Annotated in this window: 50 protein-coding genes, 2 tRNA genes and 6 pseudogenes; 25 read left to right on the top strand and 33 right to left on the bottom strand. The window is 38.3% G+C overall.

Annotated elements, in window-relative coordinates; translation table 11 throughout:
* The coding region (locus E0409_RS10280) for an integrase core domain-containing protein (protein WP_039793398.1) at positions 1-161 on the top strand (161 nt) is incomplete at its 5' end.
* 234 nt (positions 162-395) lie between these two features.
* On the opposite strand, the pseudogene E0409_RS10275 reads toward E0409_RS10280, so the two are convergent.
* The 6 genes and pseudogenes from E0409_RS10275 to E0409_RS10250 all read right to left on the bottom strand — a co-directional run.
* Positions 396-734: pseudogene (locus E0409_RS10275) on the bottom strand (transposase); the annotation flags it as partial.
* Positions 735-775: 41 nt separating this feature from the next.
* Positions 776-2,389, bottom strand: coding sequence for a Tn7-like element transposition protein TnsE (locus E0409_RS10270; RefSeq protein ID WP_131290461.1), 1,614 nt, complete (start codon positions 2,387-2,389; stop codon positions 776-778).
* An 11-nt stretch (positions 2,390-2,400) separates the two neighbouring features.
* The gene (locus tag E0409_RS10265) at positions 2,401-3,930 is read right to left on the bottom strand and encodes a TnsD family Tn7-like transposition protein (protein WP_131290458.1); all 1,530 of its coding nucleotides are present in this window, start codon (positions 3,928-3,930) and stop codon (positions 2,401-2,403) included.
* Between the two features lie 2 nt (positions 3,931-3,932).
* Positions 3,933-5,615, bottom strand: a complete 1,683-nt coding sequence (locus E0409_RS10260; RefSeq protein WP_131290455.1) for an AAA family ATPase — start codon at positions 5,613-5,615, stop codon at positions 3,933-3,935.
* A 16-nt stretch (positions 5,616-5,631) separates the two neighbouring features.
* A complete protein-coding gene (locus E0409_RS10255) occupies positions 5,632-7,740 on the bottom strand; it encodes a TnsB C-terminal domain-containing protein (RefSeq protein WP_131290450.1) in 2,109 nt (702 codons plus the stop codon).
* Positions 7,724-8,536 (bottom strand): TnsA endonuclease C-terminal domain-containing protein, encoded by an 813-nt coding sequence (locus E0409_RS10250; protein WP_131290447.1) that lies wholly within the window; start codon positions 8,534-8,536, stop codon positions 7,724-7,726. The genes E0409_RS10255 and E0409_RS10250 overlap by 17 nt, the downstream gene beginning before the upstream one ends.
* Positions 8,537-8,915: 379 nt before the next feature.
* Here E0409_RS10250 and E0409_RS10245 point away from each other — a divergent pair.
* Positions 8,916-9,075 (top strand): annotated as a pseudogene (locus E0409_RS10245) (transposase); the annotation flags it as partial.
* 446 nt (positions 9,076-9,521) lie between these two features.
* Here the strand turns inward: E0409_RS10245 and glmS are convergent.
* From glmS to E0409_RS10195, 10 genes and pseudogenes are all read right to left on the bottom strand, one after another.
* Positions 9,522-11,360: a glutamine--fructose-6-phosphate transaminase (isomerizing) gene (glmS, locus tag E0409_RS10240; RefSeq protein ID WP_131290444.1), complete on the bottom strand. Its 1,839-nt coding sequence runs from the start codon at positions 11,358-11,360 to the stop codon at positions 9,522-9,524.
* Between the two features lie 12 nt (positions 11,361-11,372).
* Positions 11,373-12,737, bottom strand: coding sequence for a bifunctional UDP-N-acetylglucosamine diphosphorylase/glucosamine-1-phosphate N-acetyltransferase GlmU (glmU, locus tag E0409_RS10235; protein WP_131290439.1), 1,365 nt, complete (start codon positions 12,735-12,737; stop codon positions 11,373-11,375).
* A 22-nt stretch (positions 12,738-12,759) separates the two neighbouring features.
* Complete coding sequence (locus E0409_RS10230; protein ID WP_131290435.1) at positions 12,760-13,281, bottom strand: phosphatidylglycerophosphatase A family protein; 522 nt, start codon at positions 13,279-13,281, stop codon at positions 12,760-12,762.
* Complete coding sequence (thiL, locus tag E0409_RS10225; protein WP_131290432.1) at positions 13,259-14,191, bottom strand: thiamine-phosphate kinase; 933 nt, start codon at positions 14,189-14,191, stop codon at positions 13,259-13,261. Before thiL ends, E0409_RS10230 begins: the two co-directional genes overlap by 23 nt.
* Before the next feature lie 20 nt (positions 14,192-14,211).
* A complete protein-coding gene (nusB, locus tag E0409_RS10220; protein ID WP_131290429.1) occupies positions 14,212-14,661 on the bottom strand; it encodes a transcription antitermination factor NusB in 450 nt (149 codons plus the stop codon).
* 4 nt (positions 14,662-14,665) lie between these two features.
* The gene (ribH, locus tag E0409_RS10215; protein WP_004649641.1) at positions 14,666-15,136 is read right to left on the bottom strand and encodes a 6,7-dimethyl-8-ribityllumazine synthase; all 471 of its coding nucleotides are present in this window, start codon (positions 15,134-15,136) and stop codon (positions 14,666-14,668) included.
* Between the two features lie 18 nt (positions 15,137-15,154).
* Positions 15,155-16,270: a bifunctional 3,4-dihydroxy-2-butanone-4-phosphate synthase/GTP cyclohydrolase II gene (ribBA, locus tag E0409_RS10210; protein WP_131290426.1), complete on the bottom strand. Its 1,116-nt coding sequence runs from the start codon at positions 16,268-16,270 to the stop codon at positions 15,155-15,157.
* Positions 16,271-16,854: 584 nt separating this feature from the next.
* Positions 16,855-17,091 (bottom strand): VF530 family protein, encoded by a 237-nt coding sequence (locus E0409_RS10205; protein WP_002058193.1) that lies wholly within the window; start codon positions 17,089-17,091, stop codon positions 16,855-16,857.
* Positions 17,092-17,206: 115 nt separating this feature from the next.
* Positions 17,207-17,395: pseudogene (locus tag E0409_RS10200) on the bottom strand (type II toxin-antitoxin system HipA family toxin); the annotation flags it as partial.
* Positions 17,396-17,459: 64 nt separating this feature from the next.
* Positions 17,460-17,762, bottom strand: a complete 303-nt coding sequence (locus E0409_RS10195; protein ID WP_131290423.1) for a helix-turn-helix transcriptional regulator — start codon at positions 17,760-17,762, stop codon at positions 17,460-17,462.
* Between the two features lie 199 nt (positions 17,763-17,961).
* Here E0409_RS10195 and E0409_RS10190 point away from each other — a divergent pair, with 199 nt between their 5' ends.
* The 4 genes from E0409_RS10190 to E0409_RS10175 all read left to right on the top strand — a co-directional run bounded on the left by E0409_RS10190 (position 17,962) and on the right by E0409_RS10175 (position 24,244).
* Positions 17,962-19,053 (top strand): ATP-binding protein, encoded by a 1,092-nt coding sequence (locus E0409_RS10190; protein WP_131290420.1) that lies wholly within the window; start codon positions 17,962-17,964, stop codon positions 19,051-19,053.
* A gap of 94 nt (positions 19,054-19,147) precedes the next feature.
* Entirely contained in the window at positions 19,148-20,440 is a 1,293-nt protein-coding gene (locus E0409_RS10185) for a type II toxin-antitoxin system HipA family toxin (protein ID WP_126038844.1), read from the top strand.
* Positions 20,433-20,711: a helix-turn-helix domain-containing protein gene (locus tag E0409_RS10180; protein ID WP_053579060.1), complete on the top strand. Its 279-nt coding sequence runs from the start codon at positions 20,433-20,435 to the stop codon at positions 20,709-20,711. The genes E0409_RS10185 and E0409_RS10180 overlap by 8 nt, the downstream gene beginning before the upstream one ends.
* A gap of 185 nt (positions 20,712-20,896) precedes the next feature.
* Positions 20,897-24,244, top strand: a complete 3,348-nt coding sequence (locus E0409_RS10175) for a DEAD/DEAH box helicase (protein ID WP_131290417.1) — start codon at positions 20,897-20,899, stop codon at positions 24,242-24,244.
* 17 nt (positions 24,245-24,261) lie between these two features.
* Here the strand turns inward: E0409_RS10175 and E0409_RS10170 are convergent, their stop codons facing one another.
* The 5 genes from E0409_RS10170 to E0409_RS10150 form a co-directional block, all read right to left on the bottom strand.
* Positions 24,262-25,551 carry a type II toxin-antitoxin system HipA family toxin gene (locus E0409_RS10170; RefSeq protein ID WP_131290414.1) on the bottom strand — a complete coding sequence of 430 codons (1,290 nt, stop codon included), beginning with the start codon at positions 25,549-25,551 and terminating at the stop codon, positions 24,262-24,264.
* Positions 25,548-25,856: a helix-turn-helix transcriptional regulator gene (locus E0409_RS10165; RefSeq protein WP_131290411.1), complete on the bottom strand. Its 309-nt coding sequence runs from the start codon at positions 25,854-25,856 to the stop codon at positions 25,548-25,550. Before E0409_RS10165 ends, E0409_RS10170 begins: the two co-directional genes overlap by 4 nt.
* 194 nt (positions 25,857-26,050) lie before the next feature.
* On the bottom strand, positions 26,051-29,284 hold the full coding sequence (locus E0409_RS10160) for a site-specific integrase (protein WP_131290409.1): 3,234 nt from the start codon (positions 29,282-29,284) through the stop codon (positions 26,051-26,053).
* Positions 29,268-31,541: a hypothetical protein gene (locus E0409_RS10155; RefSeq protein ID WP_131290406.1), complete on the bottom strand. Its 2,274-nt coding sequence runs from the start codon at positions 31,539-31,541 to the stop codon at positions 29,268-29,270. Before E0409_RS10155 ends, E0409_RS10160 begins: the two co-directional genes overlap by 17 nt.
* Positions 31,541-32,215 (bottom strand): hypothetical protein, encoded by a 675-nt coding sequence (locus tag E0409_RS10150; protein ID WP_087013839.1) that lies wholly within the window; start codon positions 32,213-32,215, stop codon positions 31,541-31,543. The genes E0409_RS10155 and E0409_RS10150 overlap by 1 nt, the downstream gene beginning before the upstream one ends.
* 260 nt (positions 32,216-32,475) lie before the next feature.
* On the opposite strand from E0409_RS10150, the gene E0409_RS10145 reads away from it, so the two are divergent.
* Complete coding sequence (locus tag E0409_RS10145; RefSeq protein WP_025469532.1) at positions 32,476-32,730, top strand: SAM-dependent methyltransferase; 255 nt, start codon at positions 32,476-32,478, stop codon at positions 32,728-32,730.
* A 151-nt stretch (positions 32,731-32,881) separates the two neighbouring features.
* On the opposite strand, the gene E0409_RS10140 is transcribed toward E0409_RS10145, so the two are convergent.
* Both E0409_RS10140 and E0409_RS10135 read right to left on the bottom strand, forming a co-directional pair.
* Entirely contained in the window at positions 32,882-33,196 is a 315-nt protein-coding gene (locus E0409_RS10140) for a hypothetical protein (protein ID WP_004835523.1), read from the bottom strand.
* Positions 33,197-33,295: 99 nt separating this feature from the next.
* On the bottom strand, positions 33,296-33,625 hold the full coding sequence (locus E0409_RS10135) for a DUF4236 domain-containing protein (RefSeq protein WP_131290403.1): 330 nt from the start codon (positions 33,623-33,625) through the stop codon (positions 33,296-33,298).
* A gap of 151 nt (positions 33,626-33,776) precedes the next feature.
* Here E0409_RS10135 and E0409_RS16990 point away from each other — a divergent pair.
* From E0409_RS16990 to E0409_RS10125, 3 genes and pseudogenes are all read left to right on the top strand, one after another.
* A pseudogene (locus tag E0409_RS16990) lies at positions 33,777-34,355 on the top strand (class I SAM-dependent methyltransferase); the annotation flags it as partial.
* A 54-nt stretch (positions 34,356-34,409) separates the two neighbouring features.
* A complete protein-coding gene (locus E0409_RS16985) occupies positions 34,410-34,976 on the top strand; it encodes a GIY-YIG nuclease family protein (RefSeq protein ID WP_353682193.1) in 567 nt (188 codons plus the stop codon).
* The gene (locus tag E0409_RS10125; RefSeq protein ID WP_131290396.1) at positions 34,963-36,024 is read left to right on the top strand and encodes an HNH endonuclease; all 1,062 of its coding nucleotides are present in this window, start codon (positions 34,963-34,965) and stop codon (positions 36,022-36,024) included. The genes E0409_RS16985 and E0409_RS10125 overlap by 14 nt, the downstream gene beginning before the upstream one ends.
* Before the next feature lie 59 nt (positions 36,025-36,083).
* On the opposite strand, the gene E0409_RS10120 is transcribed toward E0409_RS10125, so the two are convergent.
* Positions 36,084-36,983 (bottom strand): competence protein CoiA family protein, encoded by a 900-nt coding sequence (locus E0409_RS10120; protein WP_045126838.1) that lies wholly within the window; start codon positions 36,981-36,983, stop codon positions 36,084-36,086.
* 105 nt (positions 36,984-37,088) lie between these two features.
* On the opposite strand from E0409_RS10120, the gene E0409_RS10115 reads away from it, so the two are divergent.
* From E0409_RS10115 to E0409_RS10105, 3 genes are all read left to right on the top strand, one after another.
* Positions 37,089-38,069, top strand: a complete 981-nt coding sequence (locus E0409_RS10115; protein WP_045126839.1) for a hypothetical protein — start codon at positions 37,089-37,091, stop codon at positions 38,067-38,069.
* Between the two features lie 246 nt (positions 38,070-38,315).
* Entirely contained in the window at positions 38,316-38,708 is a 393-nt protein-coding gene (locus tag E0409_RS10110) for a (deoxy)nucleoside triphosphate pyrophosphohydrolase (protein ID WP_045126840.1), read from the top strand.
* Entirely contained in the window at positions 38,705-41,596 is a 2,892-nt protein-coding gene (locus tag E0409_RS10105) for a DUF3427 domain-containing protein (protein ID WP_131290394.1), read from the top strand. Before E0409_RS10110 ends, E0409_RS10105 begins: the two co-directional genes overlap by 4 nt.
* A gap of 130 nt (positions 41,597-41,726) precedes the next feature.
* Here E0409_RS10105 and E0409_RS10100 read toward each other — a convergent pair whose 3' ends face one another.
* The 5 genes from E0409_RS10100 to E0409_RS10080 form a co-directional block, all read right to left on the bottom strand.
* Positions 41,727-42,473: an ATP-binding protein gene (locus E0409_RS10100; protein ID WP_131290391.1), complete on the bottom strand. Its 747-nt coding sequence runs from the start codon at positions 42,471-42,473 to the stop codon at positions 41,727-41,729.
* A 10-nt stretch (positions 42,474-42,483) separates the two neighbouring features.
* On the bottom strand, positions 42,484-43,068 hold the full coding sequence (locus tag E0409_RS10095) for a DUF1376 domain-containing protein (protein ID WP_131290388.1): 585 nt from the start codon (positions 43,066-43,068) through the stop codon (positions 42,484-42,486).
* Between the two features lie 72 nt (positions 43,069-43,140).
* Positions 43,141-43,389 (bottom strand): hypothetical protein, encoded by a 249-nt coding sequence (locus E0409_RS10090; protein WP_004895356.1) that lies wholly within the window; start codon positions 43,387-43,389, stop codon positions 43,141-43,143.
* A complete protein-coding gene (locus E0409_RS10085) occupies positions 43,382-44,563 on the bottom strand; it encodes a site-specific integrase (RefSeq protein ID WP_005094618.1) in 1,182 nt (393 codons plus the stop codon). Before E0409_RS10085 ends, E0409_RS10090 begins: the two co-directional genes overlap by 8 nt.
* A 19-nt stretch (positions 44,564-44,582) precedes the next feature.
* The gene (locus E0409_RS10080) at positions 44,583-44,792 is read right to left on the bottom strand and encodes a hypothetical protein (RefSeq protein WP_000122748.1); all 210 of its coding nucleotides are present in this window, start codon (positions 44,790-44,792) and stop codon (positions 44,583-44,585) included.
* A 112-nt stretch (positions 44,793-44,904) separates the two neighbouring features.
* Between E0409_RS10080 and E0409_RS10075 the strand changes: the two genes are divergently transcribed.
* Entirely contained in the window at positions 44,905-45,132 is a 228-nt protein-coding gene (locus tag E0409_RS10075; protein ID WP_004974343.1) for a helix-turn-helix domain-containing protein, read from the top strand.
* 325 nt (positions 45,133-45,457) lie between these two features.
* Here the strand turns inward: E0409_RS10075 and E0409_RS10070 are convergent.
* Both E0409_RS10070 and E0409_RS10065 read right to left on the bottom strand, forming a co-directional pair.
* Positions 45,458-45,533 (bottom strand) — tRNA-Gly (locus E0409_RS10070).
* A 41-nt stretch (positions 45,534-45,574) separates the two neighbouring features.
* Positions 45,575-45,647, bottom strand: a tRNA-Gly gene (locus E0409_RS10065).
* 235 nt (positions 45,648-45,882) lie between these two features.
* Here E0409_RS10065 and E0409_RS10060 point away from each other — a divergent pair.
* The 5 genes from E0409_RS10060 to E0409_RS10040 all read left to right on the top strand — a co-directional run bounded on the left by E0409_RS10060 (position 45,883) and on the right by E0409_RS10040 (position 48,732).
* Positions 45,883-46,194 (top strand): BolA family protein, encoded by a 312-nt coding sequence (locus E0409_RS10060; RefSeq protein ID WP_131290385.1) that lies wholly within the window; start codon positions 45,883-45,885, stop codon positions 46,192-46,194.
* Positions 46,195-46,207: 13 nt separating this feature from the next.
* Positions 46,208-46,600 (top strand): SirB2 family protein, encoded by a 393-nt coding sequence (locus E0409_RS10055; protein WP_131290382.1) that lies wholly within the window; start codon positions 46,208-46,210, stop codon positions 46,598-46,600.
* An 82-nt stretch (positions 46,601-46,682) separates the two neighbouring features.
* Positions 46,683-47,525: a ParA family protein gene (locus E0409_RS10050; protein WP_131290379.1), complete on the top strand. Its 843-nt coding sequence runs from the start codon at positions 46,683-46,685 to the stop codon at positions 47,523-47,525.
* An 8-nt stretch (positions 47,526-47,533) separates the two neighbouring features.
* A complete protein-coding gene (locus E0409_RS10045) occupies positions 47,534-47,923 on the top strand; it encodes a hypothetical protein (protein ID WP_131290376.1) in 390 nt (129 codons plus the stop codon).
* A gap of 218 nt (positions 47,924-48,141) precedes the next feature.
* A complete protein-coding gene (locus tag E0409_RS10040) occupies positions 48,142-48,732 on the top strand; it encodes a LysE family translocator (RefSeq protein ID WP_131290373.1) in 591 nt (196 codons plus the stop codon).
* Positions 48,733-48,759: 27 nt separating this feature from the next.
* On the opposite strand, the gene E0409_RS10035 is transcribed toward E0409_RS10040, so the two are convergent.
* Positions 48,760-49,392, bottom strand: a complete 633-nt coding sequence (locus tag E0409_RS10035; protein ID WP_131290370.1) for a DedA family protein — start codon at positions 49,390-49,392, stop codon at positions 48,760-48,762.
* Between the two features lie 194 nt (positions 49,393-49,586).
* Here E0409_RS10035 and E0409_RS10030 point away from each other — a divergent pair, with 194 nt between their 5' ends.
* The 3 genes from E0409_RS10030 to guaA all read left to right on the top strand — a co-directional run bounded on the left by E0409_RS10030 (position 49,587) and on the right by guaA (position 52,405).
* Positions 49,587-50,012, top strand: a complete 426-nt coding sequence (locus E0409_RS10030) for a DoxX family protein (RefSeq protein ID WP_131290367.1) — start codon at positions 49,587-49,589, stop codon at positions 50,010-50,012.
* A 146-nt stretch (positions 50,013-50,158) separates the two neighbouring features.
* Complete coding sequence (locus E0409_RS10025) at positions 50,159-50,560, top strand: NirD/YgiW/YdeI family stress tolerance protein (RefSeq protein ID WP_131290364.1); 402 nt, start codon at positions 50,159-50,161, stop codon at positions 50,558-50,560.
* A gap of 276 nt (positions 50,561-50,836) precedes the next feature.
* The gene (guaA, locus tag E0409_RS10020; protein ID WP_131290361.1) at positions 50,837-52,405 is read left to right on the top strand and encodes a glutamine-hydrolyzing GMP synthase; all 1,569 of its coding nucleotides are present in this window, start codon (positions 50,837-50,839) and stop codon (positions 52,403-52,405) included.
* A 121-nt stretch (positions 52,406-52,526) separates the two neighbouring features.
* On the opposite strand, the pseudogene E0409_RS16755 reads toward guaA, so the two are convergent.
* Positions 52,527-53,008: pseudogene (locus E0409_RS16755) on the bottom strand (GGDEF domain-containing protein).
* 158 nt (positions 53,009-53,166) lie between these two features.
* On the opposite strand from E0409_RS16755, the gene tnpA reads away from it, so the two are divergent.
* The 3 genes and pseudogenes from tnpA to tnpC all read left to right on the top strand — a co-directional run.
* Positions 53,167-53,628: an IS66-like element accessory protein TnpA gene (gene tnpA, locus E0409_RS10005; RefSeq protein ID WP_131290353.1), complete on the top strand. Its 462-nt coding sequence runs from the start codon at positions 53,167-53,169 to the stop codon at positions 53,626-53,628.
* A complete protein-coding gene (gene tnpB / locus E0409_RS10000) occupies positions 53,625-53,960 on the top strand; it encodes an IS66 family insertion sequence element accessory protein TnpB (RefSeq protein WP_131290349.1) in 336 nt (111 codons plus the stop codon). The genes tnpA and tnpB overlap by 4 nt, the downstream gene beginning before the upstream one ends.
* A gap of 74 nt (positions 53,961-54,034) precedes the next feature.
* A pseudogene (tnpC, locus tag E0409_RS09995) lies at positions 54,035-55,429 on the top strand (IS66 family transposase); the annotation flags it as partial.
* Positions 55,430-55,684 lie beyond the last annotated feature (255 nt).

Raw genomic sequence — 55,684 nt, 5'->3', positions numbered from 1 at the left:
AGGTGTATCTCAAAGCCTACAGCAATGTTTTGGATGCGAAGAAGCAATTAAACGCATATTTTGAATTTTATAATTTGAAACGACCTCATTCGAGTCTGGACAAAATGACTCCAGATGAGTTTTACTATGACCAGCTACCACAACAAAATAAGGTAGCTTAACTAGAGCAGAGTATCACTTATAAATAAGCTTTTAGTTGTTCAAACATGTGGGACCACCTCTGTCTTCTCAATTGAAAATTTCAGAAATTGTATTTATCGCTATAGCTAAATACCAAATAAATTATCACAATGTTTTTTGAATAATTCATACTTGGTCTCGATAAATCCTGTGACTTGAGGAGGGCCTTGTTGAACAAAGATTCAAAAGACAAAGCCTCACTAAATTGCCCAAATTTAAGTTACAACTTGGGTATGAGCTCTACCTAATTCAGTGAGTTTATTCAGCACGGTAATTCGAGCATGGATATCATTTACCTGATTTTGAAAGTTTCTTACGCTAAGTTTGTCACCCATTAATTTAATACAATGCATCTTGGTTTCTACTAAACTTCTTCGATGATAACCTGATCAGTTTTTCCAGATTGTTTTTCCCAAACATTTGACCGTTTTCAATAATTCATTTCTCTCAATTGAGCCGTTTCTTTAATCTTTCCAGAGTTTTGCATTTACTTGTCGATCTGAAATCATTTGACGGCATCGTTTTGTGTCATAAGCTCCATCAGCATAAACAGAATACCTCTTTACATGCCCAGTCGAACTTACAGTATGCTCATCTACATTTTTTCAGTCTTTTCTAATTTCTGAAGTAATTCTTTAATAATTTTATCGAATCGTTCAACCCATAGTTTGAATTCATGACTTGATTCATTAAGTTCATTTAGATTTTTAGGATGGTGTAAGGTTTTTGCCATTCCATAGTTTTTAAAAGATTTTAAGGTTGGCCATCTCAGTGATAGCTGCACAATTTTTTTTGTCATTTCTTCAATGATCGAATCAAGCTGCTCGGTATCATTTACACGTAATATCAGCGTTGAAAGCTTTTTTCGATTATCTGTTACATCGATTTCAAAGACACTGAAATTTTTATGCAATAGCTCAAATCTAAATTCAAGCAAAGTACGAATATTCCCGTCTGAGGTTATATGAAGTTTGGAGCGACGTAGTTTTGGAAGTTTATGGATCTTTGGTGTCATAGTAATGTCATGTTTTCCAGCGAACTTCTCCATCATGAATTTGAAGGCTTCAAAACGCTCCATAAATAACTGTAAGTTGTTGCTTTCGTCATTTAATCCCTCAAATTCACCTCGACCAATAGTTCCATCAATACTTGCTTCATCGGTCCCTACAACATCACAGTCTTCAAGCTGCTCTTCCTCCGAAGGGGAAGATGCATTCTGGGATCCTTTCTTATTGTAAACTTTACGGGTGAGGACTGGATCGGAAAAGCTGATAAGTACAGGGAAAGTGGTCAGAGTATGTATTTTACGATCACTGTTGGCTTCTTGACCATCATCAATTTTTGGAAACTCTGATTCCTTCACACATGAATGAGTACCTGATTTTGCTGTAGATGAAGCATTTTCTTTTTGCACGAATTCAGGACTGTAAAAATCAATTTGATCTGGTAATTTCGATTCTAGACCCTTAATTTCTGTAATTTCATTGATATAAATCTGATTTAGTTTCTTGCAATAATAAGCCTGAACAGTTATTTCCACATTTGCTAAAGAAGGTGGATCAAAATTGAAATACCAGCATTCTCTATTCCAGACCATAATTTTTTCATTAAAAAAATGATAGGCGATGCTTTCATAACTTTTTCTGATCTCAGGGTTAATTAAAATCCAGGCGAGTAAGTTTCGCATGCCGGGATGATCAAATTGAGATAATGGAAAATTTCTGGGTGGGATTACATTAATTTGTACATGATTTTCTGAAACTGTTTGAACATCAAATTCCAGACTTAAAAAGTTCTGTGAAAGTGCACTTCTCGCAAAATAAGCATTATGAAAAAATAATGCTCTAGCAAGTTCTAATTGTGGCAAATGTACAATTGTATTTTTAAATTTCTGATCAAGATCAGTTAGTTTTTGACTGAATTGAAATTGTTTAGTAGAAACATTATTACTTATATTCCATTGAGTGAGATCAGCGATTCTAAACTTCAGGGTTAAAGGTTTCTCATCTCGTGATTTACTTGTTGGATTTAAGCATCTTCGTCGCGCAATTAGATGCATATTTGAGAATCGGGCATGCTTAAAAAACTTTTTTTTTGTGGTTTTATTTTCTAGCCCTAGATTGATATTCCAATCTTTATTTTTCACATTTTTAAAAATTGATCCAATAAATGAAATTCTGGCATTTTCAGGAAAGCCTTTAATACTCAAATCAATTCTCTCTATATTGTGTAATTAACTACATTTGTTAAAAAATTATTTGCTTCAGCTGTTATTCTTTCTTCACTTAAACCCGATTTTCGTAAGATTATCCAGCGTGGCAGTTGTTCATTTTCTGAATATGATTGACGTAATACTCGGGTTAGTCGCCTAATCTGAAAGCAGCTAATATCCTCATTATATTGATCTAAAAACTGTTTAGTTAATGGCAAATTATCTAAATTTTTTTCAATAGTAGCTGGATTCTTAAGTTGCTTGATCCACCAGTTTCTCGATTTTCTTGGTAAGTCTAAATTATCTATAAGTTGCTGTTTAATATTGATTAACAGTCTAGCGGTTTCAAGATCACGTGTACCCCAATCAATTTTGTTCCCTGTCGGTATGTGAGGTTGCTGATAATGACTGTTTGTTTCAACTAGCCATTCTTTATCATTGCGATAGAGCCATGCATATAGAGCACTATTTTGTTTTCTTGATGCAAGGATACTATCTTGATTGATTGCCTCAAGCCATTTTTTTCGTTTTTCTAATACAATTGTATTATTGGATTCTGTTATATCCGAGGGTTGTAATTTGATAGATTGGGGCTTAATGATAGGTTGTAAAGAATTAACAGTTACTAAGATCTTATTAAATGACCACTCTCTACCTGCATTCATAGCTTCAATTACAATTAAATGTTGAAGATAGCTAAAGCACTTACGATGTTTTCGGAAAATACTACGTAGCCAACTATTTTCAGAACTGAAATCGTCTAAATTATATTGCTTTAAAAACTGTTTTGACCAGCGGGTCGAAATTTTTTCATAAATGGATTCATATAAAATATGAGAGTTTCCACGGACACAATTATTTTGATGAGCAAGTCTCTTATAAAAAAGGCTCCATTGTTCAAAACTTGCAGACCGTTTTGGGGAAAGCTGTAAAAGCTCATGTACTTTCTCACAGATGAATAGATCATCTAATGTGGCTGCTGACTGAGTGACAATCGGGCAGTTTTTAGAATCAGCTGCAAGAAATTCATGTTTATGTGGTGACCTAAACTCTATATTTGTTTGTACAAGTTCTCCATGTTTAAGACAGCAAGAAACACCTTGGATTTGCCAGAGTCTGGACCAGTAGTATTCTTTATATTGCTTAAGCTGTTCATTTATACATCCTGGGCAATATCGCAGATAGCTGGGAGTTGCTATGGAGGATGCGTTAATTCCTAGCGCTAAGTGTACTGAGCCATTTGATTTATTCAGCATCCATTGCATGCATTCTTGTCTTCGCTCCTCTGGAACAAATGGGGCATAAAGAGGAAAAATAGTATGCTGATAAATCAGTTTTTCTGCATCAAATTGTGTTTTAGGTAAAAGCTTTAAAATTTTTGATAAATGTGCGGGTAAGTCTATGGTTGCTACAACTTCGCGATCTTGAAAAACCTCATCTAAAAGTTGTTTTGGACTGTTAAGTGCTAATCGTATTCCAGCTCTAGCAACTGAACTATAGATTAACTCATTAGGATAAGGGACTGGAAAATTCAGCATATTTATCCTGCCTCTTTTATTAAAGTTTCCATATTGATGACATAATCAGTCTGGTTTTTTAGATGTTCATAAAAGCTTTGTTTATTTTCTTTCTGACTGAACTGAAAACGTAAATCATCATTATCGAGAGAGTGCCATAATTTTGGTTGAATTCTCTGTTTTCTGATCTTTTGTGTATCTTGTGGTTTATTTGCACTAGAAGGTGAAGAAAACTCCTGTTTTTGCTCATTCAGCCAGCTTAAGATAATCGGCATTATTGATTTCATATCAAGTGCAGGATTCTCTCGGAATACTTTTTTAATCAGAGGTGCCAATAAATTTGACTGGTATCCCAGCTCAATCAGTAGGCGATGTAAATGAATAGATTCTTGATGTCCATCATAGATATCAATATCTTCCATGGGCTCTTTTTTTTGCTCTAGTTTGGCTTGTAAGAGGAGTAGTTTTTTATCAACTTCAGGAATAATCAGATCGGAAAATTGTGAAATTCGTTCGGCATCACCTGAGCGTAGTGCTTTAATCATTGGGTGAATTGGGATTAAATCTTGTTCATATGTCTGTTTCAGTAATTTGACCGTGATGCGTTCCAGCCCTGACTCAATTGCTCTCATTTGGGCTAATACAAATAATTTAACCACAATATCTGGAATGCCTTGGCTGAGATCATACCAGCAATCCCTGATTTCTTCACTTATCATAAGATCTGCTTTTCTTAGCCATTGATACTTCCACAGTGCTTCAGTAAATCCGACCCACTCTGATTTAATTATTTTTTTTGTATGTGGGTGAATAAAGTTTTCTTCATTTTTAATCTGTTCCCACAGAATTGAGCCTAATCCCACTCCTCGTCGAGCAGATCTCAAATCATCTTCAAAAATAAATCGAGCTTTTGGTGTGCCAACCATTACGACCGGTAAGCCAACCACATTAACCAAAGTGACAAAGAAATTCAGCATTTTATCTGCACCTCCAGACTTGTTCACACTTAGATGCTGAATTTCATCAATAATAAGCAATCCAATCGCATGTAAATTGGCAATCTGGCGCATTAAGTTGAGTAATGTTTCAATACCATGTCTTTTTAATGCATATTTTCTTTCATAATCAGACCCTAGTGCTTGATCGATTGCTCTGAAAAAATGAAGGCACAAACTTTTTAAAGAGCCATCATGTGGGCAATCAATTTTTAAATAAACAATTTGTGTAAAATTATACTTTTCATGAAAAATGACCTGAGGATAAGTGGCTAGAATTCGATTTAAGGTAGTAGTTTTGCCACTCCCTGAGCAGCCAATAAAGCACATACTTCGTGCAGTTGACTTAGCTGCTTCAAAGCGAACGGCATTTACATCACCAGTCATCATTCGCTCATAACCATTTTGTAGATGTGAATTAAGAGAGCCATTTTCAAGATTACGCCCTACGTAACCTTCACGAAGCATAATTGAGAGTTTTTGTTCCAGTTGAATATGCCGTGTAATCGGTTGAAAAAAATTATTCATCAACTGAGCAATAAGGTGACCTCTAATCACACCTGATTCATGTTTTTCTGATAGGTTAATGGTAATTGTACTTTTTAGTGCATTTTTCACCTCTGAAAATTCACGTACAGGTGGTAATGCTTCTATAAGAGGATTCCCTTGATACTGTCCAAAACTTGGATGATAAACTGCATTAACTTTCATTTTTATCTACCTCATTTTAATTATCATCTTCATCAAATAATGATTCGTAATAGGTTGGAATAAGTAAGGTGGATTCTTCGTCTTCTGCTTTTTTAATTCCTGAGATTGGCAGGATATTATCGGCAACCTTCGAGTTTTGTGAGCTTTGGATTTGGGTGGATTTCTTTAAATCCTCCCTTTCTTCAAGTCTTGCCTGATTACGGTTATTCCGTATCGATGAAAGACGTTGAGCATTACTTTTTTGAGTAGAAGGTCTTGATGAAATCGCTTTTTCAATAATATCTTCATTGCGTTGTTCTAGATCAGCACGTGCAAGATTTGCATTTATTTTGTAGCGGGATCGTGTTATTTTTTGCTCAAGTTGGACTTGCCAGACCTCCCAAAAACTACAACCTCTGAATTCTCTAGAACGATTTGAAAGTTGTGCTTCCCAATAATCTGAATGATCTTCAGAATGAAATATATAAACTTTTTCAGCATTTGCTGGATCGTAAGCAACTTTAAATTTTGGCCTTTGTCTTGAATAACCCTTCCTGTGTAGTAATCCGCGTTCAATGAGCTCCTTACAGTTATAGAAGACTCCGAAAACCTTTAATCCTAGCTCAGAGAGAGTGCCATCCGTACGGGGAAGTAGTGCAATATAAATCGCTTTTTCTGACGCCGAACGTAACTTACCTGTTCGATGTTGTATTCCCCAATTCCATAAATGAATAGGAATACAGGGTAAATCTGTTGGCATATCAATGTCGCGATCGTAAGAAGAAAGCTCATGTGTGTTGTTGTAAATTAGAACAGAATTTAAAATGATCTGGGTGAATTCCTTCACTGTGAGTGTTGCATCCAGTCGGTAGTCTTTACCACCACGTTTTTTTTCTTTGATTGCTTGAACTACACCTGGTGCATAAGGTTTAAATTCAGCCTGGATAGTGCGGAAATAGCGCTCTACAATTGACTTTAAATCACCACGATAGGCAGGTGTGTTTTCAATTCGGATGGCAAAATTCTTTTCGAGATTCTCAATTTGATGTCCAAGTAATTCTGCTCTATCTGCTAGGATTGCCTCTGGTAATCCAATACATGGCCAATCTTTAAAACTAATCTCATGATCAAACTTTTTACAATAATCGACCTTATCAGACATTGCCATACGAAGAACGAGCATACTCGTAACATAAGATGGATTTTCTAGCCCCACGTACATTCCAGTAACCATACGGCTAAATTCATCCATCATAAAGTAAATGGTTGGACGTCCAATAATACAGCCTCTATCTGAGTCAGAAACAAGATAGATATCGGCTATCGTCGCATCTACTTGGTAACGTGATCCTGGTCCGATAACATGGGTATTAACGGTTGAATACAAAACTCTTTTGTCTTTTAAATACTCAATTTTACTAGTTCGTGATTTTATTTTTAGAATAGGGCTATATTCACGGTCATAAAAGTACTTTAATTGCCAGATTGATGGGACTTCAGTTTCAATAATGTCTGGATGTAAGCTTCGATATATAGTAAGAAACTTACGATATGTGTAGGGTAGAGTATGCTTATTTTCATTGAGCATATACTGATTGATGACTCTCCTGAATAGTCTCTCAATATCTTCATCAATGAGAGCACCTGTCCCTTCAGAAATAATACGCGGACGACCTAATTTTTTATTATTTACTACCTTTTTAACACCTTTCCCTCCAGAATTGTAATACTGAGGGATTAAAGCATTTGGGGTCATTCCTCTTTGCCAATACTGGCGAAGTAAGCGATATACAGTCTGTTTAGTGGTAATTTTTTGATTCACAATTTCATTAATTAAAGAGGCACGTATGTTTGAATCATAAAATTTTTCATGTTCAATTATAGGTTTTATAATGGCTATATTCTTGTCACGTTTGATTTGATAGACAGAGTTTTCTTCCAATACCATTAAAGACATGTCTTCAAAAGGATCTGTAGTAATTTTTATGTTGCCAGATTCAATTGCCTCGATAAGTGTGGATCTTGTATACAATTCAGGTAAAGCTTTTTGATTTTCAAGCTCGATCCAAATTATATGATCTGTATATACTTTGAGGATGCGATACTTTTTCTCATCAAACTCATAAACATCATTGATTCGAAGCATTGCTGATTCCCTCCCATGAATCTTGTTCAATGAGTTTTATACTGCCACATGTGATTTTTCTATAACTAATGTTGATATCAAATGTGAAGTACCTCTGAGCAATGAGCTCACGGATTTCTAATAGTGATTCTCCCGGTTCTAATGAATATTGAACATCAATATATTTTGATAGTTCAATTAGACTCAGATGAGAATTTTTTATAAATTGCTGATAATAGAAGTGGATTTTATCTGAAGTGTGATTTTTACTTTCTGAGTAATTTGCAGGATATAACCATTTGATATTATCAACGACCGTCATAGGGATATCTTTTTCTGTAACAAGAGACCAAGGGATATTTTTTTGCTGCCAATAGCGTCTTTCTAATTCGAGAATCTCAAGAATATTTAAATCTTCTAATTCAGTATGAGAAACAGCTCTTATGACATAAATAGGGGGAGCATTAGCAGCTTCACTAACAATAAAAAACGTAGAAATTAGTATTTGTGCAATACCATTTTTGATTGGATGATAAAGGGAAAAAGTACGTGCCAACTCCTTAGTTTCTTCTAAGTCCAGTGGCATTTGTTCTCGAATATCTTTGATAAAAATATTTCTATCTAAAATCAAAAAAACAGCAAGCTCTAGATCTGAAAACAAGTGATGAGTTCGACCTGTTTTATAGCCATACACTCGACTTGAGCGTTTGTTTAGTGATTTATTATCCTTAACTGTCAGAAAGGGTTTGTATGTATTTAGAAAGCCTTGACCACGCCCATCTTTTATCCATTTTAGTTGTTGCTCTTTGGTTAACATATTTTTTTAATCTGCTTTGGTATGCTTTTGAACATAACATTGGGGTGTTTATTAATCAATATGGTATGTATCTTTATTACTTTTTATTTATTGATTTTTATTTTTATTTGTATGTTTTAATTTAAATTATTGATATTTATATTTTAATTATATTTATTATTAAATTTGTAGTTTATATTTTTAAGGATTCATCTTGGTGTGAAAAATTTTAAAAAATAAAGTTTCATTCTTAATTTTTAAAAGTATGACTTTTAATCTCAGTGAAAAATCTAGAATAAAATGAGCCGCTATTGAGGTATGTGGTAGCCCAAAGCTTAATTTACCTAGGGTTTTTCATCAATCAGCTTGAGAAAACCTGACTTTTCCTCATTATTCTTTCATAACTAAATGCTGTGCATTAAGAGGCGATCAGTGGGAACATATTAAGGCTCTGTTACCTGAACGAGCCGGTACTGTTGGAGTTACCGCCAAAGATAATCGATTATTTGTTGAGACAGTACTGCTCATATCGTTCGGGTATTCCGTTCAGCGATCTACCTTGCCTCAATCATGATCTGGCTTAATTGATGACATACACCTAGCTTTTCTTGATTGTTCTTTGTGCAAGTAGCCTCTGGTGTGTTCTCATTTGATATAAACTTAATTATAAAATACAAACATTAAATTCAAATTTTTATTATCTTATTTTATTATTATATGAAAGCAATAAAGTATCATACTCTGTTATGTATAAGTCATTTATTTTATTGATATTAAATTTAAATGATGCTTATTAAAGTATCATACTATGCAAAAAATTGATGTAAGCATAATCCTATTAAAATAAAAAAAAGTTTCATACCAAAATTCCAATATACTGAAAATAATGAATATATTTTCTTTTTTTTGGAATTCGATATGAAACTTTGTTACTAAGTATTATTGTTTATTACTCAGTATTGAACTTTATTACTCAAAAACAACATCACCAGCCTCTATGTTTCGCTTATTCTACGGTGACTGATTTCGCCAAGTTACGTGGCTGATCGACATCGGTGCCACGCAGTACTGCAACGTGGTATGACAGCAGTTGCACAGGGATGCTATATATGATTGGTGCAAGTAGCGCACTCACATGGGGAATATAAACAATATGTTGACGATCTTTTTCTTTAATGCCGCTGTTTTCATCAGCAAATACAAATAATTCACCGCCGCGGGCTTGCACTTCTTCCATATTGGATTTGAGTTTATCCAGCATGTCATCTTGAGGGGCAAGAATCACTACCGGCATGTCATTATCCACCAGTGCCAATGGACCATGTTTGAGCTCGCCTGCAGCATAGCCTTCAGCATGGATATATGAAATTTCTTTCAGTTTCAAAGCACCTTCTAGCGCAATAGGGAAGTTTGTCCCACGACCGAGGAAGAGGCAGTGCTGTTTCTCTACAAAGAGTTCAGATAAACGTAAAATATCTTTATCTTTTTGCAGGGTATCTAAAATTACTTTTGGTGTATGCCATAAATCAGTAATGATCGCGGCAGTTTTTTCAGCAGGAATACTTTGCTTCACTTGACCCATTTTTAAAACCAACAGCATAAGTGCTGCGAGTTGCGTGGTGAAGGCTTTGGTTGATGCAACCCCAATTTCTGGCCCAGCCAAAGTGAGTAAACTATGGTTGGTTTCACGAACCATTGAAGATGTGGCCACATTACAAATGGTCAGGGTGGCAATGTTTAAATTTTTTGTAGCAGCACGTTTTTGTGTGTCACGAAGCGCAGCTAAAGTATCAGCCGTTTCACCTGATTGAGAAATACACACATACAGTGTGTTATTTACAATCACGGGTGTGCGATAACGGAATTCACTGGCAATTTCAACCTGGCACGGTAAATCAATCAGTTGTTCAAACCAGTATTTTGCGATCATGCCGGCATGGTAACTTGTCCCACAGGCAATGATTTGTACTTGTTGAATTTTTTCAAAATCAACCACAGCATCTTTTAAAAAATCTTCACGTAAAACATTTCCGTTTAATGCTTGGGAAATGGTTTGTTGAATCGCTTCTGGTTGTTCATAAATTTCTTTGAGCATGTAGTGTTTGTATTCACCTTTCGATGAATTGCTCACAGTCGCATCCAATTCTTTAACAGGACGCTCAACCAATTGACCATTTACAAAGACTTCAATGCTGTTACGGGTTAAACGTGCAATATCACCTTCTTCAAGGTAAATAAAACGGTTGGTAATAGGAAGTAAAGCCAATTGATCCGAACTGATAAAGTTTTCGCCAATCCCTACACCAATGACTAAAGGTGAACCTTCACGCACGGTAATCAGTTCATCAGGATGATCAGTATGTACGATACCCAGTGCATAAGCACCTTTGAGTTGGGGAACAACTTGTTGAACGGCGGTTAAAAGACTAGAAGTCGATTTCAATGCATCATTCACTAAATGTGCAACAACTTCGGTATCTGTTTGTGAAGTGAATACATAACCGAGTGCTTCAAGATCATCTTTGAGTTCTTGATAGTTCTCGATAATTCCATTGTGAACCACAGCCACCGTACCTGAAATATGTGGATGAGCATTATCTTCAGTTGGTTTGCCATGGGTTGCCCAACGAGTATGGGCAATACCGAGTGAACCTTGGATATCAGCTTCTGCTACCGCCTGTTCCAGGTTTACGACTTTACCAACACGACGTTCACGCAGTACATGGCCGCCATTAATCAGGGCTAGACCTGCTGAATCATAGCCACGGTATTCCAGGCGTTTTAAGCCTTCAATTAAAATATTGCTAATATTACGTTCCGCAACGCCACCGACAATTCCGCACATATTTAAATCCTCTTATTTTTTCAGTTTTTGGGGGCGTTGATAGTTTTCTTTAGCCACTTGTTTTGAACGTTCGAAAGCCAAGCTATTCTCGGCAACATCACGAGTAATCACCGAACCTGCACCAATGGTTGCACCATTGCCAATGCTTACAGGGGCAACCAGTGAGCTGTTTGAACCAATGAAAGCGGCATCGCCAATAATGGTTTTATATTTATTTGCACCGTCATAGTTACAGGTAATGGTGCCCGCACCAATATTTGAACCTGCACCGACTTCAGCATCACCTAAATAAGTGAAGTGGTTGGCTTTAGACCCTAGACCAATGCTTGAATTTTTAACTTCAACAAAGTTGCCGATATGCACTTCATTGGCAAGTTTTGCACCCGGACGTAATCGTGAAAATGGACCAATTTGTGCATCAGAACCCACTACAGCATTGTCAAAAATGCTATACGGTTGAACTTTGGTGCCAGCAGCAATACTGGTGTTTTTAATCACACAGCCTGCACCAATTTCAACGTTGTCACCGAATTCGCAATCACCTTCAATGATCACATTGATATCAATACGAACATCTTGACCAACGCTTAAGTTGCCACGTAGATCAAAACGAGCAGGGTCGATTAAATGCACGCCTTGCTGCATGAGTTTTTTTGCTTGATAGCTTTGGAATTCACGTTCCAATGCTGCCAGTTGGACACGGTCATTCACCCCTTCAACTTCAAAAGCCAGTTCTGGTTCAACAGAAGCAACTTCCAAACCATCTACAATCGCCATAGCAATAATGTCAGTCAGGTAATACTCGCCTTGCGCATTTTTATTCGAAAGCTTGGGTAACCATTGATGCAATTTGGCATTACTGACACAGTAAATACCGGTATTAAATTCTTTAATTTTACGTTGTTCATCGTTTGTATCTTTATGTTCGACAATGGCTTGAATCTGACCATTTTTACGAACGATACGACCATAACCTGTTGCATCATCAACCGTTAAAGTCACAATGCCAATGCCTGTTTTTGCTGCAGCATCAAGTAGACGTTGTAAGGTCTCTTGAGTCACACACGGTACGTCACCTGAGAGGATAAGAGATACACCTTCAGTAGGAAGTACAGGAAGTGTTACTTTTACGGCGTGACCGGTACCAAGCTGTTCCGCTTGTTCAACCCATTGCACATTTTCTTGTGCGAAAGCTTGTTGTACTTTATCGCCACCATGACCATAAATGGTAATGATATTTGCTGCGTTGAGTTTTTTTGCCGTTTCGATGACATGACCCAGTAAAGGACGTCCTGCAAGGGGTTGTAATACTTTCGGTAAATTAGAACGCATACGTGTTCCTTTACCTGCAGCAAGAATAATAACGCTAGTAGACATATTGAATCCTACAAGTTTTAGCTTAAGCCATCACGAAAGATAGATAAATGTAAATGCATAGAGCAGCCCAAATGCCGGCGATAATATCGTCAAACATAATGCCAAAGCCGCCACCGACTTGACGATCGATCACGCGAATAGGCCAAGGTTTCCATACATCAAACAAACGAAATAAGGCAAATCCAACCAATACCCATAACCAGTTCATGTTCCCTAAATAAATGAGGGGTAAAAAAGTAATGGATTGCCCGGCAAACTCATCCCAGACAATACGACCATCATCATGCACCCCCATGACTTTAGCGGTTTGCCCACAAATATAGATGCCTACAAGTGACATCATAAAAATAGCCAAGATTGAATTAACAAACCCGAATGCCAGCCAAATAGGAATAAACAATAATGCAAATGCTGAACCGAACGTTCCTGGTGCTTTGGGAGCAAGTCCAGAACCAAATCCCACCCCACAAAACACGATGCAGCGGTTTGGCCATGACATGTCTTTAAAATTGATGCTGGGTTTATGCAAAGTGTTGGTATCCATGAAATTGTAGCGAATGATCTACGCCATTCTGCACAAAAGTTAAGCCTTTTTGTTGGGTAATTTTTCCAATCTTGGTAATATCGACATCTAATTGTTGTTGCAAAAGCTTTTCATAATTTTGCGGAGTGATTGTAAAGCATAATTCATAGTCATCGCCACCCGCGAGTGCGTATTGCCATCGCTTTTCTTGTTGTAATTTTTTTAAAGTGGCATCAATCGGTAGTTGGTCTAAATCCAAAGTTGCACCGACATGCGATGCTTTAAGGATATGTCCTAGGTCTTGGGCTAAGCCATCTGAGATATCAATCATGCTTGAGGCGAGGCCTTTTAACTTTTGACCGAGTTGACAACGTGGCGTTGGATAATCCAGACGTTTTTGTAATGGATGACCTAAATGAGCTAGACCAAAAGCTGCATCGCCAACGGTTCCACTGACACAAATATAGTCACCCACTTGAGCACCAGAACGTGTCACGGCTTGACCTGTTTTAATCCAGCCGAGGGCAGTGACTGAAATGGTCAGATGAGGACTTTGCGTGGTATCACCACCAATTAAACTCACCCCAAATTGATCGCAGCAATCATATAAACCTTGACTAAAGCCTTTTAGCCAGTCGTGATTAATTTGGGGTAGGCTCAATGCCAATAAAATACTCTGCGGTTTGGCACCCATGGCAGCAATATCAGATAAATTGACAGCAACAGATTTCCAGCCAATGGCATGAGGAGAAGTATCTAGAGGGAAATGTCGACCGGCAACCAAAGTATCGGCACAGATGACCAGTTGCTGGTTGGGCGGGGGAGTGAGCAAGGCTGAGTCATCACCAACACCTAAATCGACAGAATTGACATCGGTAGATGTAACAGTCTGACGATTGAAATAGGTGTCAATAATCGAAAACTCAGCCATACAACAAATCTACTGAAAAATTAGTCGGCTTGTTGCTTTTCTGCTGCACGTAAGCTGGTTGCTAAACGGTCCAATACACCATTGATGTATTTATGGCTGTCTGCACCACCAAAGTGTTTAGCAAGCTCAATCGATTCATCTAGAACCACGCGATATGGAATTTCAAGATGATCTTTCAATTCATAGGCGCCCAGACGAAGGGTTGCAAGTTCAACGCCATCAAGGGCGCTAACTTCGCGGTCAAGCACAGGGATTAAGAGCGCATCCAATGCTTCATGATTGGCAACCACTTGAGTCAACAATTCATGATAATAGCCGAGATCCACTTTATGCATGGCATTCTCCACACGCGTACGTGCTTCAATTTCATGCACTGGATTGTGGCTCATCTGCCATTCATAAATTCCTTGTACAGCAAAGCGACGTGCTTTACGTTTCGCTGCATAAGTTGCTTGAAGTGTTTGCGACATAGCGTTAAATAGCCTTTAACAAGTTAACCATTTCAATTGCAGTAAGGGCAGCTTCGCCACCTTTATTACCTGCTTTTGTTCCAGAGCGTTCAATCGCTTGTTCAATACTATCCGTAGTTAATACACCGTTGATCACTGGTAAGCCAGTGTCCAGGCCAACAACGCCTAAACCTTTGGCACATTCACCAGCAACAAAATCAAAGTGAGGCGTGCTACCACGAATCACGGCGCCAAGTGCAATGATCGCATCAAAACGATCTGAAGCGGCAAGTTTTTTTGCAACGACAGGAAGTTCCCAAGCGCCAGGTGCGTGAACAACAGTGATATTATCCTCTGATACGCCATGACGTTTCAACGTATCAATTGCACCTTCTAGCAAATGTTCAACCACAAAGCTATTAAAGCGACCCACTAAAATCGCGTAACGGCCTTCGCTCGCGAGATGTAACATACCTTCAATACGGCGAACTGCCATAGCAACCTCGATTATTTCTTAAGTTGTTTGTTGTGCGGTGATATATTCAACCACTTCTAAGTTAAAGCCAGATAGCGCGTTGAAACGTAATGGAGAGCTAAGCAACTTCATTTTTTCAACACCTAAATCACGTAAAATTTGTGCGCCTACGCCAATCGTTTGATATTGCTGAGAAAGTGCAGCATTGGATTTTGTTGGTTTTGGCACAGTCAAGCTATCCAGGGCAGGACCTAAATCTTGTAAATGGCGTTGACCAATCCAGACTAAGACACCGCGATCACTGTTCGCAATTTCTTTCAGTGCACGGTCTAAGTTCCATGCCGGTTCGCCATCTTGTTTATTCAGTTTAAGTAAGTCACGTGCTGGATTAAAGCCATGTACACGAACAGTGGTCACACCGTCTTTTGGTTGACCTTTCACTAAAGCTAAATGAACGTCTGGGTTACCAATTTCGCGGTAACGATATAAATCAAATGTACCGTATTCTGTATTAATGCTTTGTTGGTCAATACGTTCAACCGTTTGTTCATTGGTCATGCGGTAATGAATCAGATCGGCAATGGTACCCATTTTCAAACCATGTTTTTCTGCGAAAACTTCAAGGTCGGGACGGCGTGCCATGCTGCCATCTTCATTAATAATTTCACAAATGACAGATGCTGGCTCAAGACCTGCTAAACGAGCAAGATCGCAACCTGCTTCAGTATGACCGGCACGGTGCAATACGCCACCTGGCTGCGCCATCAATGGAAAAATATGTCCCGGTTGTACGATATCTGCCGGTTTTGCATGTGCCGCAACTGCAGTTTGAATCGTGTGTGCACGTTCAGCAGGAGAAATACCTGTTGAAATACCTTGTGCTGCTTCAATCGACAATGTGAAGTTGGTGCCGTGTTGTGCACCGTTAGCATCCACCATTAAAGGTAGATTGAGTTGCTGGCAACGGTCGCGACTCAGCGTTAAGCAAACTAAACCACGCGCATGCGTGATCATGAAGTTGATGTCTTCTGGACGCACGTGTGTCGCAGCAATGACTAAATCACCTTCATTTTCACGGTCTTCATCATCCATCAGGATGACCATTTTTCCTGCACGGATATCTGCTACGAGCTCTTCAACAGTATTGAGCGGCATCAACCTTCACCTTCTTTTTGTCTCAAATGACATTTTACTTGCATTGATTGCTGCATAGTCTAACGTGTTTTGACGTCATTTGCCTATGCTTATTGATTTCCCTAAACTGTCCATTGTTATACACAGTCGTGGAATGCTTGAAAAGAGGACTTTATTTTTAAAAGCCGTGATTATGCCCAATCTTTAAGCAGTTGAAATACATAAATAATGACAAGCTTATGTAAAATGGTGGTGATTGATTGGATTTTAAACTGCTATTGCATAAAAAAAGCCCCCATCTTTCGATGAGGGCTTTTTAAATCTGGAGCGGGAAAGGAGACTCGAACTCCCGACCCCAACCTTGGCAAGAGTCACCGACATAAAATACACTAAATAACATAATTGGTATTTTAATAAACTCTATATATAACAGTTATATAGAGTTTTTATTTTGTGTGGTGTAATTTAAGGTAGGGTGGGGTACTTTGATTTTTGGTCACTAATTTATTGTGATAATCAACAATAATAACCAACATACACATGCTTAATCTAAAGGTGTTTTACTGACTGGTATAATTTTATAATGAGAGGGGTGTTGCCTGGGGCTACGGTTTCTGTTTTGCCTTTTGGCGTAAGACGTACAAATATAAGCTTTCTACTTTTTCACGTGCCCATGGTGTGGTACGCAAGAATCGCAATGATGATTTAACACTTGGGTCTATGCAAAAACATCTAATTTCAATTTTACGACTTAAACCTTCAAAGCCACCGTAGTAATCCAATAATTCATCCAAAATGTCAGCAAGTTTTTTGCCGTGTAAAGGGTCATTGGAGGTGTTCATAATAGATCAATCGTATTTTGGGTGGCCATTATTATAACCTGGGCTAGTTGGAAAACTAGAGAGTTGGAATGTAAGTAATGATGGACTGAATAGCCACCAAAATTCTGGAGCACACCCAGCCATCGGGTGATGCATCATATATATGACTTGGTAATCCCATTTGCTGTATAGGAAAGTTTTTTCTTAATGGGTCACCTTTTAATGGAAGTAGGTAAGAGGAAAGCTCTAAACCTTTACGGATCGCTTCAGCACTGTATTCAAAGGCAATTAATGGTCGACCTGTGATTGCTGTTGAGGAGACCAGTGTACCCTAAAGCCAATATTCACCCCATCCATTGTAGTAAACATTAAGTTTTTCGAGCATGGATTTATTTCCTTTTGATACGTTGGCGAGCCGTATTGCTCTCATAGCGAAGAATGTCATCTACACTGTTTAAATGAGGTTTGAAGAGTTCCTCTAATTCTTTTAATCGGCCTAGTACCATAGCAACGCGTATTAAATTTTCAAATGAAACATTTCGACCAGCTTCCAGATTAGATACTGTATTCACACTGATATCAGCACGTGTAGCGACGTCTGCCTGAGTCATTTCCAGATAAAGTCGTTCTTTACGAAGCCTCTCACATAATAAAGTAACAACTTCTTCAGGTTTTCTGAATTTTAAATCCATAATATTGGGTCTTATATCCATATATGTCTATTAAACCACAAAATAATGGAGTTATAAAATAAACCAGTTGATCGGTAAGAAGGTGCTTTATTAGCCTGATTAGATCCTATTAGATTAAAGAAATCTAATTAGACATTTACAATCTAATGGAATCTAATACAATCTATGGTAATAAATAAATCATTGCCGAGTAATTAAAATGATGACCATCTCCAATGACCCTTGGCACTTTCCACGTACCGAACTGGCGAAACAAATTTTAGGCATGTTTGAGACTGGACTAGCTAGTTCTCTGACTTTTTTTGCCCCACGCCGGATGGGAAAAACTGAATTTTTACGAAAAGATATTACGCCCCTAGCAGAACAGCTTGGATGGCGCGTTTTTTATTTCAGTTTTTTAGATGCAGGCCTGCATAGTGAAGGGCAGTTTGTAAAAGCTCTTGATGAGTTTTCAAAACAAAATGGCTTAATGGGGAAAGCCACACATTGGATTAAAAATATTGGTTCTTTAAGTACAGATGTGGCAGGGGTAAAAGCTGAAGTGACACTTCTACAAGGACAAGTGAATTCCAGTATTTTGTCTAGCATTACTAAACTGGCTCAGCAGGGGAAACCTATTTTACTGTTACTTGATGAGATTCAGGCTTTAGCTAGTTCAAAATATAAAACCACGATTGCCAGTTTACGTACCGCTTTAGATATGCATAAAGAAACAATAAAGGTGATTTTTACTGGTTCAAGTCGAGAAGGCCTGAGACAAATGTTTTCTGTGAGTAGTGCTCCATTTTTTCATTATGGACAGAATTTACCTTTTCCAAATCTAACAAAAGCATTTACAGATCATCTGGCAGATGTATTTAATCAAACAACAGGACGTAGTTTGAATAAAGAAATTTTATGGCACGCTTTTTTAGATATGAAGCAAAGTCCTCAACTAGCAAGATCATTAGTGGAGCGTTTAGCCTTAAACCCAATGCTGGCTATAGATTTTGCAAAGGAACAGCTTATAGCCGATACAATGGGGCATCGTGACTTTTCGGGATTATGGGGAGAGTTTAAGTTATTAGAACAGCTAATTTTAAAAGCCATAGCGGAATCACAAGTTGAACTTTATAGTAGTCAATTTAGACAACATCTGGCTGATTCCATTGGTGTAGATAACATTGCGGTATCAAGTATTCAATCGGCCCTACGTTCTTTATCAAAAAAACAAATTATTTTTAAACCAGAAAATGGTACTTATGAAATCGAGGATGCTCTTTTTAAAGAATGGATTATGGATGAAGCATAATTTTGAAAACTCACTTGGATAAAAATAATACTTTACTACTATAATAAGTATATAATAGGCAAAACTGGTTATACTTTACTATTTAAATAGAATTATGAATGATTTTTGCTCTGTCCAAATATTTCTGAATAACCAATGGATCGATTGTGCCACTATTGAAGTAATAGGTGAAAAAGCTAAAGGTTGGAAAGCTAGCTGCGGAACATATTATTCAATGGATTATGCAATTGAACATATGGGGTTACGAGATGGTCATGCTGTTTCAAACCATTATCCGATTAATTTAGAAAGCAATATTGAGCCTACGTGGCCAGCTTTTCTAGTTGATCTATTACCTCAAGGATATGGTCGAAAAGAACTATTAAAAAAACTTGGCCGCCCCGAGTATGAAGAAGAGTCAGCAGATTGGCCATTGCTAAAAGTAGGAGCGAGCAACCCTATTGGTAACTTAAGAATAAAAGAAGCTCATGAATGGCTTTTAACTCAATATTCAGATCAGTTAGTACAAGGATTTTCAATACAGGAAATTATCGAACGTAGTGAGGAGTTTCTTGAGTCATTATCATCTTTTGGACTATTTATCTCTGGATCATCTGGCGTTCAAGGCGAGTGGCCAAAACTATTACTCACACAAGGCCATGATGAGTTATTTTATCTTGATCATACGTTACCTGATGAAATGGCTAAACAGCACTGGTTGGTTAAATTTAGCCGAGGAACAGATCAATGTCTGAACAAAATTTTGAATCAAGAACCCTTATATATGCAAATAGCAGCATATTTAGGATTGCGAGTGTTTAGACCGCTAGAATTACATGGAAGAACTTTATTTATTCCACGTTTTGATCGGCAAGTGGTGAATAACCGTGTTGAAAGAATAGCTCAAGAAAGTTTAGCTTCTTTTAGTGGAAAAGCGGGCTTCGGAGTAAAAATGTCTCATAACGAAGTCTGCAAAATTATAATGAATTGCTGTACGGATCCAGAAACAGAAATTCTTGAATATGTAAAAAGAGATTTAGCCAATATCGCTTTAGGAAATAAAGATAATCATACCCGTAATACAGCATTTCAAAGGTTTAACAATGGCGATATTCGATTAACGCCTTTATTTGATTTTGCCCCTATGTGGTTACATCCAGATGGAATCGCAAGATCTACTCGATGGGAAAAAGACGATAACAACTGGGCTTCAATTGCCCATCAGATTGTAGAATGCAGTTCTTTAACCATAGAACAAATAAAATCTTTATTTTCTGAACAGTTACCTTTGTATCAAGGGCTTTTAACCCAGATGAAATCTATCGGGATAGATGATGAAATTCTAGAAAATTGTGCATATCGCATTGAAGGTATTTGCGCACAATTAAAGGAGATTTGTTATGGATAAACGTTTTATTCCCCTCTCTCAAATAGAGCAAATTAGAAAAAGACAATATGTTTTAGAAATGATTCAGCTTAATCCAGACTGGCCGATACATGTCATTGCAAAATTCATTAGAACAGAGCTGCATCTGACATTACATGAAATGTCCAAGATCACTAAAATTTCGCTTCAAACTTTACAGAAACTAGAGCGATCAGATGCAAATCCAACTCTAGAAACAATGCTAAAACTTTTGACCCCATTTGGTTTAAAATTAACTGTTGTGAAGAAATGATCACTTTCTATCAGGATATTTTCGATCTCAATGAACTGTTTAACTTCTCGAATTTGATTGTCTTTATTCACAATATTCCTATTGAGTGAGTCGAATCTGTGCTCAGGTTGAGCAGTTCGGCTACTGTTCTGAAATGACAGCTTTGTCCGTTATAATTGTATAAACATTTTTGGTGTCTGGTAATTATGTCCTCATTGATCAATTTTCTATCTCACTTTAGTAATCCAACTCTTCATCGCAGTCTGAGCTATGCTAAACACATTGATAGGGAAACAATTGAGTTCTTTGAGGAAAATGATGATGTCACGATGTATGCTCAAATTGAAGGGACAGATTATTACGATACCGCGATTACCTATAATCTTAAAAAAGACCGTTTAATCGATGATGACTGCACTTGTCCAGTTGGATATAACTGTAAACATGCTGCTGCTTTAGCGCGGTTATTCTTTCAAGAATATCGTCAGGAATTTCAACAGCGTTATGCTGAATCTCAATCTCCGCAGGGAATCGCAAAACGCCAATGGGGGGATGATCAGGCGCAGCGCTGGTTGAATGATTTTAAACGGTATTTACAACAGACTAAACCAGAGCAATCTGTCGAAACAAACAATTATTTAATTTACCTTCTAGATCAGTCGGTCAGCTTAAAGAAATTGACAGTTGATGTTCAGAAGGCTAGACGCAATAAAAACGGCTCAATTGCAGGGGAAAGTTATTATACCCAATATGAAAATATCACCAGAAAGCATCTGACTTTACCTGAACAAAAACGACAATTATTTAACCAGATTTATTATTACGCCAAAATAAACAGCGACGAACGCTTTTATCAAAGCAATCTTGATATCTCCAGCATTTTATTGGAGCATTTCAAATCTTTTATTCAAAGTGGCGATGTGTACTGGAAAAAAAAGAGCCATGCTGCACTTCAATGGTCAGAACAAGGCTATCACATCGAACTGATCTGGCAACAAGGTGTAAACAAACAGACAGAGCATTTAAACATTGAATTGGTCAATGGTGATATTCGACTCGATTTAAAATCAAATCCTCATATTCATATTCTCGCGAGCCATCCACCATGTTATGTGGATATTCAACAGAACACGGTGGGCCAGTTATATGGTGAATATACGGCAAATCTTCTGTACCATTTTTTACAGATGCCTGATCTTCCAGCTAAGCTCTTGCCAGAGTTTGAGAAACTGACTCATCAATATTCAGAGGTGAAAAAAATGCCTCAGCCCGAGTCTATTCAGCATATTGATGTCCTTGAGGGAAGTCCCCAGCCAATTTTACGCTTCGGTGTTTTAAATAAATTTGATTGGAAATGGGAAGAGTCTGTTTGTGCTGAAATTGAATTCTCCTATGCAGGCGGGCGAATTAAAGCAGGTACATCAGGTGACAGTTTTATTGGTGAACAGCATGGCAAAATGGTGCGACAGCTTCGGGACTTAGTTCAGGAACAACAGTCAATCCAGCGTTTACAGCTATTGGTCGAATCACTGAAGTGGGTGAAAGATCTTAGTTATGACCAGCAATTAAAACTGGATAAACAACGTCTTGATTCTATGGTTTTTGCTTTCTATGGAGACTGGATCAAACAGCTGATGCCCATCAATCAAATTGAGTTGATGGGCTGGCAGATAGAGCATCTGGAAAACAGCCCCTTTAACCTGCAATATGTTGAAAATTTAAATATTTCCATCACTGAATCTGAAGGCCAGCAGGACTGGTTCAATATCGGGGCGACGGTTCAAGACAGTGCAGGCAATTCTTATAATTTGCTTGATGCGCTCGTAGCTTTGGTGCGAGTAAATCCTGATTTACTTGATCCGCGGACTTTTATTCATCTGCATGACAGTCAAATTTTCACCGTAAAAACTGCAGTTGATCAACCTGATTTGGCTCTATCTGCTAGGGATATTAAGCCGATATTGTTGCATCTGCAGAGCATTTTACAGCAAGAAGAGCGCAGTATTGATCGCTATGATGCGAGTCAATTATTAGAATTGCAGCATAATCTTGGGATGACATGGCAGGTCAGTGATCGCCTGCAGCAATTTGTACAGAAATTCAAACAAGGCTATCAGCAACAACTGCCGACACCACAAGGTTTTCAGGGGGAGTTGCGTCCATACCAGCAGCAGGGCTTAGGCTGGTTACAGTTTTTAAGGGAAACCCAGCATGGCGGGATTCTGGCAGATGATATGGGCTTGGGGAAAACAGCACAAACTTTAGCCCATTTACTCATGGAAAAGCAGGCTGGATATTTGCAGGACAGTCCCGCCTTAATTGTTGCACCCACATCGCTGATGCATAACTGGTTCAAAGAAGCGGAGAAATTTACCCCTGAGCTCAAGGTATTGCTGCTACAGGGGCCCGACCGCCATCAGAATTTTGAGCAGATTCCGCACTATGATATTGTGTTAACCACCTATCCGCTTCTAGCGAGAGATGAAGAACAACTAAAGCAATATGAATATCATCAACTCATTTTGGATGAGGCGCAGAATATCAAAAATCCGCGTGCCAAAGCTGCACAGGTAGTACGCCAATTAAAAGCACGACATCGTTTGTGTCTAACAGGTACCCCGATGGAAAATCATTTGGGTGAACTGTGGGCACTATTTTATTTCCTGATGCCAGGATTTTTATATTCACAAGAAATTTTTAATAAAAAGTACCGTCATCCGATTGAAAAACGCGGTGATCAGCAGTTAAGGCAAAAGCTGGTCAACCGGATTAAGCCCTTCATTTTACGTCGCTTGAAAACTGACGTAGCCAAAGAATTGCCAGAAAAAACTACGATTGAAGTCAATATTGATATGAATGACCAGCAATCCAAGTTATATGAGGCTGTTCGTGCCACGATGCAGGAAAATATTCAGAAAATTGTGGCAGAAAAAGGCTTTAAACGTAGTCAAATTCAAATTTTAGATGCCTTACTGAAGCTACGTCAGGTGTGCTGCCATCCTAGCTTACTAAAGCTGGATTCAGTGAAAACCGGGCAGGCACACTCTGCCAAACTTGAACAGTTGATGGATATGGTCGTTCCAATGGTGGAGGAGGGGCGAAAAATTCTGATCTTCTCTCAGTTTACCTCAATGTTGGAACTGATTGAGCAACAGCTCCATCACGCAGAAATTGGCTATGTGAAGCTGACTGGAAAGACCAAAAAGCGAGATGAAGTCATTACAGCATTTCAGTCTGGACAAGTGCCAGTATTTTTAATCAGTCTGAAAGCAGGAGGGGTCGGTCTGAATCTAACTGCCGCAGATACGGTCATTCACTATGATCCATGGTGGAACCCTGCTGCTGAAGATCAAGCTTCAGATCGTGCATGGCGGATTGGACAGGACAAGCCAGTATTTGTGTATAAGCTGATTACCAATAAAAGCATAGAAGAAAAAATTCTTGCCTTACAGCAAAATAAAGCAGAACTGGCACAGTCTATTCTAAGTACCGATCATGAGGGCGAAGCGAAACTGACGGAAAATGACGTGATGAACTTGTTTGAGAAATTTTAGTTTGGTTTCAGATTACCCTAATCATCTGTAAGTATCTGAAAGTCTGGATGCAATTTTTTCCAATGTTCTCTTAATTTTTCTTTATGAACAGAAATCATAGGTAAGTCTAGTAATAGCACTGGCCATACTGACCGTGCTTTGTCCATGATCGCGTGAAGTTGTTTTTCAATAACACGCCATGGAACACCGACTTTTTCAGCCCATTGTTCAAAGTGTTTCATCTCAGCTAAATACCAATCTTTATTTTTAGCAAGATTCAATGCGAAATGACGCTCATTTTCAATATATACACTAGTCATCAATATATCGTATGCGGGAGATAATCTTGGTGTTCTTTTGTCCTGATAAATCATACTCCAGTTTTTTAAGTGTGCATCTCCATTGGCGAGCAAAATATTGACAAGTAAGCGGCTGGCAAATTGCTGAATATCAAGAATTTTGTTATCTGAAAATTGATAAATGATCTTTCCTATCTGCTCATAATTTGTGGTGCTGTATTTCTGCTGTGGATATGCACCGAAGATCTGAGCAAAGTCTTCGATGTGAATAAGCTCTGTAGTATCAGCAGTACTCTGTCTATCAAATCTTTTGATTGCAAAAGCATATTGCTCTTGGGGTAAATTTAATGGTGGAAGGTTTTGTAAGAGTGCCATATCCACCAAGCGAATCTCAGGGACATCTATTCCGACCATTTTGGCAAGGCTCATCATAGAATATTCATTTAGCGGAACAAAAGCATGTCTGGAAGAAGGAGTTTTGACAATCCAGTCCCCGAGTAGAGTCGATTCCGTTGCCTGGACTAGTGTAAAACGCCCATCTTTGGCTTTCATGGAAAACTTCATTTGGACGCCGGCCAAGGAAAACTTATTATCTGTTCGAATCTCTTGCTTTAAGATCTGATCTGGATTAGAGATCTGCAGTTTGAATTTTATTTCATCTGGAATTTCTTCTGGATCTAATGGAGTCGCAATGAGTGCTCCAGGTAAATCATGACCTAAAGCTGCCAATAACTGAAATTCATTGTCTATATGTACTTTGAGGCTTTGTGCAATCAGTTCGCGTAATGCACCTTCTGGTAGCAAGTTTGATAGCAAGGGATGTAAACGCTGATGTGTAACATAGGTCTTTTCTAAAATCTTATCCACTTGAGGATACAAGGGGGAAGTCAGCAGGCTCAAGGTCGGGCGTTGCTGATCAGAGCGGAAAGAATCTGTAAAAACCAGAATATTTTTTCCGCTCTGAAATCCTGCCAAGTATCCAACGACAGCATGATGTAATGTTAATTTCAGGACGGCAACAGTATTCATGGTTCCTCTCCTCCGAGAAGACCCTTCCATGGGTTAGTCATTAAGTCATCCTGATCTTCAATAGTGACTTTAATTTCATTATTCAATAATTGTCTGATCAAATGAACCTTATCATCAGGGATGAGCATCAGTTGAGCATTTAATCCTGCCGCGATAATTTCTAAGGTCTCTAATCGAGGATTGCCCTGACTTTCCAGTTTTTGGTACTGCTGTCTTGAAATGCCTGTACGGGATTGCATATCAATTTGCTTTAAGCCCAATTGGGTTCGTCTTTTTTTGATTTGCTGAAGTAAAGATTCACTCATTTTGTAGACACACTTGTTGCTTTTAGTTGTTATAAGAAATATATTAGTTTCTTTTATTGTGAAAAGCAATTTATGATTTTATCATTTTGTTTAATGTAGATAGTCTGACCATTGAAAATAAGGGGCTTTTTACTATTAAAATAGAATTATGGGGGGGTTAAACACACAATGGAAATCATAAATAGATCAGTGATTTAATCAGTTTTAAGAAGTTCCTGTTGGTGTAATACAGCCATAGGTTTATGTACGGTATCAGGTGACATGTAATCCAACCCATTAAGCTGAATAGATAGTGGGCGACCAATACATGCTAGATGTAAGCAAAATTTAAATGCAGCAAGAGCATGACCATCTTTTACTGAGTAGAGTTGTAGACGAGGAAATTCCTCTTGAGTTGATGGATGTTTATCTGTTGATGCTTTTGCTAATTTGAAAAGTTGAGGCTGTTGTTTAGCATCTAACTTTGTTTGCAAATCTTGTCCAAATAAGTGCCAAAATTTGGCAGGAAATAAAGCCTTAACCTGGGAATAAAAATGTTCGAGTTGATTGATATCCTTCCAGCGATAATGGATACCTGTGTGTGATGCGGTCACTCGACTCAAAAATACATTCAAAATGAATTCAATTTGTATTGGATTTTTGCGAGTTATTTTCTGTAGATGTTCAAAAAAATAAGTCACAGCGTGAAGCTCTTCAGCGGTATCAAGCATCGCTGGCTTTAAAAGGGTTGAGCTATCAATACTAAATAAACGAGGATTCCCTTTTTTTGATTTAATGTCTGCTAAATTTAGGGCATTTTCATACCAATAATTTACGAGCTCTTCTGGTAAGCATATACGTTGAGCTGCACTTTTAGGATCGTGAGTAGTCTCTAATAAGTTGAGTGTTTCATAAAAGCGTTGAAGTGAAATTTTAGAATCCTCTGTGCCGGCGAAGAAAGCAAAAAAGTCATGGGGTTGATTTGTTTGTACTGACAGTTCGTTAAGAATGTCAGTAGCATTACTTTGGAGCCAGTTTGTTTGATCGTTCAATAATATAGTTGCTAGAACTGCCTGATTTTTTTCAAAATTAAAGTCTTTTTCATCCGTTGTTATTTTCAAATTTTTAAACGTTGCATTGTAGCCCATGATTTTTTTAGCCAGTTCATTTGGCATATCTGGATGATGTTTCAGTAGTTTTTGACCAGCTATGAGATAACTTAAGTGAATATAACTTTTGAAAGTTTCAACGGGTTCTATATGCCCTAAAAGATGTGCAATAACAAACCAATGGTTTTGTCCATGTTGATTTTGAAGTAGCTCAGCTCGAATTTTTTGATATTCGTTTTCGCTATAGTCAGTTAGCTTTTGCACAAGTGGTGCATATTCACAGTTCAGTAAAAGCGATAAATGATTCGCTGCAGTGTGACGAAAAGAGTGAAAGGAGTAATGATGCCCTTTAAAGACCTGATTTAATATCAGTTTTAGGGGTACGGTGACAGTGTGTTTATTCAGTTTTTTATTTTCATTCAAGTTGCTGAATAAATATAAACTTTTCTTATTCTCTAAACGTTTTTCAACAACAAAATCGCTAAAGAATTGGTACTCATCATCTTTTAGCAAAGCGTATGCAGGCACAATCCGTTCCGCACTATCCGTTTTGAGCAGATGTTGATTCCCTTGTTTTTTTGAACCATAAGGTTGAACCCAGATAGAAAATTGATTTAAACCCTCGATATCTTTTACACGTAACCCGAGTATTTCGTTAATACGCATACCAGTACGGTAAGCCAAAATATAAATGATTTTTAATAATTTATAGTGATGGTCTGAGATGGATTGGTCATGTAAGAGCTGATTTAGCTTCTTTAATATTACTTGGAATGCTGTGTGACCAATGATGCGTGCACGAGGTCGACTTTGCGATGCAATAAATTCAAGTTCGAAATCTTCTGCTTGAAAAACAATTTGTTGAAAGGTGTGAAAGCGTTTCAACATGCGGATTGTTTGGTCTTTAGATTTTTTAAACTCAGGTTGATCTGCTTCATCAGCAAGTCGTGTATTGCTGATGATTTGTTGATAGATTTTGTTCAGCAGATCATTAATGTCATCGTCGGCATCGAAGTATTGTAAGGCATGAGTTAAAAACGGTTCTGCGATCCGGGTGTAATATGTATAGATTGAACTATCTGCGAGTTTTTGATTGTCTTGAAATGCCTTCGTGTACTGAGTTGTATCAAAATCAAAGGTGGCTGATAATTTTTTTATTTGCTCTGAACTTGGTCGATAGAGACTGATGAGCCACAAAATAATACGTTTAGAAAACTCATTAAACTGCTCTTGGTGACGCAGGCAAAAATCAATAATGAGTTCAGCAATAGGTTGTTCCGTTGATGATGTGCGAATCATTTTCAGCAAGTTTTTATGAATAAATATCACATTCTCTACCGCTTCAGAGGTATTTAGATCAGGTAAGGGCTTGGTTGCAGAAGAGACATTTCGTTCGATTTCATCACTTAATTGAGTTTTAAATTTTGGGAATGCAAAGTTTTCAAACTCATGTTCTGATAAACCACACGTGAGTGTGTTTTCTAACAAACATTGTGAGAGGGCAGGATCAACATCTGCATTCTGCAGTTGTAGCCAGTTGAAATTGGCGTAGTCACGTAGAAATTTGAAAGTCTTGTTGCTGTATGGATGTTTAAGTTTTTGAAAAATGAGGTGCAGATACGCATTCACATCGTGACTGATGTCACGAATTTGTCTTGTATTGAAATGAATAAGCCAAAGGCGTGTGAGTTGATCTGGAACAAAATTACGTGATTTTCGAATTGTTTTCTCATCAACAAATAGATCGCCATAGCTTGGAGAAAGTGGCTCTAAAAAGATGATATTAAAATCGCAAATTTTTTGGATTTTTGCAGGGTTTTTTAAATGTTCGAGCAAAGCATTTAATGAAGATGTTTGATTTAATCCACCGTATAACATTGAGCAAAGCAGAATATTCCCAATAATTTCATTATTAGAAAAAGCGGAACTATCTTGAGCAAGAATCCAATAATCCCAAAGTTTTTCTATAATGATGTCAATTTCATGACCGGCCTGGATCCAATCCAAAGTGAAAATTGGTTCATCACGTTTCATCTCAAAGGTGAGATATGGTAATGGGAAGTCTAGGTTATTGCTCTTATTGAGGTCTTTGATATATGTTCGGAAGAATTCATGTGCATATTTTTTCCAAGCCAAATTTGGTGCTTTACGTTTAATAAACTCATAAATCGCAGGATAAGCTTGAATTAAGTCCTCAGTTGAGAATTTTTGTTCATCAAAGTATTGTCGGAGCTCTTGTTCTGCATCAGCTCGTAGAGTCTTTTCTAATTCATTACGTTGAAGTTGACGTCTATCTTCAGCATAGCGTTTTTTTTGGATTTTTTTATTGAATGATGACATTTACTTCAATCCCGCTAATTTTAAATTGATCTTTCATTTGCTCTAAAACATTCGCAATTTTAGAAAATTGAGATAGGGATAAACTGGAAAAAGGATGTGCTACTTCTTGTTGCATGAGCTCATGTCCAAAGAGAGCTAAAATCTCAGGTTCGGTAATTTTATGAGTTAAAAAAGCACGAGCTGTGTGGCGATGCCAGTTAGCATGATCAAGACCTAATTCGGGATGAAAGTTTTTTACTAAAGATGGGCTTAGCGGTATCCACTCATCATCTTGGATGATCCCTAAGAGGGGGAGCTTACTCGTTTTGATTTGTTGTATGACATCACTTAAAGCAGGATGACTCATCATGATTTGAGTCGAAAAATATTCTAAAAATTTAAGGAATTTTTTTATCTCTTCAACTAAAAATGAACAAAGCGGAATGAGGCGTCCGAATCCATTACGGCCGCCTACTTCTTTGTCAGAAACCATCAAAATTTGGCGTTTTAAATTAAAGTTTTTAAGAAATCCAGGGAATTCAGCAACGGGGCGTGCTGCTGTAAAAAGAAGGAGGATATGCCATAGCCAGATATTATAATGATTAAAGATTGAAATTAGATCATCTTCGGCTTGTGAAAAAATATTAAATTTCAATACAGCAAAAATCTCTGTAATGACCTGTGGTTTTGGAGCTTTACGACTACCAAAATGAGTTATTGAATCAGGGAGCGAACGTACACAGCTTTCATATGTGCTTGCTACATCTGCACAAAGTGATTTTAGAATATCAATATATTGTGCATGTAATCGTAGGATATTCTGATGACAATAAGAAACAGATGATGACTGATTGGCATCAATCCCTGTGATTAAATCTGCGAGTTGTTTATTCCCTGTTTTTGCAAGAACCGTATGATGCAGTAGAGAACTCACCTTTACGACAGACAGTTTTGGAATCAATAATTCTTGTCTTAATTTGCGTAAATATTGTTGTATATCATCGAAACTAACCGAATCCATTTTGCGGAGATCCTCAATGAATAGATTAGGGATTGGAATGTCTAAATAGATCGTCTGATTGAGCAAGCTGTCTGAATACTCAAAATCACGGTTCTCAAATACATTAAATTTACTGCTTAAGAAGAATTGATCATTTTTATTGATCATTTTTTGGCGGTTATTTAAGTTTTTAGCTCGCTTGCTTTGTATATATAGCCACTCATTCACACTATTACCGGTCAAAAATGCGAGCATTAGGATCAAAGCACTTTTATTTTGATGTTCAGAGTAGTCCACATGAAGTCTTTTCAGTAGATGGTTCACGCTAGATGGATTCGGAAAAAAACTACTCGACGTGAGTAAATGTTCTTTGCGTTGAATATGTTTTGCAACAAGCGGTAGAACATAGCTTTGACTCGTTTCTGAATGTGCTGCGAGTGGTGTAATGTTAATTGGATCAACAATTATCTGTCGATCAACAGGCTCATCAATTAAGGTTTCTATATTTAGTGCTTTAGATTTCCCCCCTTTTTTGATTTCGATACTTTCTTCAATGAATTGTTCTTCATCAAGAAACTGATGTTGAAGCTGTGTATCGATACTTGCACGTGCAATCTTCGCTTTGTTTTTTAAAACGTAGTTAAAAGTAATGCGAATATCATTGAGTAGATTGCGATCAAACTCAGGCAATTCATCCGTATCTAATGTGATCAGATGTTGAATAAATTGTTCTAAGCTCTGTGTTGGATCTTGAAGATAGGTACTCCAGAGACGTTGATACTCTTCTGTATTTTGATATTTTTTTTCAGTATCTAAGTTTTTATTTGCAGTTCTAAAACGCTGAAATAAGCGCTTTACGGTATTGAAGTGTTCTGTGTGTGCTTGTTTAAAAAGATCTGGCTTGAGCTCAGGAAGAGCAATTAAATAAATGGCCGCTTTCAAAACTAGAATATTCCAATTTTTTGCATGCGTCTGCGATTCAGGTAATTGCGCAATTGAATTGATATATGACGTAATGAGTAAATCACTAATCTTAACTTTTTTAGTGAAAGCGATTACCGGTGGTGTCGGCAGCTGCGAATCAAACTCTACATCGATATCAAAGTAATCGAGATTGAGACCAACCAAAAAATTGTCAGTCTGTTGAGAAAACAATAGTTTAGCCACAAAATTAATATGTTTGGCACGCTCAAATTGCTCATCGCCAAACAGTTTTTCAAGCATTTTTTGCAATGAAATAACTGGCAAATCAATATGCTCGTTTAGATCGTTCGACACTATGATCTCCAAATTTTTTCTGTACTTAGGCAACTATCAGAGTGATCAACGAGTTCTTTTACACATCTGCTGTTGAGTGATAATTCATTAATAATATGTGTGCGCTGTTGATTAATATTTTTAATCCGCTGATTCAGTTGATTTCGTGAACATGAAAGTAGTTGTGCTAGCAATTCCAGACTCATTTGATGATGTGGCTTTAAAGATGATTCTTTGTTAATGGTTAATAGTGTTTGACGTGAAAGATGTGTGTTAATTAAATGCAATGTTTTTCGTGGATTTAACGACCGAATATCAAATTTTGAAGTTTTGATGAATTGAATAAATTCACGACTGCATAACTCTATGAGAAATGCTAATTCCTCATCTGAAAAATTTGGTTGTTGATGAATAACTAACGAAACCTCCTTAATATCCTGCTTTAAATAGCTAATATATAATTGAATATTATTGAGAATGGTGTAGCCATCAAATTCTGAGGTTTTCCACACATGGAGCTCTTTTATACGATTAGAAATATCTAAATCTGCAGCGAGACTTTTAAACATATTTAAGTAGCACAGGTTGAAACCATAAGCACGTGGATGAATGATGATTCTGCTTTTTTTGAAATTTTTTAGAGTACTTATCCGTGTTGCTGGAAACTTTAAAAGTAGTTCAGATGTCAAATCCATGTGTGCTATTGAATAAAAATAATACAGTAATATTCACGTATATTTAGAGTTTTTGAATATGGCAGGAGGCATCATTTTTTTCTTGTTTTTAAAGTTTATTTATTATTGAAAGTTTCAAATTTTCCTCCTCGAGTGGATACTCACTATTAGTTAGCTATATTTGTGAGTTGGCAAAAAATATCATGTTTCTATTATGATGTTCACATAGCTGATTAGAATGAATAGGTTAGGGATGAGTACAGCTGATTATTACAATAATAATGCTCAAATTTTTTTTGATAATACATACCGAGTTGACATGCAGAGTTTGTACGAACCTTTTTAAGTATTTACCTACACAATTAAAGATTTTGTACTTGGGCTGTGGGTCGGGTGGTGACACTTTGTATTTCAAAAATAGAGGGTATCAAGTTGATGTAATAGATGATTCGGCTGAGCTGGTAGTTAAGGTGCGAGAGCTCACAGGAGTTAAGGTTAATCAGTTGAGTTTTTCTGCGTCGCAGATTCGGCCTTGACATTAAAAAAAAGCGAGCAGATGAGTTTATGTTTGATGAAAATTTTGACCCCTCAACCTTAGATGGGTTTGGGTTGAAGTGAACCTATCATCGCGACAGGTTCTAAGAATCCAGAAAATACTGATTCAGATCCAAGCCAGCAGCTTCATTTTTAATGGCGAGTAAGGGATTCAGGAAAAATATTGTTCTTTGCTTCGAGGTCACTGAGTTCGGAAAAGGCTTGAATACCGCCTGCGGCTTTAATTCCATCTAAAGCGACAGATAGAGCTTCCTGATCTGACGGGAATGTTTCATCCCATACCGTAGAAGTACCATTTTGGTTTACCACTTCCAGTGTCCAGTCACTATCAGGTAATCGATAAATTAGAATTTCAATTTGCTCATTATCCTCTTGTAAAACTTGAGATAAGGGAGAGTCGATTAAATCATTTTCATCATAATCCAGAGTACTGTCATTATCAGACATCAGCGGCAGCCTTTATTGTATTTAACATCCGTCCATAGTAATGAATGAATTAAATTTTGCCTAGCAGTGGATATTATGGGGTACAAAGAATGGCTAAATTCAAAAAATAATTGCCCCGACAATAAAACAAAATAATCCAAAAATCCCCCAAATCCAGACATTCGATTTGGGTTGCTCAGTATGTGATGTATAGAACGGTTGTTGTTCCTGAACAGGATTCTCTTGGTTGCCAGCTCTGTTCTTATAGGGCTGGTGTTTTGAATAGGATAGGCCTGTGCCAGGAATACCAACGCTGGTTCGGGTGCCTTTTTTGCCAATATTTAAAGAAGCACCAGGTTTGCCAATGCTCGCGCTACTAATGCCTTTATGCGTCAGATTGATTTTTAATCCAGGTAATATTTTAATACTCTTGCGAAATTTGAAGCCCATATTTTTTCCATTTACAAGAACCAGTTTGGTTTCTATCTCAGTTGTCCGGATACAGTGAAATAAGAGTTTGATTCATTCATAGGACTGATCATTTGACTTATCTAGTGAAATATCAGTATGTTCTTTAACATAAGATATTGGCTTTTAGACAATGAATCAAACATCAAATTATTACAATCAGCATGCTCAAGCATTTTTTGAAAATACCTATCAGGTTGAGATGGAAAGTCTTTACGCACCATTTCTAAGATATTTGCCCGAACAGGCATTGATCCTGGATTTGGGCTGTGGCTCGGGGCGGGACACTTTGGCATTTAAGAAAAAAGGCTATCAAGTTGAGGCAATTGATTATTCTGCCGAGCTGGTTGAAAAGGCGAGAGAGCTGACAGGCATCGAGGTACGTCAGCAAAGTTTTTATGAGCTGAATGAAGTAGCTAAGTATGATGGGATTTGGGCCTGTGCTTCTCTTTTGCACTGTGAAAGAGATCGCCTGACTGAAGTGCTGGCGCGCATATTTAAAGCATTAAAGCTAAATGGTGTGTGTTACATGTCTTTTAAATATGGCGATACAGACCGTGAGAAAGAAGGGCGCAGCTTTACTGACTTGAATGAGCAGCAAGCTTACGACTTACTCAAACAAATAGATCAGGCTTTACTGTTACAGCAATGGATTACTGTAGATAAACGTCCAGACCGTACAGAAGAGTGGATCAACGTAATATGGAAAAAGCAATTACATGCTTTTGATTATTACCCGCAGCGTTTATACAATCGTGCCGAGTTAATGAAAGAGCCCTCTTTGATTCCTGCAGAACACGGGATTTATTTCTGGTGGTTCAAAAAAAATCCACCGGGAATCCCAACAAAAAACTGTATAACGTATCAAGAATATACTTTGTTGTATGTTGGCATATCTCCTGACAAGAAGACCAAACCAAATAGTAAATCAAACTTGAGAATACGGCTTAAAACACACTTTGCAGGTAACGCAGAAGGTTCAACGCTAAGACGAACATTGGGCATACTTCTGGCTGAGATGAGTGGGTATCCGCTTAGAAGAGTAGGGTCAGGTAATCGCATGACTTTTACGCATTCAGGTGAACAATGGCTGGATGCATGGCTTGAAGATAATGCGTATGTGTCCTGGATAATTTGTGAAGAACCTTGGAATGTTGAGGAAAAGGTTTTTGAACAAACGATACTGCCACTCAATTTGAAAGGTAATCAGCACGAGTTTAAAGAAATCCTTTCAGCTATGCGTAAAAAAGCCATTCAAAGTGCGAAAATGATGGAAATCGCTACGGAAGCAGGATTACAAAGACAGGTGAAGCTTCAACATGTGGCAGGATGATTGCTTTATAGAAAATAATAAACCTACACCCAACGAGCAGCTGAAATTCTTGAAGCATATTCAGCAGATATTGCAGTCAGGGACTTTTACTTCGACATATAAGTTTGCTTTGCTGATAAGTATCACGCGTCTGGCGATTGAACAGGGTCAAGATACCGGTGCTGCCTTGCATTTGGAATATCAGGATATTGCGGAAAAGTTTATTGACCTGTACTGGAAACAGTCACTGCCGTTTCAGTTTAACCAGTACGAGCCTTTTACTATTCATCAAAGCACTGGTAAGCAGGCAAAGATCATCAGTGAAATTCAGAATGCACAGCAACAATTCAAGACCTTGGCCGCGTTGAGAAAGGATGTACCTTACTGGAACAGGCTGAAGCGAACTGTTGCGACAACGGTAAAGCAAATGCCGGTAGTATATTTGCAGAATTTAAATGGTCAAACCGTAGAATTTCTCTATAATCTTGAAGATTCCAAGCAGTCCCTCAAGCTGTTGCCCAAGGTGATGTATTGCTTAAGACAATTTAGTGAAATCATTGAAGAGTTGTGTCAGAAACGCTGGATTGACTTTGTTCGACTGAATAAACAAAATCTTGTTGTCTTAGATGGTTTGCCTGACTTGGATGAATTCATGTTTGCCCCAAGTCGCAATCAACTGGGGCTGGTCGCGGACTTTCTGATTGATTTACAGCAATGCCAGTGTTTTTATTGTGGCAAAAGCCTAAAAAATTCAAAATATGCCGTGGATCACTTTATTCCATGGTCTCTATATCCTGCCGATACCGGACATAACTTTGTCCTGGCGGATGAAAAATGCAACTCACAAAAAAGTAATTATTTGGCGTCCGAGCAATTCCTAGATCAATGGAGAGAACGTAATCATCTGCATGATCAAGCCATTACACGAGAGATTTCTCAATTAGGTTTTCTAACCGATCTGCAACGTTCGCATCGGGTTGCCGACTGGGCGTATAAGCAGGCAATAGAGAATGAGTATTTAGTCTGGTTGGGTGGAAAAGATAAAAAGATATTAGCCCAAGTGTATTAAAGAATTGATTTTCAATAGATATATTTAAGTATTTGAATGTAATAAAGATATAAAGCACCTTAGTAGTGCTTTATATCTTTGGGTGTGTGCATTTGTTCTAACCTTTCTAAGACGGTAGCAGAGAACGGTTGCCAATAGTTCCATGAACGATATTTTTGATCAAAACGGCCACCACCTTCATTCCGCCATTGCTTTAGAATTGCAATGATTTCGGGGTTGTAAATACAATTCACGGATAGCATTCCACTCGAAAATTTGCGAGCACGTACCCATATTCCATTGATGGTAAATTGATAATCTTCCCAAGATGAAACATTAGGAGTCGTGTTTGTTGCGAGTTGTTCAGTTACTTCAAGTGGATTTTTAGATATTTTCCCTTCAACTCCATTTTTAATCACTTTAGGGGCTTGAGGATAAAGCCAACTTTTATGATCCAGACTTTCAAGGATCAGTTTCTTTGCTTGTTCACTTGGTATTACAAGTTCAGCCTGTAATAAGCTCGATAAATCAATCTCTAAGGTATTAACGTTCATTGATTCAATGATCTTAAGTTTATTCTCATCAATAAAATGTGTGACAGCAATTTCAATAAATATTGGTTCATCATTGTAATAACAGGCTAAATCAGGACGAATTAACCCTAAGTGAAATTCAGGAATAATTTTGTCAAATGTCCACCATGCAGCTTCATTGTCTTCAGTATTTGGGACCGCAGGAAGCATTAAACCCATAGATTCTAAAATGACTTCTTTGGCGTATTTGTGTAGTACAGATTCTGGATTAATGTTGCAGCTTTCCTTATTGCTGGCATGTGCAAAATGATGCTCTTTGATATCACCTTTGCGTGCAATGACAGTTTCACCGCATTCAAAACAAGTACATTTACATGCTAAGCCACGTTCAACATTTTCTATTTGGACCAGATTATTATTTTCATTGAGAGCAACATACATAGTCATGAGTACAAATCCTTTAGCAAGTTAATTTACTCTTCTACTATGACTGTGATTTAATCGCTAAAACACCGTATTAACAGGGGTAATACGGGTAAGTGGGGTGTATAAGTGACTGAAATAGAAATAAAAGTACTAAAATTATTTTATGGTTTACTAGTGAACCAGCCTACGATCAACAGGGCGTATGATTGTTTAAAGGTGTTATTTGAAAAAACAATTGAGAGTTATGAGAGTGGTTTTGAAGAGAAAGTTACTTACTCCAGGCAGCAATTGAAAGTTGCTGTTGATGGAAAATTGTCAGCGGAAAGAATGGATTCTAAAGAACTTGGAAAATGGATCAATGACTCACGATTAAATGATTTTTTAAAGTGTGTTATTCACCGGCACAGTGCAGTGTTTGATGAGCTTGGATACATCCCATTTGTAAATACAAATGATACTAAGGGTGGGAAGGGGAATGAGCGAATATATTGGTTGGAAATAAAAAAAATTACAGCTAAAGTTGATGAAGATAATCAGAGTCCTGAAGATAATATTGTTCATTATGAGCGAAATAATCCTGCCGACATTCAACTGTCGTGGTTTTATAAATTCATTTTTAAAAATGGCGAGTTACAAAATAAGAGCTTGAGAGGACTGGTAATGATTACCGTACTCTTTGGTAGTGTGATTGGCTGGGCTATTTATGTTTTTATTTTTTCATTGGTATTAGTTAGTGATGAACAATCTTTTACATCGTTGGACTTATTTTGGATTAGTTGTCTGATTTTCTTTTCATTTATTATGTTTAAGTACTGGGCAATTCCGTTATGGAATTTACCAGAGCATCGTGTAATTAAAGCCCCTATGAGTTTTATTTCATTCGCTGAAGATCATGCTGATCTTGAAATGTATCGGGATAAAGAGAGAAATCAAATTACTCGGGTGACAAAGTTTAAAGGTACATGCCCGATATGTGCTTCTGATGTCCTCTTAAAGAGTGGGAAACCAGATCAAAAGATGCCTTTAGTGGGACGGTGCGTTGAGAGTCCTTTTGCACATGTGTATAGTTTTGATCGTGTGACACTGAAAGGTGAGCAACTAAAATAAATCATAATTTACATGGGTAAATTGTTATATGTAAATGTGATTTTTAAAAATAAGTGGGCGATTGTACAGCCACTACATTTAAACATGAAATGTTTGAAAAGTAAGAGGGGTTGGACTCGACCTCACAAACTTGATAAGAGACGGTCTTATTTTGATAGCTATTCAAAATGCTTAATTATTACAGGCCTGTCTTATCTAAGTCTTATGCTTATAGTAAGATTCTCATTTATCTAAAAAATATTGTCTATGAAAAAAATTGCTGTTGTTGCTGCCGTAATCAAACATGAAGATAAAATTTTATGTGTACAAAGAGCACCATCTAAATATGATTATATTTCTTTGAAATATGAATTTCCTGGTGGGAAAGTTGAGCAAGATGAAACGCCAGAGCAAGCAATTATTCGTGAAATTCAAGAAGAATTAAACATGGAGATTGTAGTACATTCACATCTTATTACGGTTGACTATGACTATCCTGACTTTAGTATTTCTTTGAATACATTTTTATGCCGTACCAATAATAAAGATTTACAGTTATTAGAACATGTGGATTATCAATGGTTGACTACTGATGAACTAACTACTCTCGATTGGGCAGCAGCAGATTTACCTATTGTTGATAAGTTGCAAAGAAAATGATTCTAGATGCATTGAGTAAAGGGTTAATTACAAGCTTCATTGATCAATCTTCCTATTCAGAAGATATTTATCAAACTAAGTTGGTACAAAATAATTATCCATTAGAAAAAGTGATCAATACCTTTGAAGGTGAATTAGAACATTGCACAAGGTTTTGGTTCACTACAGCTTTTTTGAGCATGAGTGGTTTTAATACACTTTATTCTTTGCTAGAGAATTTACAACGCAGGAATGTTCCTGGTCGAATTTTAGTTTCTCAGTATCTTAATTTTACTCAACCAGATGCACTAAAAAGACTAAAAAAGTTTAAGAATATTGAGGTCCGTATCGATACGAAATCTGATTTACATGCGAAAACCTACCTATTCCAGCGTGAAGATCATATAAGTGTGTTGTTAGGTAGTAGTAATTTAACTGCTAATGCATTGAGTAAAAATGAAGAGCTCAATATTTTTATTCGAGCTCTGCCTCAAAGTAAAATTATGCGAGATATGCTGCTTAAAAAAAAGACTTTATTTAATGATGCACAAGAATTGACTGACGAGTATTTAGCACAATATAGTGAAATATATCAGGCCCAAAAACACTTTGTTCAGAAACTACCACAACAGAACATAAAGCTTTCTAGTTCAATTACACCTAATTTAATGCAACAAGAAGCCTTGAGTAGTTTGGAAAAATTACGAGAGGGCAATGTTTCTAAGGCTTTACTCATCTCTGCAACAGGTACAGGAAAGACTTATCTTTCGGCTTTTGATATACGCAATTTCAAAGCAAAAAGTATGCTTTTTATTGTGCATCGAGAAAATATTCTTCTTGATGCACAACAGACTTTCAAAAATGTATTCGGGACCGATTTTAAATCTGCTATTTTTTCAGGATCTAATCGAGATATAGCTGGGTACAATAATGTTTTTGCCACTATACAGTCTTTATCTAGAGATCATCATTTAACTCAATTTTCACCAGAGGCTTTTGACTATATCGTAATAGATGAAAGTCATCGTTCAGGCTCTGCTAGCTATTTAAAAATTTTAGAATATTTCAAACCTAAATTTCTTTTAGGTATGACCGCGACTCCAGAAAGAAGCGATGGTATTGATATTTTCAAAGCATTTGATTACAACATAGCCTATGAAATTAGGCTTAAAAAAGCCATGGAATGTAATCTCATTTGCCCTTTTCACTATTTTGGAATTTCAGATTTAGAAATAGATGGAGAGCTGATTGATGATAATACTGATTTTGGTCATTTAATTAGTGATGAGCGTGCTCGAAAGATCAAAGAAGCTTCAGATAAGTTTGGTACAGATAACGGCGAATTAAGAGCCTTAGTTTTTTGTTCTAGCGTTAAAGAAGCGAAAGAGCTTGCAGGGAAAATGAATCTCTTAGGGATTCAAAGTATAGCTTTAAGTGGTGAGAATAGTACGGAACAGCGAACAGCTGCGATCGAGTCAATCAGCTCGGCAGATAATCATCGTATTGAAATGATTTTTACGGTTGATATTTTTAATGAAGGAATTGATATTCCTAAAATTAATCAAGTAATTTTTCTACGAGCAACAGAGTCATCGATTATTTATGTCCAACAATTAGGTCGTGGACTACGAAAAACTGCAACTAAAGAATACCTGACCGTTATCGATTTCATTGGCAATTATGAAAAGAACTTTCTAATCCCAATGGCTTTATTTGGTGACAGCTCATTTAATAAGGATCAATTGCGCAAATTAGTGACGAGTGGTGGTTCATTATTACCAGGTGCATCGACGATTCATTTTGATGAAATTGCTAAAGAAAAAATCTTTGCTTCGATTAATAATTCTAATTTTCAAATGAAAAAAGATTTAGTGAATGATTACAAGTTATTAAAGACTCGGCTTGGTCGTATGCCGATGATGATGGATTTTCTACAAACCGATTTGCGAGATCCATTTAGTTTTGTTAATTATGCAAAATCTTATTATTCCTTTATAAATCCGATAGAAAAAATTACACCAACTTTAAATGAGTTCGAAGAGGCGTTATTACAATTCTATGCTCTAGAAATTAACAATACAAAGCGTGTACTAGAATCATTGCTTTTAGAGAAAATTATTCAATATGATCAAGATGTAATAGAGGTCGAAACATTCCAACATGAAGTAAAGGAAAGATATCAAATCAGTGTTTCTAAAGATGATTTGGTATCCATACTTAATAATTTAAATATGGTTTTTAACCCGACTAAATATTTTAAAGATCATGGGGCAATGAGCTCTTTAGGGATAAGAAATTCTTATTTTTTTGCTTCTAATGATTTAAAGAAAGCTCTTAAAAACTCTACTTTTAAAAAATTCTTAAATGATAATGTGCAATATGCAATCAGTAAATATTTTAAAGATTTTGATATAGTTAAATTCAACCGTGGTTTTGTTTATTATGCGAAATATGGACGTAAAGATGTATTCCGTATTTTAAATTGGGAAAAAAATCAAAACCCACAAAATGTGGGTGGATATTTAGCTAGTAAAGATAAATCAAATTGCCCAATATTTGTCACCTATCATAAAGCAGATGATATTTCTGATAGTACAAAATATGAAGATAAGTTCATTGATCCGCAACATTTTCAGTGGATGTCTAAATCAAAAAGAAAAATTTCTAGTCCTGATGTTCAGGTGATTTTAAATGCACAGCAACAAGGAACATTGCTACCTTTATTCGTGAAAAAAGATGATGATGAAGGTGTTGATTTCTATTTTATCGGTTTTCTAAGTTATATCGAAGGTAGTGCACAAGAGACTTTAATGCAAACAGATGCTGGTCCTGTTTCTGTTGTTAAAATTGATTTTAGAATAAATAAGCCTGTTGAAAATGGATTATATAAATATCTTGTAAATATATGATATGTATAGTTCAAACTTAATAGGATATTGATTGTGGAAACCGAGAGTTATCTGCTGGGTTAGATGTTCTGAATCTTTAGAAAGAAAGCCAATTATCTCGGAAGATAATTGGCTTGAGCAAAGAGTTTGGCTATCCGCTTATTCGTCGGTCATCCCAATAACACGGCACTACAATCAAATGGTTCTCATGTAACCGAGACCATAATCTTACACCTAAATCCCGCTGCATATTTTGGACTGTGAAATTGGAAATCAGCAGGGTAGATTTCATATTGTCATAACGACTATACAAAACCTTATGCACCATCTCCAGGCGTTTTTCATGCCGGTCATGCAGGCCATATTCATCAATCACCAATAAATCAAAACTGGAGAAATGGTCGATGACTTCCTTTTCAGAGCGTGAAGCATCTGACCAGGTATCCATCATTTTTTGAGCAATTTCTGCACTGGTATAGTAGCGTGCAGATTTTGTGCTGTTATGCAGAATGTTGCGAATGATTGACGCACTCAGATGAGTCTTTCCTGTACCCGGTGTACCAATGAGCAGCAGGTTTGGATAATGGTCAGAAATAATCTGCTGTGCAAAAGCCTGACATAGTTTGATGGCATTGTCTTGTGCAGGGCATGCAACTACATAATTCTTGAAGCCACGATCCAGGTAACGTTTATTGAGCCCTGAATTTTTAATTTTCTGTTGTAGCAATCGCTGTTGCAGTTCATTCTCATAGGTTGCATGTGAGTGATGGACGGTTTCTTTAGCACACAATTTACAGAGCCTGTGACCTGCAATTTCCATCAGGGGTATATGATGGGTAGGGCAAAGTGTTTCCGTTGTTTCTGCGCGAAACTGGAGCATTTTAAGCATGGTATTCATGGCTAATCTCCTAAATCCATTTTGAATTTTCTAAAAAATTCTCATTTTTTTCTTCAAAATTTGAAGATGAAGATGAAGATGAAGATGAAGATGAAGATGAAGATGAAGATGAAGATGAAGATGAAGATGAAGATGAAGATGAAGGGCATGGTTCAAGCATGACTTGAGTAATACTCGGGCTCTTCTCAGGAGCTGCTTGAGCATTTACTTTTCGTTGCTTAGTTGATGCTTGAGCATTACTTGCGGATTTATTCCAGCGTGCTTGAGCTGCATTTTTAGCTTTATCAGATTTCATTTGCTGATTTTGCAATGCCTGGCTTTTTAAACTGGTTAAAAAACTTGAATGAATCTGCTCAGACTCGACTTCAAACAATTCCAGAGCCATCAGCGTATTCAACAAAGTTTTAGCCTTGGTGTGCTGAGGTAATTTCGTGATGCTACATACAGTAGCTAGGTCATGAGGAATGGCACCATTTTTCCAGAAATCCATCATTAACAGCAGTGCCGCACCAATTTGTTCTGCCGTCATTCGTGCAAATTTTGCCTGTAGGTCGCCAATATAGAGTGGCATCCAAATTGAAATATCTTTATGCATGTGTTCACCTTTTTATAGGTATAGAGGGGCTAAGGTCATCGATTGGATGACCTTCTGTCTGTGTTTGTTTTATTAGTGAGCGAGACTCATTAAGCGGAGACGGGCCTGTTGGGCCAAGTCATCGTAATGGGCTTGCCCTTCATCCAACATTCGCTGTAACCAGAGTCTCAACGCCTGGTGATCATCGAAGCATTTATTGATTTCCAACAAAAAAGCTAGATTGTGAAGTTTGGGAATGTGTAGCTCATGGATTAATTCACGAGCGACCATATCTGCTTCAGGGCTGACGACCACACCACCAAAGAAAGCTTTACTATTCATGTGCAAGCTCCTCTGTATTTAGTTTTTCCAGCATGGCTTCAAATGCACTGCCATCGCGGCGCGTAACATTGGGGATGTAACGGCTATAGACCCGGAATAGCATTTCAGTCGTTGAATGTCCCAATTGACGTGCGATCCATTCCGGATTTTCTCCTGCTGACAGCCAAAGAGTTGCTGCTGTATGGCGTGTTTGATAGGCTCTTCTAGACTTCAATCCTAGAAAGCGCAAGATCGGATGCCAGACACGTTTATTCACCAGACGATAATCGAGAGGTCCACCATCACGATTGCAGAAAACAAACTCTGATTTACCATTATTTAAGCTTTTCTGTTGGAGAAAGGCTTGGTAAACGCGGTCATTCATCTGGATCGTGCGGTCAGAACCATAAGTTTTGGTTCCACCAAGCACACCATTCACTAACGCCTCTCTGATATGGATTTCACGACGCTGTAAGTCGATATTTTTCCATTGCAGACCATCGATTTCACTGGTACGCATACCCGTAAAAAAGCGAATGGTGTAATAGGGGCGGAAGTCTTCACGCACTGTGGTAAGAATTTTATGCACCTCTTCCAGAGAAAAAGGTGTGACTTCAATCTTGCTTTCCTTCAGATTGTTAATATTTTTATAAGGCGACTCAAACTCGTATCGTTCAGCCGCATCATTGAGTATCATACGTAAAGGCGTCATGATTTGATTGATCCTCGATGCTTTCAGACTTGTTTGATCTTTTCCGTGTGTCACTTTGGCGAGAGAGGCACGGAAGTTCAGCAAGTCTGACTTCTTGATTTTCGAGAGAACCTGATTACCAAAAGCAGGAATCAAATAGTTTTTGATCACAATTGAAACCTTTTGCTGATATGAGGTTCTCCATTCAACTTGTTTCTGCTTAAACCACAATTCAGTAAACTCTTTAAAAAGAGGAACTTTGGTCTGTACAGCAATTTGCTGACTTCTTTTTTCCTTAAACTCCTCAACACGGTTACTTTTTGGAAAGTACTTTTCGTATTCAAAAGTTCCCAAAGTAATTTCAGCTTCAAGCTGTTCGAGACGTTTTTTCAAAATGCGTCGGTTATAAGCATTGTCTTCAAGATTAGTTGTCTCTCTACAACGAATGCCCATGTAGCGAAAGTCGGCAATCAGTTTGCCACTTCGTTCCCGGATGGTAGCCATTAGTTAAACCTCCTAAGCCTTATTGCAAGGCATCCATGCTTAAACCGGTGAATTTAAGCATTTCAGTTTCAATGCGTTCCCAAACAAAAAGAATTTTTCGACCACCAAAAGGACGGATGTAGTGAACACCTTCAATAAAGACACTGTCCTTCAGTTGGTTGCGAATAGTACGAGCGTCGTACTGGATTTTTTCAGCCAGTTGCTGGGCTGTGAGATAGGTATATGACATAATAGAGCCTCATATTTTTTACTAGGTAACTAGGAAAAATTATTCCTAAGACATAAATTATCATATTTTTATGTTGTTGCAAGTACTTTTTATGATTTAAATAGGAAATTTTATGATTATTTCAAACTTGGCAGTTTTATTAGCAGAAAGGAAACTTAAGGTTGCTGATTTGGTGAGAAGTACTGGAATTAATAAATCTACTTTGCATAAACTTTATAATGATGAATCTGTACGGATTGATTTTGAAACCATTGATAAAATTTGTATTGCATTAGATGTGGAAGTGGGTGATTTATTGGTTTTTAAGAAAATTGATAATAATCAAAATGATAATAGCTAGTTTGGTCACAAATGGTCACATCAAAAAGTGAAATGGTCACAAATCCTTGATCGTTTGGTAAAAAATACTTTGTTTGGAAGACGACAGGGTGATTTTTTTCTTTCAAAAAAGCTCTGAAAGTGGTGATCGATTGAGGACATTTGAGGTCAATTTAGACCATTTTTATTGTCGTGGGCACGCCATGGTCACATCTTGGTCACAAAATACAAATTACATTAAGAATATTTTTTATTGAATCGAATAATAAAGGAAGAAGAGTTTTTAAAAAATATAATAAAATCAACAAGAAAAAAGCCCCCATCTTTCGATGAGGGCTTTTTGAATCTGGAGCGGGAAAGGAGACTCGAACTCCCGACCCCAACCTTGGCAAGGTTATGCTCTACCAACTGAGCTATTCCCGCTTATTGAGCAGTTTTTTCTAAAACTTACACTAAAAAATTTGAGCGGGAAAGGAGACTCGAACTCCCGACCCCAACCTTGGCAAGGTTATGCTCTACCAACTGAGCTATTCCCGCATGCCGTGTATAATACAGTATGCAAAAATAGGGTCAATAACTTTGTGAAAAAACTTGCATCAATTGCATAAAATAAAACCATTTTTGAGGATTGTGGCGGTTTTGTAAGCAAAAATAATATAGATCACCCTAATCTCTGCTTAAAACTACTGAATGATTTAGTTGGTTCAAGCTCAAGATTGAATCGGAACACGTTATACTAAACCCAGCGCTTTAGTGATTTGGGAGTATTATTTTGACTTTAGAACAACAACTGATTCAACGCCTTCAAGATTTATCACCAACACATTTAGAAGTGGTGAATGAATCATCTGGGCATGGTGGCTATTTTCCAGGTAAAGAATCACATTTTAAAGTGATTGTAGTGAGTGACCAATTTGAAGGATTACGTTTAGTGCAACGTCATCAAAAAATTTATGCTGCTGCGGGAGATTTGCTTGCGCCAAGTCGTATTCATGCTCTTGCAATCCATGCTTTTGTTCCCTCGGAATGGCAAGGACAAGCTACACCCAGTCCTGAATGTGCGCATGCACCCAAATCTGAATAAGGAATGTTGAACAATGGACATGCAGCTGACTGTTAAAATTATACATATGAGTGTTGTGACATTGCTGATAGGTGTTGTAATTGCTCGTGCTTTTACTCTGTTTGTCGGGGTTCAAGGCAATCAACCTAATCCAGTGGCACGGAAACTGTTGGTGGGACTCCAACATTTGTCGATGACCTTGATTGTACTGACCGGTATCACATCTTTAGTGATCAAGAACTTTGAAGTGCAACCGTGGTTCTATGCCAAAGTGGTTTTATTTTTGGTTTTGTTTTCATCTTTAATCAAAGCGTATAAAAAAGATGACAGTATTTTATTGGCACAACGTCGTGCAGGCTTAGCCATTGCTGTGGTGGCACTGATTGGGATTATTGGTCTAGTCATAATTAAGCCAAATTTCGGTTAATTGTTAGACATAATTGTTTTTGAAGCAAGGCGGGTAGGTTAAACTGCAAGCAATACATAAATATAAAGCATAGAGGGCTACAATGCGGACACGTGTGGTTTTTAATCAAAAAGGTGGGGTCGGCAAGTCAAGTATTGCCGTAAATCTAGCGGCAATCAGTGCACATCAAGGTTTTAAAACTTTGTTGATTGATCTCGATCCACAAGCCAATTCTAGTCAATATTTGTTGGGAGATGATGCGACTTACTCGGTGGATAAACCTGCGCTGGAGCCAAATGTTGAAAACTACTTTGAAGAAGTACTGGGTGCCACCCAAAGTAAAGGGCTTTTAGGCAATGCAATTGGTTCGATTTTAAAGAATCGTTCCAAAGGTTTGGAAAGCTATGTGCATCAATCGCCGTTTAAAAACTTGCATGTGATTCCTGCCAGTCCAACCTTGGGCGCACTGGCACATGCCTTGGAATCGAAACATAAAATTTATAAATTACGCGATGCCTTGCAACAGTTGGCTGGACAATACGACCGTGTTTATATTGATACGCCACCAGCGTTTAACTTCTTTACTTTATCTGCACTGATTGCTGCAGAGCGGGTACTGATTCCTTTTGACTGTGATGTTTTCTCGAAACGTGCCTTAAAAACATTGATTGAAAATGTCATCGAAACCCAAGACGATCATAATGACCACCTGGAAATTGAAGGCATTGTGGTCAATCAGTTCCAAGCTCAGGCAAAATTGCCACGTGAAGTGGTACAGCAACTCAAAGATGAAGGCTTGCCTGTTTTAGACAGTATGTTGCCACCGTCAATTTTAATGAAAGAGTCTCATCTTAAAAATCAGCCTCTCATTCATTTGGCTACTGATCATAAATTGACGCAAGCCTATCAATCATTGTTCAATGAAATTGAACAAAATAAGATTTGAGGTTTCCCATGAAAACAATGTATTTAAGCCTGTTACTGGGTAGTACTCTTTTATTGGGTGCGTGTGCGACCACCGTTAAACCGACTTATGTATCACCAACGCAGTATCAAGCGTTGAGCTGCCAACAATTGCAAAGTGAATATAACCGTATCCAGCAATATATCGACAGTGGTGTACAACCGCCCAAGCGTAGTGGTGTGGGCGTCGGTGTTGGGATTGGTGGTGGTTGGGGCAGTCATGGTGGCTGGGGAATTGGTCCAAGCGTTTCAGTTAATATGGGACAATCTTCAAATACCAAAAAAACTGAATTAGCCCGTCTATTGGGTGAGCAGGAAGCTGTGGTTCAGGCGGCTCAATTCAAGAATTGCCCGATTATTGTTCGCAATAAAGCTCAATAATTCATCAATTTATCACGCTGTTGTCGGTCTGTGCTCGACAGCAGGGTGATAAAATCTTAGCAAAATGTTTCAGTGGAATTTTATGAATATCAAATGGTTGATATTTTTTAGGGCGAAATTTAAACGCATGAGGTTATGATTTCTTGACCGAAATACTTGTCACTTTTTGTGACTTTCGTATAAGGTGTGCCACTCTTTAGTGGTGATATCAGGTATTTATGATTGAGAGTTGGCTTTTTGTGTTGGCAGTGATTGCGGTTCTGATGATTCCGGGTCCAACTAACGCATTACTTGCAAGCTCTGCACATCAACAAGGCATTGCCAAAACCAGTTTATTTATTCCAGCAAAGCTGCTTGGATATTTTTATGCCATTAATTTATGGGCATTGCTAATTCATGTATGTAGTCCAGTCTGGCCGAAATTTATTCATATTGTGCATTTTTTGAGTGCCCTGTATATGGTTTGGATGGCCTTCCATTTATGGAAAACCTCAGATTTAGAAAAGCATAATCAACGTCATCCTTCTATCCGACCTCGACAACTGTTCTTTTCTACCTTCAAAAATCCGAAGGCCTTATTATTTGCCGCGGGCATTTTACCGATTGAAACCTGGAATAATCCGACCAATTTTGTTTTGGTGTTTGCGGCATTCAGTTTGGTGCTATTGCCTACGGCGGTGTTCTGGATGTCTTTTGGTCGTGCCATTTTGGCAGGTCAATCCAAGCAAATAAAAGCCGATCTTTTATATAAAGGATCGGCCATGTTACTGCTGCTGGGGATGTTGCCTGTCGTGATTCGTTTCTTTTAAATTTCACAGCTGTTGCAACACACCGGTTTAATGTGCTTTTTTCAGCTTTTGGCGAATAAAACCAATAATGCCGGGCAGTACACTAATAATAATGATGCCAAAAATCAGATGGGTGAAATTGTCTTTGACAATGGGCATGTTGCCAAATAAATAACCCAACGTAATAAATGAACCGATCCACAAGAATCCACCAATTGCATTAAAGCTGAGGAAAAATTTGTAGTTCATGCTGCCTGCACCGGCAACAAAGGGAGCGAAAGTACGAGCAAAAGGCACAAAACGTGCAAAAATAATGGTTTTACCACCATGTTTTTCAAAGAATTTTTGCGTGTAATTTAAATGCTGTTTGTTAATAAAACGTGATTCCGTTTCAAAAACACGTGGCCCGATAAATTTACCAATATGATAATTCAGGGTGTCGCCCAATACTGCAGCAGTAAACAAGAGGATCATTAGAATAAAAGGATCCATTGCACCTGTTGAAGCGGCTAATGCCCCTGCAGCAAATAATAAGCTATCGCCCGGTAGAAACGGCATAACCACCAGACCCGTTTCCACAAAAATAATTAAGAAAAGAATGGCATAAATCCACACGCCATAATTGGTGATAAATTCGAGCAGATGCTCATCAACATGTAAGATAAAATCAAGCAGTTCCATGGGGCTACAGGCAGCAAAAATATGCTGAAATCCTAGCAGTCTGAGTCATGAAAGTCAGTACCAGAAAAGAAATTAATTGCGTTTTAATCCTTCATGTTTTGGCAATAATTTATTTTACAAATTATTTTTTGGATCCTTGTAAAAATAGACTTAGGATGAATAGGTCATTAAAACAAAAATCAAGAGCTGACCCCATGTTCAATCCGAATATAACTATAAAAAATCTGGTTCAAGGTCCACAAACCAATGCCTTGGTGAGTCTGGTGGCACGTGTGCTGATAGCTTATATTTTTCTGATGTCTGGCTGGATGAAAATAAATGCTTATAGTGCCACCGCCGGTTATATGGAATCGAAAGGTGTACCGGGTGAATTGCTCCCTTTAAGCATCTTGATTGTGGCTGGTGGTGGTTTGGCATTGTTCTTTGGTTTTCAAGCACGCTTGGCCGCCTTAGGTTTGGCGATTTTCACCTTTATTTGCGGCTTTATTTTTCATGGCACTGGCACTCCAGATGATACGATTCACTTGATGAAAAATATCGCCATGACGGGTGGACTATTATTCCTGATGTTGCATGGCGCAGGAAATTTCAGCGTGGATTATTTGATTGAGAAAGCATGATCGGAGCTAAAAAATGAGATAACTTTGGCCCGGTCATTTCATTTTTGTAATTACATAAAACCTATGCACAGTACATAAAATCTGCGTACAAATTGCCTGAATTTTGCTTCAATAAAGATTGATGAAGCTAGTTAGTGGAGTCAATCATGAAAAAAATGTTATTGGCACTGTTTGTTACGGGTTCAATGCTTTCTACAGCATCTGCATGGGCAGGTAAAAGTGATCAGGTCATCATGACTGAAGCTGCTCAAAACATGGTGACTGTTGCAGAAGCAAAAAAACTCCCTGATGAAACTGCGGTCACGCTCTCCGGTACAATTGTTAGAAAAACACATAAGGATCACTATGAACTGAAAGATAGCTCGGGCAAAATTGGTATGGAAGTGGATGCTGATTTATGGAGACCGATGGGCTTGAAAGCAGGTGATAACGTTAAGGTGATTGGTGAAGTGGATACCCATACGGGTCAACCGACGACGATAGATGTGGTTCGAATTGGAAGAATGGAAACTCAATCTGATAAATGGATTTGGTATAATCAGCCGTGATGAGGAAGATGATTTCTAAACACCAATAGGCTTGAAAGTAGTTGATAAAGTTAAAGCAATTGGTGAAGTCTGCACTCATCGTAATCAACCAATGGATATAGATGTGATTAAAATAGAAAAAATTGCTACATAAAAAAGCACTCGAAAGGGTGCTTTTTTATGATCAAAATATAATGCAATCAATTGAATACAGGCCTTGTGCGAATAGTGTGCTTAATGCGACGAAAAATGATAGAATGCAGCGCTTATTTCGTTTGCCTTACATAGTTGTTTGTCATGACTACCAATACTCAAATCACTGAAGACCGCATCCTGATCTTGGACTTCGGTTCTCAATACAGTCAGCTTATTGCACGTCGTGTACGTGAAGCTGGTGTATATTCTGAAATGTATGCCTATGACATGTCTGAAGAAGACATTCGCGCATTTAATCCAAACGGTATCATCTTGTCTGGTGGTCCTGAAAGTGTTCATGAAGAAGGTAGTCCACGCGCACCTGAAGTTGTATTTAACTTGGGTGTACCTGTATTAGGTATTTGCTATGGCTTACAAACCATGTCTGAACAACTTGGCGGAAAAGTAGAGCCAGGTACAGTGCATGAATTTGGTTATGCTGCGGTTGATGTTTTAATCCGTGACCAACTTCTTGGTGATTTAGACGATGGCGAAAACAAACTGAATGTTTGGATGAGCCATGGTGATAAAGTGAGTGCGATTCCAGAAGGTTTTTCTGTGACTGCCAGCACACCAAGCTGTCCATTTGCAGCGGTAAGCGATGAAAAACGTCGTTTCTATGGTGTACAGTTCCATCCAGAAGTAACACATACTGCAAAAGGTGCAGAGTTATTATCTAACTTTGTCCACAGCATTTGCGGATGTCGTAATCTTTGGAACTCTGAAAATATTATCGACCTACGTGTTGAACAATTACGCGAACAAATTGGCGATCAAAAAGTATTGCTGGGTCTTTCAGGTGGCGTAGATTCATCTGTGGTAGCTGCACTTTTACACCGTGCGATTGGCGATCAATTGACTTGCGTATTCGTAGACAACGGTTTGCTTCGTTTAAACGAAGGCGAGCAAGTGATGGACATGTTTGCGAAAAACATGGGTATCCGTGTGATTCGTGCCGATGCTGAAGAACGTTTCTTGACTGCACTTGCAGGTGAAGTTGATCCTGAGAAAAAACGTAAAATCATCGGTCGTGAATTCATTGAAGTGTTCGCTGAAGAAGCGCGTAAGCTGGATGGCGTAAACTTCCTTGCTCAAGGGACAATTTACCCAGACGTGATCGAATCTGCGGCGACTAAAAATGGTAAAGCACACGTGATTAAATCACACCATAATGTGGGTGGTTTGCCAGAAGATTTAGCATTTGAGTTGGTTGAGCCAATTCGTGACCTGTTTAAAGACGAAGTACGTCGTTTAGGTACAACTTTAGGTTTGCCGCACGAAATGCTTTATCGTCATCCATTCCCTGGTCCAGGTTTGGGCGTGCGTATTTTGGGCGAAGTGAAAAAAGAATATGCTGATATCCTTCGTTTAGCTGATGACATTTTCATGCAAGAACTTCGTGCCAGCGGTTGGTATGACAAAACTGCTCAAGCATTCGCTGTATTCCAACCGGTTAAATCGGTTGGTGTAGTCGGCGATGGTCGTCGTTATGCATGGGTGATTGCACTTCGTGCAGTTGAAACGGTTGACTTCATGACAGCACGTTTTGCTCATCTTCCATATGAGTTGGTTGATAAAATTTCGACTCGCATCATGAACGAAATTAAAGATGTTTCACGTGTAGTTTATGACGTGTCATCTAAGCCACCAGCGACTATCGAGTGGGAGTAATTTAGGGCTTTCAGGAAGCATTGCTTCCTGCCTAAATTACGGTAAGGGCTGTGCCCGCGCCAGTTAAGAAAATTATTGAAAAAAGGACGCTTTGGCGTCCTTTTTTATTTACGCAAAAAAATTAAGGCTTAAAAGGCTGAAAACCTCGAGTTTGATTACGTCCATTCTTTTTGGCTTGGTACAGCGCTTCATCAGCACGTTTAATGACACTATTTAAATCTGGGTTTTGAACACTAAATTCAGCTATGCCAATAGAAATGGTGTATTGAAGCGTGGTGCCGTCATCAATCTTTAAATGACTATTTGCAATGGCTTTGCGTAAACGTTCAGCAATTTGCTGGGTTTGTTCCAAATGGCTCGTGGTAACAGCATGATAAATTCTTCACCACCAAAACGCGCTAACACGTCATTCGCACGTAAAATATTGCTGCTGGTTTCAGCGATCTGTTGTAACACCAGATCGCCAATATCATGTCCATAGCAGTCATTAATTTTTTTGAATTCATCTATATCGAACATTAATAAACAAATAGGATGAGCAAATTTTTGAGCCGATTGGATTTCTTGTTCGGCTAGCTGCGTAAATTGACGACGGTTATGCAGCCCAGTTAGTGCATCTGGATGTGCGATGATATTAAGCGCCTGGCAATTAATTTCATCTAATTTACTATGTAAAAATGTAAGCGTCCGCTGAACCCCACTTTTCTTATTTTCTCAATATCCCGATAGTGTCCATTATTTATTAAATGGACATTATGTTTATGGCCTTAGACACTTTTATAGACACTGAACAAACGACAGAAAGAACCCGCAGAATCTTCGCAACTGATTTTAAACAGCACCTGGTCGAGCTTTGCCTGCAGCCAGACACATCGGTGGCCAAGGTGGCAATGCAACATCAGGTCAATGCCAATCTGCTACATAAATGGATTCGCCAGTCCAGATCAATGGTCCCGGCACTAAAAAGCCCACCCAGTCCACAGACCGACTTTCTTCCCGTCATTCTTCACCCGACTCCAGTCAGACAAGAAGCACCTCTGCCACCTGACGCAACTAAACAAGAAACACCTCCACCACCTGTGCCGGAGAAGAAAGCTACCGCCCATATCAGGATTCCACTGCATGAGGAACAAGGTTCCGTAAGGGATCAGATGATCGAAATCGAATGGCCGGTGGAGTCTGCAACTGAATTACTGTTGCTGATCCAGGGTTTGACTCAATGATCCGCATCGATGAAATCTGGCTTGCTACCCAACCCATGGACATGCGTGCAGGGATGGATACTGTCATGGCTCAGGTGGTGAGAGCCTTTGGCTACATCAAACCGCATTGCGCTTACCTGTTCTGTAATAAACGTGGCCATCGCATGAAAGTGATGGTGCATGATGGACTGGGCATCTGGCTCTGTGCCCGGCGTTTGGAACAGGGAAAATTTCACTGGGCTCAAGTTCACCAAGGTGAAACCGTGGCCCTCAGCCCGGAACAGTTACAGGCATTAATCCAGGGTTTGCCCTGGCAGAGAATTGGATTGCAGCAAGTGGTGACTATGCTCTAAACCAAGCTCGGCCATTCTGCCATCCTCCAAACGTTCTATTTCATTCTCTTCATGACCTCAGGCATACTGCGGTCATGAATACGCTGCCTGACTTAAGCCAACTGACCCATGAACAACTGCTGGAATTCACCAGACAGTTGGCGATGCAGCATCAGTCTCTAGCACAATCAAACCAGCAATTAGATGCCAAAGTTCAGCAACTTGAAGTATCCAATCAGCAATTAGATTCTAAAGTTAAATCTCTCTCTATTCTCAATCAAAAATACGAGCATGAACTTGCGCAGTTTAAACGGCATAAGTTCGCCCAGAAGAATGAACACTTAACTGCCAAACAAATCCATCTGTGGGATGAAGCGGTCGAAGAAGATATTGCCGCTGTTGATCTGGAATTAGAACGATTAAATGCAGGTAAAACTGATGCATCCGCGCAGAAAGCCACAGCAAACAAACCTAAACGTCGACCACTGCCAGATCACCTGCCAACCCTCCGTATTGAGCACGAACCTGCCTCAACTCAATGCAGCTGTGGCTGTACATTGCGTCGTATCGGCGAAGATATCAGTGAAAAACTGAATTTCAGGCCGGCACAGTTCTATAAGGAACAACATATCCGTGGTAAATGGGTCTGTGATCAGTGTGACATCCTGACTCAACAAGCGATGCCTGCCCATGTCATTGATAAAGGCATTGCCAGTGCAGAATTGCTGAGTCATGTGCTGGTGTCGAAATATGCTGATCATTTACCCTTGTACCGTCAGCGCCAGATTTTTCTACGTGCGGGAATTGATTTATCCAGATCCACTCTGTCAGATTGGGTTGGTCGCTGTGGGGTTGAACTTGAACCCCTGGCAGATGCCTTAAAACATGTAGTGTTGCAACAACAGGTGATGCATGCGGATGAAACGCCAGTCACGGTGATGCAGATCGGTGAGAAAAAGCCGAAAAAGGGTTATGTCTGGGCCTATGCCACCACACAGAATAATCCAGTTCAGGCGGTGATCTATGACTTTCAGGATAGCCGTTCTGGCCAGCATGCTGAAGCCTTCCTGAAAGGCTGGCAGGGTTATCTGGTCTGTGATGATTACAGTGGTTATAAAGCACGCTTTAAATCTGGTCAGATCATTGAAGTGGGCTGCATGGCACATGCACGTCGTAAATTTCATGAACTGCATGTGACCGGGAAAAGTCAGATCGCTGAACAGGCATTAGTGCTGATTCAGAAATTATATGCGATAGAAGCAGAATTAAGAAAAAAGACGGATGGTACAGCGGAAGACCGCTGCGAATACCGACAACAGCATAGTCAACCGGTCATGCAACAACTATATGAATGGCTCAACCAACATCAGCTGACGGTGCCATCGAGTTCTCCAACCGCCCGGGCGATCAACTACAGCCTAAAACGCTGGCAGGCACTCTGCCGCTATCTGGATGATGGTAATTTACCTATAGACAACAACTGGATCGAAGTGCGACACGAAGTCGCTTAATGAAGTTGTTCCCCCTGCGGGAACCACCCGTGTCACCGGGTGAATCTAGAAGGCTGAATAAAGAGCGCCTTCGACAATGTAACGAGGCACCGCAAGGTGCGGGGTATCAATCGTGAGAGGCGTACCCTTCTGGCAGCCATAGCCGGACAAGGGCTAGATAATCGGTATGGTGAACACATGTGAATCTGCGTAACGATCGTTAAGTTGAACGAGCGGAAATGGCTGATACGCTCG

This window comes from Acinetobacter sp. ANC 4862, assembly GCF_004336635.1.
Classification (GTDB): Bacteria; Pseudomonadota; Gammaproteobacteria; order Pseudomonadales; family Moraxellaceae; genus Acinetobacter.
This window is presented reverse-complemented; position numbering and strand designations above follow the sequence as displayed.

What these genes read in the sequence shown, in the direction of transcription:
- E0409_RS10145 (WP_025469532.1), top strand. Translation starts at nt 32,476, where the DNA reads ATGCTCAAATTTTTTTTGATAATACATACCGAGTTGACATGCAGAGTT.
- E0409_RS10120 (WP_045126838.1), bottom strand. Translation starts at nt 36,983, where the DNA reads ATGACTATGTATGTTGCTCTCAATGAAAATAATAATCTGGTCCAAATA.
- ribH (WP_004649641.1), bottom strand. Translation starts at nt 15,136, where the DNA reads ATGGCAGTTCGCCGTATTGAAGGTATGTTACATCTCGCGAGCGAAGGC.
- E0409_RS10255 (WP_131290450.1), bottom strand. Translation starts at nt 7,740, where the DNA reads ATGCTTCGAATCAATGATGTTTATGAGTTTGATGAGAAAAAGTATCGC.
- E0409_RS10190 (WP_131290420.1), top strand. Translation starts at nt 17,962, where the DNA reads ATGATGACCATCTCCAATGACCCTTGGCACTTTCCACGTACCGAACTG.
- guaA (WP_131290361.1), top strand. Translation starts at nt 50,837, where the DNA reads ATGACTACCAATACTCAAATCACTGAAGACCGCATCCTGATCTTGGAC.
- E0409_RS10085 (WP_005094618.1), bottom strand. Translation starts at nt 44,563, where the DNA reads ATGGCTACCATCCGGGAACGAAGTGGCAAACTGATTGCCGACTTTCGC.
- E0409_RS10140 (WP_004835523.1), bottom strand. Translation starts at nt 33,196, where the DNA reads ATGTCTGATAATGACAGTACTCTGGATTATGATGAAAATGATTTAATC.
- nusB (WP_131290429.1), bottom strand. Translation starts at nt 14,661, where the DNA reads ATGTCGCAAACACTTCAAGCAACTTATGCAGCGAAACGTAAAGCACGT.
- E0409_RS10040 (WP_131290373.1), top strand. Translation starts at nt 48,142, where the DNA reads ATGATTGAGAGTTGGCTTTTTGTGTTGGCAGTGATTGCGGTTCTGATG.
- glmS (WP_131290444.1), bottom strand. Translation starts at nt 11,360, where the DNA reads ATGTGCGGAATTGTCGGTGGCGTTGCGGAACGTAATATTAGCAATATT.
- E0409_RS10050 (WP_131290379.1), top strand. Translation starts at nt 46,683, where the DNA reads ATGCGGACACGTGTGGTTTTTAATCAAAAAGGTGGGGTCGGCAAGTCA.
- E0409_RS10170 (WP_131290414.1), bottom strand. Translation starts at nt 25,551, where the DNA reads ATGAATACTGTTGCCGTCCTGAAATTAACATTACATCATGCTGTCGTT.
- E0409_RS10205 (WP_002058193.1), bottom strand. Translation starts at nt 17,091, where the DNA reads ATGAACACCTCCAATGACCCTTTACACGGCAAAAAACTTGCTGACATT.
- E0409_RS10195 (WP_131290423.1), bottom strand. Translation starts at nt 17,762, where the DNA reads ATGGATTTAAAATTCAGAAAACCTGAAGAAGTTGTTACTTTATTATGT.
- tnpA (WP_131290353.1), top strand. Translation starts at nt 53,167, where the DNA reads ATGGCCTTAGACACTTTTATAGACACTGAACAAACGACAGAAAGAACC.
- E0409_RS10265 (WP_131290458.1), bottom strand. Translation starts at nt 3,930, where the DNA reads ATGCTGAATTTTCCAGTCCCTTATCCTAATGAGTTAATCTATAGTTCA.
- E0409_RS10165 (WP_131290411.1), bottom strand. Translation starts at nt 25,856, where the DNA reads ATGAGTGAATCTTTACTTCAGCAAATCAAAAAAAGACGAACCCAATTG.
- E0409_RS16985 (WP_353682193.1), top strand. Translation starts at nt 34,410, where the DNA reads ATGAAAGAGCCCTCTTTGATTCCTGCAGAACACGGGATTTATTTCTGG.
- E0409_RS10260 (WP_131290455.1), bottom strand. Translation starts at nt 5,615, where the DNA reads ATGAAAGTTAATGCAGTTTATCATCCAAGTTTTGGACAGTATCAAGGG.
- E0409_RS10100 (WP_131290391.1), bottom strand. Translation starts at nt 42,473, where the DNA reads ATGAATACCATGCTTAAAATGCTCCAGTTTCGCGCAGAAACAACGGAA.
- E0409_RS10250 (WP_131290447.1), bottom strand. Translation starts at nt 8,536, where the DNA reads ATGTTAACCAAAGAGCAACAACTAAAATGGATAAAAGATGGGCGTGGT.
- ribBA (WP_131290426.1), bottom strand. Translation starts at nt 16,270, where the DNA reads ATGCCGCTCAATACTGTTGAAGAGCTCGTAGCAGATATCCGTGCAGGA.
- E0409_RS10080 (WP_000122748.1), bottom strand. Translation starts at nt 44,792, where the DNA reads ATGTCATATACCTATCTCACAGCCCAGCAACTGGCTGAAAAAATCCAG.
- E0409_RS10090 (WP_004895356.1), bottom strand. Translation starts at nt 43,389, where the DNA reads ATGAATAGTAAAGCTTTCTTTGGTGGTGTGGTCGTCAGCCCTGAAGCA.
- E0409_RS10105 (WP_131290394.1), top strand. Translation starts at nt 38,705, where the DNA reads ATGATTCTAGATGCATTGAGTAAAGGGTTAATTACAAGCTTCATTGAT.
- E0409_RS10025 (WP_131290364.1), top strand. Translation starts at nt 50,159, where the DNA reads ATGAAAAAAATGTTATTGGCACTGTTTGTTACGGGTTCAATGCTTTCT.
- E0409_RS10185 (WP_126038844.1), top strand. Translation starts at nt 19,148, where the DNA reads ATGAATGATTTTTGCTCTGTCCAAATATTTCTGAATAACCAATGGATC.
- thiL (WP_131290432.1), bottom strand. Translation starts at nt 14,191, where the DNA reads ATGGCTGAGTTTTCGATTATTGACACCTATTTCAATCGTCAGACTGTT.
- E0409_RS10055 (WP_131290382.1), top strand. Translation starts at nt 46,208, where the DNA reads ATGGACATGCAGCTGACTGTTAAAATTATACATATGAGTGTTGTGACA.
- E0409_RS10125 (WP_131290396.1), top strand. Translation starts at nt 34,963, where the DNA reads ATGTGGCAGGATGATTGCTTTATAGAAAATAATAAACCTACACCCAAC.
- E0409_RS10175 (WP_131290417.1), top strand. Translation starts at nt 20,897, where the DNA reads ATGTCCTCATTGATCAATTTTCTATCTCACTTTAGTAATCCAACTCTT.
- E0409_RS10030 (WP_131290367.1), top strand. Translation starts at nt 49,587, where the DNA reads ATGTTCAATCCGAATATAACTATAAAAAATCTGGTTCAAGGTCCACAA.
- E0409_RS10160 (WP_131290409.1), bottom strand. Translation starts at nt 29,284, where the DNA reads ATGTCATCATTCAATAAAAAAATCCAAAAAAAACGCTATGCTGAAGAT.
- E0409_RS10180 (WP_053579060.1), top strand. Translation starts at nt 20,433, where the DNA reads ATGGATAAACGTTTTATTCCCCTCTCTCAAATAGAGCAAATTAGAAAA.
- tnpB (WP_131290349.1), top strand. Translation starts at nt 53,625, where the DNA reads ATGATCCGCATCGATGAAATCTGGCTTGCTACCCAACCCATGGACATG.
- E0409_RS10135 (WP_131290403.1), bottom strand. Translation starts at nt 33,625, where the DNA reads ATGGGCTTCAAATTTCGCAAGAGTATTAAAATATTACCTGGATTAAAA.
- E0409_RS10110 (WP_045126840.1), top strand. Translation starts at nt 38,316, where the DNA reads ATGAAAAAAATTGCTGTTGTTGCTGCCGTAATCAAACATGAAGATAAA.
- E0409_RS10035 (WP_131290370.1), bottom strand. Translation starts at nt 49,392, where the DNA reads ATGGAACTGCTTGATTTTATCTTACATGTTGATGAGCATCTGCTCGAA.
- glmU (WP_131290439.1), bottom strand. Translation starts at nt 12,737, where the DNA reads ATGTCTACTAGCGTTATTATTCTTGCTGCAGGTAAAGGAACACGTATG.
- E0409_RS10150 (WP_087013839.1), bottom strand. Translation starts at nt 32,215, where the DNA reads ATGGATTTGACATCTGAACTACTTTTAAAGTTTCCAGCAACACGGATA.
- E0409_RS10230 (WP_131290435.1), bottom strand. Translation starts at nt 13,281, where the DNA reads ATGGATACCAACACTTTGCATAAACCCAGCATCAATTTTAAAGACATG.
- E0409_RS10045 (WP_131290376.1), top strand. Translation starts at nt 47,534, where the DNA reads ATGAAAACAATGTATTTAAGCCTGTTACTGGGTAGTACTCTTTTATTG.
- E0409_RS10095 (WP_131290388.1), bottom strand. Translation starts at nt 43,068, where the DNA reads ATGCATAAAGATATTTCAATTTGGATGCCACTCTATATTGGCGACCTA.
- E0409_RS10075 (WP_004974343.1), top strand. Translation starts at nt 44,905, where the DNA reads ATGATTATTTCAAACTTGGCAGTTTTATTAGCAGAAAGGAAACTTAAG.